This window comes from Arthrobacter sp. BE255, assembly GCF_031457335.1.
In the GTDB taxonomy this organism is placed as follows: Bacteria; Actinomycetota; Actinomycetes; order Actinomycetales; family Micrococcaceae; genus Arthrobacter.
Genome location: NZ_JAVDWK010000018.1, coordinates 1 through 57,671, shown reverse-complemented (window position 1 = coordinate 57,671; position 57,671 = coordinate 1). Strand labels below are relative to the sequence as shown.

General features: G+C 64.3%; 43 protein-coding genes (1 of these 43 running past the window's edge). 22 read left to right on the top strand and 21 right to left on the bottom strand.

The annotated features are described in order from the left end of the window. The 7 genes in view from J2X42_RS22020 to J2X42_RS21990 are tightly spaced (at most 12 nt apart) and all read left to right on the top strand, a layout consistent with a single transcriptional unit that may run on beyond the window. Positions 1-327 carry the end of an amino acid ABC transporter permease gene (locus J2X42_RS22020; protein WP_310168112.1) on the top strand. The gene continues 765 nt to the left of window position 1, outside the view, so the window shows 327 of its 1,092 coding nt (coding positions 766-1,092); its start codon lies off the left edge, out of view; the stop codon is at positions 325-327. Next, on the top strand, positions 324-1,181 hold the full coding sequence (locus J2X42_RS22015) for an amino acid ABC transporter ATP-binding protein (RefSeq protein WP_310168111.1): 858 nt from the start codon (positions 324-326) through the stop codon (positions 1,179-1,181). The genes J2X42_RS22020 and J2X42_RS22015 overlap by 4 nt, the downstream gene beginning before the upstream one ends. 12 nt (positions 1,182-1,193) lie before the next feature. Next, positions 1,194-2,240, top strand: coding sequence for a transporter substrate-binding domain-containing protein (locus tag J2X42_RS22010; RefSeq protein ID WP_310168110.1), 1,047 nt, complete (start codon positions 1,194-1,196; stop codon positions 2,238-2,240). Further along, positions 2,237-3,370 (top strand): LLM class flavin-dependent oxidoreductase, encoded by a 1,134-nt coding sequence (locus J2X42_RS22005; protein ID WP_310168109.1) that lies wholly within the window; start codon positions 2,237-2,239, stop codon positions 3,368-3,370. The genes J2X42_RS22010 and J2X42_RS22005 overlap by 4 nt, the downstream gene beginning before the upstream one ends. Further along, positions 3,354-4,187: a DUF1684 domain-containing protein gene (locus J2X42_RS22000; protein WP_310168108.1), complete on the top strand. Its 834-nt coding sequence runs from the start codon at positions 3,354-3,356 to the stop codon at positions 4,185-4,187. Before J2X42_RS22005 ends, J2X42_RS22000 begins: the two co-directional genes overlap by 17 nt. Continuing rightward, the gene (locus J2X42_RS21995; protein ID WP_310168107.1) at positions 4,184-5,275 is read left to right on the top strand and encodes an LLM class flavin-dependent oxidoreductase; all 1,092 of its coding nucleotides are present in this window, start codon (positions 4,184-4,186) and stop codon (positions 5,273-5,275) included. The genes J2X42_RS22000 and J2X42_RS21995 overlap by 4 nt, the downstream gene beginning before the upstream one ends. A gap of 10 nt (positions 5,276-5,285) precedes the next feature. Further along, the gene (locus J2X42_RS21990) at positions 5,286-6,662 is read left to right on the top strand and encodes an NtaA/DmoA family FMN-dependent monooxygenase (protein ID WP_310168106.1); all 1,377 of its coding nucleotides are present in this window, start codon (positions 5,286-5,288) and stop codon (positions 6,660-6,662) included. Positions 6,663-8,619: 1,957 nt separating this feature from the next. Here J2X42_RS21990 and J2X42_RS21985 read toward each other — a convergent pair. From J2X42_RS21985 to J2X42_RS21970, 4 genes are all read right to left on the bottom strand, one after another. Further along, positions 8,620-8,898 (bottom strand): hypothetical protein, encoded by a 279-nt coding sequence (locus tag J2X42_RS21985; RefSeq protein ID WP_310168105.1) that lies wholly within the window; start codon positions 8,896-8,898, stop codon positions 8,620-8,622. A gap of 211 nt (positions 8,899-9,109) precedes the next feature. Then, complete coding sequence (locus J2X42_RS21980; protein ID WP_310168104.1) at positions 9,110-9,346, bottom strand: hypothetical protein; 237 nt, start codon at positions 9,344-9,346, stop codon at positions 9,110-9,112. Between the two features lie 16 nt (positions 9,347-9,362). Continuing rightward, positions 9,363-11,174, bottom strand: a complete 1,812-nt coding sequence (locus J2X42_RS21975) for an acetolactate synthase large subunit (RefSeq protein ID WP_310168102.1) — start codon at positions 11,172-11,174, stop codon at positions 9,363-9,365. Positions 11,175-11,257: 83 nt separating this feature from the next. Further along, positions 11,258-13,441: a transketolase-like TK C-terminal-containing protein gene (locus J2X42_RS21970; RefSeq protein WP_396134129.1), complete on the bottom strand. Its 2,184-nt coding sequence runs from the start codon at positions 13,439-13,441 to the stop codon at positions 11,258-11,260. 450 nt (positions 13,442-13,891) lie between these two features. On the opposite strand from J2X42_RS21970, the gene J2X42_RS21965 reads away from it, so the two are divergent. From J2X42_RS21965 to J2X42_RS21955, 3 genes are read left to right on the top strand one after another with little or no spacing between them, the layout of a single operon-like run. Further along, positions 13,892-14,836, top strand: a complete 945-nt coding sequence (locus J2X42_RS21965; protein ID WP_310168101.1) for an IclR family transcriptional regulator — start codon at positions 13,892-13,894, stop codon at positions 14,834-14,836. Continuing rightward, a complete protein-coding gene (locus J2X42_RS21960; protein WP_310168100.1) occupies positions 14,833-16,116 on the top strand; it encodes a pyridoxal-phosphate dependent enzyme in 1,284 nt (427 codons plus the stop codon). The genes J2X42_RS21965 and J2X42_RS21960 overlap by 4 nt, the downstream gene beginning before the upstream one ends. 26 nt (positions 16,117-16,142) lie before the next feature. Then, positions 16,143-17,372, top strand: coding sequence for a Xaa-Pro peptidase family protein (locus tag J2X42_RS21955; RefSeq protein ID WP_310168099.1), 1,230 nt, complete (start codon positions 16,143-16,145; stop codon positions 17,370-17,372). Between the two features lie 13 nt (positions 17,373-17,385). On the opposite strand, the gene J2X42_RS21950 is transcribed toward J2X42_RS21955, so the two are convergent. Together J2X42_RS21950 and J2X42_RS21945 are read right to left on the bottom strand one after the other, a co-directional pair. After that, positions 17,386-18,144, bottom strand: coding sequence for an IclR family transcriptional regulator (locus J2X42_RS21950; RefSeq protein ID WP_310168126.1), 759 nt, complete (start codon positions 18,142-18,144; stop codon positions 17,386-17,388). A gap of 394 nt (positions 18,145-18,538) precedes the next feature. Beyond that, entirely contained in the window at positions 18,539-19,585 is a 1,047-nt protein-coding gene (locus J2X42_RS21945; protein WP_310168124.1) for a hydantoinase B/oxoprolinase family protein, read from the bottom strand. Between J2X42_RS21945 and J2X42_RS21940 the strand changes: the two genes are divergently transcribed. Further along, on the top strand, positions 19,564-20,040 hold the full coding sequence (locus J2X42_RS21940; RefSeq protein ID WP_310168097.1) for an Ldh family oxidoreductase: 477 nt from the start codon (positions 19,564-19,566) through the stop codon (positions 20,038-20,040). The genes J2X42_RS21945 and J2X42_RS21940 overlap by 22 nt on opposite strands. A gap of 543 nt (positions 20,041-20,583) precedes the next feature. On the opposite strand, the gene J2X42_RS21935 is transcribed toward J2X42_RS21940, so the two are convergent. From J2X42_RS21935 to J2X42_RS21925, 3 genes are read right to left on the bottom strand one after another with little or no spacing between them, the layout of a single operon-like run. After that, positions 20,584-21,735, bottom strand: coding sequence for a bifunctional 2-methylcitrate synthase/citrate synthase (locus J2X42_RS21935; RefSeq protein WP_310168122.1), 1,152 nt, complete (start codon positions 21,733-21,735; stop codon positions 20,584-20,586). 5 nt (positions 21,736-21,740) lie between these two features. Next, on the bottom strand, positions 21,741-22,667 hold the full coding sequence (gene prpB / locus J2X42_RS21930) for a methylisocitrate lyase (protein WP_310168095.1): 927 nt from the start codon (positions 22,665-22,667) through the stop codon (positions 21,741-21,743). Then, positions 22,668-24,188, bottom strand: a complete 1,521-nt coding sequence (locus J2X42_RS21925; RefSeq protein ID WP_310168094.1) for an MmgE/PrpD family protein — start codon at positions 24,186-24,188, stop codon at positions 22,668-22,670. It lies immediately after the preceding gene. 377 nt (positions 24,189-24,565) lie between these two features. Between J2X42_RS21925 and J2X42_RS21920 the strand changes: the two genes are divergently transcribed. After that, on the top strand, positions 24,566-25,900 hold the full coding sequence (locus J2X42_RS21920; RefSeq protein WP_310168093.1) for an MFS transporter: 1,335 nt from the start codon (positions 24,566-24,568) through the stop codon (positions 25,898-25,900). A gap of 695 nt (positions 25,901-26,595) precedes the next feature. On the opposite strand, the gene J2X42_RS23430 is transcribed toward J2X42_RS21920, so the two are convergent. The 8 genes from J2X42_RS23430 to J2X42_RS21885 form a co-directional block, all read right to left on the bottom strand. After that, a complete protein-coding gene (locus J2X42_RS23430) occupies positions 26,596-26,832 on the bottom strand; it encodes a DUF2188 domain-containing protein (protein WP_396134128.1) in 237 nt (78 codons plus the stop codon). Positions 26,833-27,376: 544 nt separating this feature from the next. Continuing rightward, entirely contained in the window at positions 27,377-29,242 is a 1,866-nt protein-coding gene (locus tag J2X42_RS21915) for a GAF domain-containing protein (protein WP_310168092.1), read from the bottom strand. Positions 29,243-30,177: 935 nt separating this feature from the next. After that, on the bottom strand, positions 30,178-31,776 hold the full coding sequence (locus tag J2X42_RS21910; RefSeq protein WP_310168091.1) for an APC family permease: 1,599 nt from the start codon (positions 31,774-31,776) through the stop codon (positions 30,178-30,180). Between the two features lie 119 nt (positions 31,777-31,895). Beyond that, the gene (locus J2X42_RS21905; protein WP_310168090.1) at positions 31,896-33,536 is read right to left on the bottom strand and encodes a GMC family oxidoreductase N-terminal domain-containing protein; all 1,641 of its coding nucleotides are present in this window, start codon (positions 33,534-33,536) and stop codon (positions 31,896-31,898) included. Then, on the bottom strand, positions 33,537-35,054 hold the full coding sequence (locus J2X42_RS21900) for an aldehyde dehydrogenase family protein (protein WP_310168089.1): 1,518 nt from the start codon (positions 35,052-35,054) through the stop codon (positions 33,537-33,539). 98 nt (positions 35,055-35,152) lie between these two features. Beyond that, positions 35,153-35,779, bottom strand: a complete 627-nt coding sequence (locus J2X42_RS21895) for a TetR/AcrR family transcriptional regulator (protein ID WP_310168088.1) — start codon at positions 35,777-35,779, stop codon at positions 35,153-35,155. 112 nt (positions 35,780-35,891) lie between these two features. Then, a complete protein-coding gene (locus J2X42_RS21890; protein WP_310168087.1) occupies positions 35,892-36,329 on the bottom strand; it encodes a GNAT family N-acetyltransferase in 438 nt (145 codons plus the stop codon). Between the two features lie 106 nt (positions 36,330-36,435). Beyond that, positions 36,436-37,419 (bottom strand): ABC transporter substrate-binding protein, encoded by a 984-nt coding sequence (locus J2X42_RS21885; protein WP_310168086.1) that lies wholly within the window; start codon positions 37,417-37,419, stop codon positions 36,436-36,438. 355 nt (positions 37,420-37,774) lie between these two features. Between J2X42_RS21885 and J2X42_RS21880 the strand changes: the two genes are divergently transcribed. The 9 genes from J2X42_RS21880 to J2X42_RS21840 all read left to right on the top strand — a co-directional run bounded on the left by J2X42_RS21880 (position 37,775) and on the right by J2X42_RS21840 (position 52,165). Then, entirely contained in the window at positions 37,775-40,114 is a 2,340-nt protein-coding gene (locus J2X42_RS21880) for a chromosome segregation ATPase (protein WP_310168085.1), read from the top strand. Between the two features lie 221 nt (positions 40,115-40,335). After that, complete coding sequence (locus tag J2X42_RS21875; protein ID WP_310168084.1) at positions 40,336-41,325, top strand: LLM class flavin-dependent oxidoreductase; 990 nt, start codon at positions 40,336-40,338, stop codon at positions 41,323-41,325. A gap of 243 nt (positions 41,326-41,568) precedes the next feature. Further along, entirely contained in the window at positions 41,569-42,654 is a 1,086-nt protein-coding gene (locus tag J2X42_RS21870; protein WP_310168083.1) for a LacI family DNA-binding transcriptional regulator, read from the top strand. Positions 42,655-42,788: 134 nt separating this feature from the next. Next, a complete protein-coding gene (locus tag J2X42_RS21865; RefSeq protein WP_310168082.1) occupies positions 42,789-44,093 on the top strand; it encodes an extracellular solute-binding protein in 1,305 nt (434 codons plus the stop codon). A gap of 12 nt (positions 44,094-44,105) precedes the next feature. Continuing rightward, complete coding sequence (locus J2X42_RS21860) at positions 44,106-45,068, top strand: sugar ABC transporter permease (RefSeq protein WP_310168081.1); 963 nt, start codon at positions 44,106-44,108, stop codon at positions 45,066-45,068. A 1-nt stretch (position 45,069) separates the two neighbouring features. Next, on the top strand, positions 45,070-46,002 hold the full coding sequence (locus tag J2X42_RS21855) for a carbohydrate ABC transporter permease (RefSeq protein ID WP_396134127.1): 933 nt from the start codon (positions 45,070-45,072) through the stop codon (positions 46,000-46,002). Between the two features lie 3 nt (positions 46,003-46,005). Beyond that, positions 46,006-47,091, top strand: coding sequence for a glycosidase (locus tag J2X42_RS21850; protein ID WP_310168080.1), 1,086 nt, complete (start codon positions 46,006-46,008; stop codon positions 47,089-47,091). A 59-nt stretch (positions 47,092-47,150) separates the two neighbouring features. Beyond that, positions 47,151-49,205 carry a hypothetical protein gene (locus J2X42_RS21845; protein WP_310168079.1) on the top strand — a complete coding sequence of 685 codons (2,055 nt, stop codon included), beginning with the start codon at positions 47,151-47,153 and terminating at the stop codon, positions 49,203-49,205. 320 nt (positions 49,206-49,525) lie between these two features. Next, complete coding sequence (locus J2X42_RS21840; RefSeq protein WP_310168078.1) at positions 49,526-52,165, top strand: trehalase-like domain-containing protein; 2,640 nt, start codon at positions 49,526-49,528, stop codon at positions 52,163-52,165. A gap of 83 nt (positions 52,166-52,248) precedes the next feature. Here J2X42_RS21840 and J2X42_RS21835 read toward each other — a convergent pair whose 3' ends face one another. From J2X42_RS21835 to J2X42_RS21820, 4 genes are all read right to left on the bottom strand, one after another. Beyond that, on the bottom strand, positions 52,249-53,397 hold the full coding sequence (locus J2X42_RS21835; protein ID WP_310168077.1) for an FAD-dependent oxidoreductase: 1,149 nt from the start codon (positions 53,395-53,397) through the stop codon (positions 52,249-52,251). Between the two features lie 22 nt (positions 53,398-53,419). Then, positions 53,420-54,346: an AEC family transporter gene (locus J2X42_RS21830; protein ID WP_310168076.1), complete on the bottom strand. Its 927-nt coding sequence runs from the start codon at positions 54,344-54,346 to the stop codon at positions 53,420-53,422. Positions 54,347-54,398: 52 nt separating this feature from the next. After that, a complete protein-coding gene (panD, locus tag J2X42_RS21825; RefSeq protein WP_310168075.1) occupies positions 54,399-54,824 on the bottom strand; it encodes an aspartate 1-decarboxylase in 426 nt (141 codons plus the stop codon). Positions 54,825-54,933: 109 nt separating this feature from the next. Further along, a complete protein-coding gene (locus J2X42_RS21820; RefSeq protein ID WP_310168072.1) occupies positions 54,934-55,848 on the bottom strand; it encodes a LysR substrate-binding domain-containing protein in 915 nt (304 codons plus the stop codon). 156 nt (positions 55,849-56,004) lie between these two features. Here J2X42_RS21820 and J2X42_RS21815 point away from each other — a divergent pair, with 156 nt between their 5' ends. Continuing rightward, entirely contained in the window at positions 56,005-57,468 is a 1,464-nt protein-coding gene (locus J2X42_RS21815) for an amino acid permease (RefSeq protein ID WP_310168071.1), read from the top strand. Positions 57,469-57,671: the final 203 nt, after the last annotated feature.

Here is a 57,671-nt window from a genome sequence, read left to right as displayed (position 1 = left end):
GCCATGCGCGCCATCCTGCCCACCGCGTTCAACGAGATTATTGGCCTGGTGAAGGGCACCTCGATCGTTTACGTCCTGGCCTACTCCGAGCTGTTCTACACCGTGCAGGTCATCTACAACCGCACGCAGCAGGTGCTGCCGCTGCTCCTGGTGGCCACGCTCTGGTACGTGGTGATCACCTCCGTCCTCAGCGTGTTCCAGTACTACATCGAACGGCACTACTCCAAGGGCGCCGTGCGGACATTGCCGCTGACGCCGTTGCAGAAAGCCCGGAAATTCTTCGCCACCCACGCCGTGGCACCCAACCGCGCAAGGAGCCCGAGATGAGCACTGCCACTGCTGCCCAGCCGTCCACGGAAACGTCCACCGCCGCCGCCTCAGCGGCCACCGTTTCGCGGCCCACCCGCGGGCTGGTGGAAATCACCAAGGTCCGGAAATCGTTCGGCGCCACCGAAGTCCTGAAGGGCATCACCCTCACGGTCGAACCGGGCGGCGTGGCCGTCATCGTGGGACCGTCCGGCTCCGGCAAATCAACGCTGCTGCGCACCATCAACCACCTGGAAAAAGTCGACGGCGGCCACATCGCCATCGACGGGACGCTGGTGGGGTATGAGGTCCGGGGCAAGCGGCTGCACGAGCTGCGCGAGAAGGACATCCTGAAGCAGCGCACCGGGATCGGCATGGTGTTCCAGAACTTCAACCTGTTCCCGCATCTGACTGCCCTGGAAAACGTGGCCGAAGCGCCGGTGGTCGCGCAGGGCCGTTCCAAGGAGGAAGCCCGGCGCCGCGGCCTGGAACTGCTGGACCGGGTGGGGCTGAAGGACCGCGCCGGCGCCTACCCGCGCCAGCTGTCCGGCGGCCAGCAGCAGCGCGTGGCCATCGCCCGGGCGCTGGCCCTGGACCCCAAAATCCTGCTGTTCGACGAGCCAACGTCCGCGCTTGACCCGGAACTGGTCAACGAGGTTCTGGACGTCATCCGCGAGCTGGCAAAGTCCGGCACCACGCTGATCATCGTCACCCACGAGATGGGGTTCGCCCGCGACGTGGCGGACACCGTGGTGTTTATGGACGAGGGCCAGATCGTGGAACAGGGCAGCCCCCAGGAAATCTTCACCAACCCGCAGGAACCACGCACCCGGAGCTTCTTCTCCAAGGTGCTCGAACCGGCTTTCAATATCTAAGGAACTCCCCGAATGGCATTTTTCACAGCCCGCAAGCCCGGCGCCGGCCGCGCCCGCTCCCTGGCGGCCCTGCCTGCCGTCGTCCTGCTGGGAACAGCGGCGCTGTCCGCCTGCTCGGACCCCGGCGCGGCCGCGTCCGGGGCGTCCGGCGCAGCCCAGACGACGGCGGCACGCAACGGCGTGGTCTACAACACCTCCCCGGACCAGCAGCGCATCCGCGCCGAAAAGGAGGACGCGCTCGCCGCCAAGGTTCCTGAGCTGATCGGCAAGGACGGCAAGCTGACCATTGCCACCACGGCGGGCTCCATTCCGCTGACCTTCCACGCCACGGACGACAAGACGCCGATCGGTGTGGAGCTGGACATCGCCCAGCTGGTGGCGGACAAGCTGGGGCTCGAACTCGACGTCCAGGTGACGTCCTGGGAGAACTGGCCGCTGAAGACGCAGTCCGGCGACTTTGAAGCGGTCTTCTCCAACGTGGGCGTCAACAAGGACCGCGTGAAGCTGTTCGACTTCGCCAGCTACCGGGCAGCGTACATGGGCTTCGAAGCTAAGAAATCCGCAAGCTATGACATCAAGGGCGCGGATGACATCTCCGGCCTGAAGGTGTCCGTAGGCTCGGGCACCAACCAGGAAAAGATCCTGCTGGCCTGGAACAAGGAACTGGAAGGCAAAGGCAAAGCCCCGGCCGTCCTGCAGTACTACTCCTCCGACGCGGACACCATCCTGGCACTCTCCTCCGGCCGGACCGACCTGAACATCGCCCCGTACCCGTCCACCGTGTACCGCGAAAACACCCGCGATGACCTCAAGGTGGTGGGCAAGGTCAACGCCGGCTGGCCGTCCGAAACCCTGGTGGCAGCCACAACGCTCCGGGGCAACGGCCTGGCACCCGCGATCACGGACGCACTGAACTCGGCCATCAAGGACGGCTCCTACGGCGAGGTGCTGGAACGCTGGGGCCTCTCCGAGGAAGCCCTGCCTGAATCCAAGACCATCACCGAGGAAAGCTTCGCCGCCGCCCAGGCCGGAGCAACCGCAACCGGGGCAGCCAAGTGAAGTTCCAGGTGCTGGACATCATTCCGCACCTGAAGAATCCGCTCACGGGGGAGATTGTCTCCACGGCGGACCGGCTCAACCAGGTGGTGGAAACAGCGCGCCGGGCGGAGGACCTCGGCTATGACGGCTTCTCGGTGGGGGAGCGGCATGCCGGGGAGTTCATCTCCTCCTCGCCCACCACGGTGCTTGCGGCGATCGCCGCCGTCACGGACCGGATCCGCCTGCAGAGCGGCGTCACCGTGCTGTCCGTGCTGGATCCCGTCCGGGTGGCCGAGGACTACGCCACCATCGACCAGCTGAGCCGCGGCCGGCTGGAGCTGGTGATCGGCAAGGGCAACGAGGTGCTGCAGTATCCGCTCTTCGGCCTGGACCTCGCGGACCAGTGGGACCTGCTGGCCGAGAAGTACGGACTGCTGCGGCGGCTCTGGCGGGAAGAAAACGTGACCTGGTCGGGCCGGTTCCGGGCCCCGCTCACGGAGCCCACCACCACCACGCCCCGGCCGTTCGACGGCCCGCTCCGGATTTGGCACGGGTCTGCCACAACCCTGACTTCGGCGGCGCTGGCAGCCCAGTGGGGAGACCCGCTGTTCACCGCCAACGCCATCCAGCCGCGGGAAAACTACCACGTGCTGATCCAGCACTACCGGGAAGAATACGAACGTCACGGCCATGATCCGAAGCAGCAGTACGTCGGTTCGGGCAGCGGTGCCGGCGGCGTGTTCATTGCCGGCACCACCCAGGAGGCCATCCGCCAGTTCGGGCCGGTCTACGAGGCGCTGACGGCAAACCGCAACGTGCCGGGCAACAACTCGCCGTTCCGCGACATCCAGCACGCAGTCGCCGAAGGGCCAGCGCTGGTGGGCAGCCCCGAGCAGGTCATCGACAAGATCCTCAGCTACCACGAGCTCTACGGCCACGACCTGCAGTCCATCTCGCTGCCCACCACACTGCCCTTCGAACAGCAGTTGGAGATCCTGGAACGGTTTGCCCTCGAAGTGGTTCCCGCCGTCCGGGCAGCGGCCCCCACCACGCTGTGGGAAGCCGAAGACCCTTACGGCAACCGTCCCGAATCAGCCCGCACCGGCGCCACCGAAAACACGAGCAGGAGCCCTTATGCCCACGCACACTGAAACAGCCCTCGAGTCCTTCGAATCCGACTGGCAGGACTGGCACGCTGCCCATGAGCGCCACCGCGCCCACCCGCATGGCTTCCTGGCGGTGACCCATCTGCACTGGCTGGGCAGCGAAGCCACCCGCCTGGAAGGTGCCCCGGGCACCTGGAGTGCGGATGCCGACGTCGTCCGCGTGGTCCTGGAGCCGGGCGAAAGCCTGCAGCGGGACGGCAAGGAACTGAACGGCGCGTCGGGGGCCACTCTCGAGTTTGGGCCCATCGAGGAGCGCGGCGGGATCAACCTGGCCTCCGGAGACACCGTCATCGAGGTGGCCAAGCGCGGCGGCGAGTACATTGTCCGTCCGCGGAACCCCGGGAACGGGCTCCTCCGCGCGTACCAGGGCACGCCAGCGTATACACCCAATGCCGCCTACGCCGTCCGCGGAACCTACGTGCCGTTCGAGGAGCCGCGGCCCACCACGGTGGGCGCCGCCGTCGAAGGCATCCAGCATGTCTACGAGGCACCGGGCGAGATCCGCTTCAAGCTGGCCGGCCAGGAGCTGGCGCTGACCGCGTTCAACGGCCACGCCCCGGGATCACTGTCCGTGCTGTTTACCGACCAGACCTCCGGCACAACCACCTACGCGGCCAACCGCTCCCTGTCGGTGGTCCCTGCGGCGGACGGGTCCGTGGAGCTGGACTTCAACCGCGCCGTGAACCTGCCCTGCGCCTACACCGACCTCGCCACCTGCCCGCTGCCGCCTGCGGAAAACCGCCTGCCGGTGGCGATCGAAGCCGGCGAGAAGATCCCCTACGAACGTCAGGACCAGCTGTGAGCACAACAGAAAAGCACGCCACCGAAGAGGGCCGCGCCGGGTTCCTGGCCATAGAACTCGACGGAGCCGGGTGGGATGGCGGGGACTTCGCAAGCCTCGCCGAGGCCGTCCTCGCCGCCGAATCCGCGGGTTTCCACGCTGCCACCTTCGCCGACGCGCCCGTTGCGGGCAGGACCAACGCCCTGCAGCGCGCCGCCTACGCCGGGCCGGTCACCCGGACCATCGCACTGGTTCCCGAAGTGGACACGGTGCACACGGAGCCGTTCCACGTCTCCACCCAGCTCGCGAGCCTGGACTACGTCTCCGGCGGCCGTGCCGGGTGGATCGCCACCGCGGCGGAATCACCGGAGGCGGCAGCCGCCGTCGGCCGCAGCAACGTGACCGGCGCCGCGCTTGCACAGGAGGCCGCCGCGTCGATTGAGGTTTCCCGCCGGCTGTGGGACTCCTGGGAGGACGACGCCGTCATCCGCGACGTCGCCACCGGCCGGTACATCGACGTGGACAAGCTGCACTATGCGGACTTTGAAACACCGGCGGATTTTGCCGGGACCGGTTACTCGGTCAAGGGCCCGTCCATCATTCCGCGGCCGCTGCAGGGGCAGCTGCCGGTGCTTGCTGCCGCGTCGCTGGTGGGCGAGGGGCAGGTCTCGGCGGACAGCGTTGACGCCGTGCTCGTCACCGCACCGACGCCGGAACTGCTCGCCGCCGAGGTGCGCGATGTGCGTGCCCGGGTTGGGGCGTCCGTGGCTGTGATCGCCGAGCTCGACGTCGTCCTGGACTCCCGCGGGCAGCCTGCGGTTGAGCGTCAGATCGGGTTCGACGGCGGCCGCGCACGGTACGCCGGCACTGCTGCCGGCCTTGCGGACCTCCTGGAGTCCCTCCTGGTGGAGGCCGACGGCGTCCGCCTCCACCCGGCGTCGCTCGCGGTGGAACTGGACGAACTTTCCCGGCTGGTCCTGCCGGAACTGCGGCGCCGCGGCGCCTTGCGTGCCCCGGTCCTTGACGGCACGTTCCGCGACCTGCTGGGACTTGGGCGCCCGGCCAGCCGCTACGCAGACTTGTCCGCGGCCATTGCCGCAGGAAACTAAGGGGAAGACCATGACACAGCACAACCGTGCCAAATCCGACGTTTTTGTGCCGACGGGCAAGCTCCAGTTCGGCGTCTTTTTCCAGGGCGTCAACTCCGGAACCATCTGGAAGGCAGCCGAGTCCGGTTCGCAGACCGACTTCGAATCGTTCCGCCGGATTGCGCAGACGGCCGAGCGGGGGCTGTTCGCCGCGTTCTTCCTGGGCGAAGGCCTCCGCCTGCGGGAACACCTCGGCAGGCCGCACGCTCTGGACGTGGTGGGCCGGCCGGACGCGCAGACCATGCTCGCGGCGCTGGCTTCGGTGACCACAAACATCGGGCTGGTGGCCACCCAGAACACCACATACAACGACCCCGCCGACCTGGCGCACCGGCTGGCATCGCTTGACCTGATCTCCGGTGGCCGTGCCGCGTGGAACATCGTGACCACGGACAACGCCTGGACCGGTGCCAACTTCCGGCGCGGCGGATACCTGGACCACGCAGACCGTTACAGGCACGCCGAAGCTTTCGTGGAGACGGCCAAGCGCATCTGGGATTCCTGGGAAACCGCGGACGGCCCCGCTCGCCGTGTGCTGCACGAAGGGCAGCACTACACGGTGGACGTGACTCCGCGGCTGCCTCGCAGCGCGCAGTACCGGCCCGTGCTCTTCCAGGCAGGCGACTCCCCGGAAGGCCGGGACTTTGCTGCCCGCCAGGCGGATGTCATCTTCTCGGCCCACCCGAAGTTCGATGCCGCCGTCGAGTTCCGCAAGGACCTCGTGGCACGCTCGCTTGCGGCCGGGCGTGGAGCAAACGCAGTGCAGATCATGCCGGCCAGCGAATTCATCCTGGCACCCACCGCCGAAGAGGCTTTGGAGAAGAAAGAGTGGGTGCGGAGCCTGCAGATCGGGCCGCAGCAGGCGGTGGCGTACCTCGAGCAGTTCTGGGGCCGAGAGCTCTCCGCATACGATCCCGACGGCCCGCTGCCGGAGATCGACCCTGTGGTGGAGGAGACCTCCGAGACGCGCGGCAGCGGATTCCACGGTGCCAAGGCCCGCCAGCTGGCTGACCAGTGGCGGGCGGAGGCCAAGGATAAGGGCCTGTCGATCCGGCAGTTCGTCACCTCCCGCACCGCCCGCGTGGACGCCACCTTCACGGGCTCGTACTCCGCGGTGGCGGACCAGCTGGCAGAGTACGCACGGGTTGGCGCCGTGGACGGCTTCAACATCTCGCCATGGCTGGTCCCTTCCGGCCTGGACGACATCGTGAACCACCTGGTGCCGGAACTGCAGGAACGCGGCGTCTACCCGACGGGGTACCGGGGCAGCACCCTGCGTGAAAACCTGGGCCTGGAAACCCCCGTGCACACTGCTGACGAAGCCGCCGAAGCGGTCCGCGCCTCATGAGTACGGACCGCCCCGGCGGGTGGCTGCGGCGCTGGTTCCTTACCGCTCGGCGCAGCTTTCTCGGAGTGTTCGACGGCGGCGGCGCTGGGGACGCTGCCGCCGTGCGTTCACAGGGGAGTGTGCAGCTGCAACTGACGGTGTGGGAGCAGCGGCTGTAAGAGTTTGTTGCGTGGCTTCACCCGGCGGGGGCGCCGGGTGAAGCGTTTGCGCTCGTGCCGGGATCCCGGCCGCCAAAATGTGTCAGGTTGAAGTCTAGGAATGGCACAAGGCGTGTTCAAAACACGGGGGAACGGACCCTATTCTTACGGTTTTTCAGGCGCGGCCTGACGTCAGGTTGGGGTGTGCTTCACCTTGGTAGGCCCGTAGAGCACCTGAAGCTGCAAATAACGAGTGCCGATCATCAGGGTTGAGTTCACGATTTCCGGCGGATAGTACGAACCTGCCAGCCGTCCTCCCGGCGGTATGTTCGTCCACCTGTCCCATAGGCCAGCTTCACCTGGAGCATGCTTTGGTCCGAAGTCAGGTCTTCAATCACTCCTCGTGTAATGGCTCGGCGGTCATCGAGCACCTCAATCTCATCACCGAGTCTGAGCCCGTTCCAATCGAAGATTTTGATGGGGGTTCTGCTATCCGAAACTGATGGCGGTCCAGAGCTGGTGACCACCCGCGTTTTTTCTGATGAAAGCAAAGCCAGATCGCGGGCAACAGCTTTCTGGGCCTATATACGACTTATGTAAGCATCACCCTTAGAATTCCTTGGATACCTCGGGGCCTGGCGAACCTTGTCTCCGGTCCTACTGGACGAAAGTGGGTCGTAAAAGACCACGTCCACGCTTTGCCGGCCACTGTCCACGCCTGGAGATAGAGGTATCTGGTCAGGGTGGGTGTCAGCTTCGTCAGGACGTGGGAGGACAGTTGGATACATGACGCCAAGGACAACCACAACACCGTCTGACTGGAAGTGCTGTTGCGCTCCAGGGCTGGCGAGGGGTCCGCGCGTGTCTTCGTCAGCGGACTGCTGTCTTCCAGTAAGGGGCTTCACTTCCTGCCCTCCAGCTGCTTGATGGTGATTACTCACAAAGGTTCTGTTTCGTCAGCGTGGGTGTACGTCAACCGGTAGCTGGCGCCGCCGAAGAATTTATGTGGTCCTACTTCGGATGAGGACGGCCGCCAGGTGCTCCATCGGACTCTGCCAACCCATGATCTCGAGAGGTCACCGCCTGGAGTCGAGCGTGTCTTCGAGTACTCAAAGAAGAGCGCTTCTGATCCTCATAGGGGGTTACCAGACCCCCGTGGGCATTGGGCGGTTTGGTCTGGCAAGGACCGCCGGCTGGCCGTCACAAGCCCCGAGTGGCGCCACGGCATTGCCACCATGATGCTCCGGGCCGCCTATCGGCTGCCCCTAACAGAAACAGCACCAGAAGACATACCGCCATGGCGGCCGCGGCGCGGGTGAGGAACTCTCCAAACGTCGGACCTTTCTCGTCAGGCACGACCTCGGCATAGTCCAAGCGAGTGTGGTCATCGACGGCCACATGTACGTAAACCAAAACCCAGTTGCTGGGCCGAGGCGCGACGGTTGGCGCGGTTCTGTGCCGGATCGGCCCACCAGCCGCCGCCCTCGGGGATACCTCCAAGTTTCTTGACCGCCGATGTGGATCATGTCCGCCGCAGCGTCCCGTTCGTAGCGGCAGTCGATTGGCCCGTGAGTCCCGGATCCGGTCCCAGGTGATCGGGTCGAGGTCCCACAGCCGCTGCATTCCCGCCCTGGCAAGGATCCTGGAGACGGTCCGGGCGCTGGTTCCGCAAACGCAGTGCCAGATCATATTGCGCCGAAACTTGACCGTTTTCATCGCGGAGGACGAAGCTGTTCTGGTCAGTCCAGGCTTCGCAGGTTGACGAAGTCCGCTGCAAGTACCTCCCGCCTAAGCCATCGGTGGTCACACGGGCGTACGCTTCAGAAACTTCCGTTTTGCGGGTGAGAATTCGTTTGCTGTTCAACCCAAGCCTGGAAACCGTAGGCTCGTTCGAAGAGTCTACGGTGCTCGGGACCCTCCTGGGCGATCCACAGCGCCTCCTGATCTGGCGTCACATCATCGACAATTCCACGTCTGACAACTACTCCGTCGCGGATGATGGTGACGAATTGCCCAACCAGAAGCAGCCAGTTGGGGCAGTGGCGAAGGACCAACGGTTCCTTCCAGCGTGCGGGCTCTGTCTCGTCAGCAAACTCCATGAGTATCAGTCGACACAGTCCGGCCAGATCAAGTCCCGACTTCCGTCGAACAACGGCAAATGCTCCTCTTGCCTTCTGCTGGCAATCGAGATTGTTCTGTCGGGTGCCGGCCAGAGCTGCTGCCGGCTTCGAGTGCCAGACTGCGGTCCTGGAGCTGCGCTGGACCCACGGGCAGGCCAGAGGCGTTCATCACGTGGCGATGCGATTCTTTTCATTTTTCGGAACCAGCCTTGCGAATGGTGTTGTGATCGTTGTCCGGACGTCCTAGCCACTGTGTTGGGGATCCCTCGCGTGCCGGCATCACGTTGCCCTGACTAACGAACGTCGCAGTTTGCTCGCTTTCTTGGGCGGCGTCATTGAGGTCCACCCACCAGCCACTGCGGGGACAGTGGTCGCCGGTCCTGGAGACCAGTTCCCAGTTGCCCTTGGCGATGCGCTGTTGGTTCATTTGCCTCCGGGCTTCGTTAGAGATCATCGTCCACTCCGGTAAACAAGGGCCTCAGGTTCCGTGCGGCCATGATCTCGTCGTTACTTGTGCCCGAGGGGACCATGGGCCAGACCATGGCTTGGTCGCTGACAATGAAGTCAATCACCACGGGGCGGTCATTGATGCTGCGTGCGCGGCTGATGGTCGTGTGAATATCCTCGGGTCGTTCGCAGCGCAGCCCGGCGCAGCCTAAGGCTTCTGCGTAACGGACGAAATCGGGAAGGCGTTGGGCGTGGGTGCCCAAATCGACTTGTGTGTGCCGTTCGTCGTAGTGGATCGTCTGGAGTTGCCTAACCATGCCAAGTGTGCCGTTGTTGATGATGGCGACTTTAATTGGGATCTTCTCGATTGCCGCTGTAGCCAGCTCACGTGCGGTCATTTGGAAACAGCCGTCCCCGTCGATTGCCCAGACTTCGCGATGCGGGAGGGCTAGTTTTGCTCCTATGGCGGCGGGGATGGCGTATCCCATGGTGCCGAGGCCTCCGGAGTTGAGCCACGTGCGGGCAGCCTCAAAGCGGATGTGGTGCGCTGCCCACATCTGGTGCTGCCCTACCCCGGCGGTGTAGATCGCCTCCGGTCCCGCCGCTTTACCGATGGCCTCGATGACCGGCTGAGGCGCCATGAGTTCCTCCGAGGATGTTCCGAGGGAGAAATCGTCATAGGCGGCACGGAGCCGTTCTAGGAAGCCTCGCCACCCGGAGAGATCGGGTAGGGCGTGCTCCACTCGCCTTTCACGAATTTCCTCGTTAAGCGCTGAGAGCACGTGTTTACAGTCACCGACGATTCCGACGTCGGCACGCCGGTTCTTCCCGATTTCTGCCGGATCTATGTCGACATGGACAACGCGGGCACGGGTGGCGAAGGTTTCAGGTTTCCCTGTGACTCTGTCGTCGAAGCGGGCTCCCAGCGTGACCAGCAGGTCGCTGCGTTGCATTGCTGCGACGGCCGCCACTGTCCCGTGCATACCTGGCATCCCAAGATGCAGGTTGTGGCTGTCGGGAAAGGCTCCCCTGGCCATCAGTGTTGTTACGACCGGTATGCCGGTTAGTTCCGCGAACTCAAGGAGCTCCGGGGAGGCGTTACTCTTTATTACGCCTCCACCGACGTAAAGGACAGGTGACTTCGCCTGGCAGATGAGTCCTGCAGCCTCGCGGATTTTCGAGTGCGGGGGAGATGCTGGCACCGAGTATCCGGGCAAATCCATCCGTGGAGGCCAGATGAAGCTGACCGGTTCCTGCAGTACGTCCTTGGGAATGTCGACGACTACCACCCCTTGCCTGCCCGTGGAAGCAACATGGAAGGCTTCCGCAAGAGCCCGGGGGATGTCACTGGCGCGTGTGACTTGGAATCCGTGCTTGGTGACGGACATGGTCATGCCAAGAATGTCGGCTTCCTGGAACGCGTCCTTGCCTATCAGTGAGCTGCTGACCTGGGCTGTAATGGCGACCAGCGGGACGGAATCCATATGCGCATCGGCGAGGGGAGTGAGGAGGTTGGTGGCTCCCGGTCCTGAGGTTGCCATGCACACGCCAACCCGCCCGCTGGCTTGTGCATAACCGGAAGCTGCATGTCCGGCGTCTTGTTCGTGGCGTACGAGAATATGACGGATGCGCGTGGACAGCATGAGGGGATCGTAGATCGGCAGGATGGCCCCACCGGGAATGCCGAAGACCACGTCCACCCCAAGCTCTTCCAGGGACCAGATGACGGATGTCGCGCCGGTTCCTGATCGTGGTGCAGGGCCTGCTCGTCGTTGTTCAGGCTCGGCGACTCGTGCCTGGGTTTGCATTAGAACTGTCCTTGGTTTCGTTTTTTCAGCCGGCCGGCGGTTGGGCCGGTAGGGGGTGTAATGGGCGGCCACGGTTGGCCTTCTTATCGGGTAGGCGTTTGAAAGGGGAGTCGATCTTCTGTGTGGCCCGTCAGGTCAAGCGCGGCCGCTACTATCGAAGCCGTGTCGATGTGGTGGATGCGGTACGCATCTTCGAGGTCACTGGACTGCCCGAACCCCTTCACTCCAAGGCAACGGATGGGATCCCCTCTCAGGCCCGCCAAGAATGAGAGCGTATGAGGGTGTCCGTCAAGGACTGTCACCAACGGGGTCCTTCTGGAGGGTGGAAACAGAATGTCCGCTATGCCGCTCCGGCTGGTCATCTCCACGCTGCCGCGGTCCTGCATTGAGCGGAAGATCAGGTCCGGGCTTGTCAGGCAGATGACCCCGGCACGTACTCCGTGCTTCCCCAACTGCCGGGCCGCTTCGATGACTTCGGGCATGATGGCACCGACGCCAACGAGTGTGACGTCTTCGCCAGGCGCGGAAATGAGGCGGTATCCGCCAGCCACCACGTGCGCCCGCCGGCGTTCCCGGAGAACGGGGTCCTCGGGAAGAGCTGCGAGGTCCTGATTGAGCGGACGTGTCGTGAGCCTGAAGTAAGCAGATGACCCGTCAGGTTTGCCGATGGCGGACATGGCCTCGAGCATGCACCACTCCAGATCCTGGGCAAAGGCGGGCTCCCATGCCACGCATCCGGGCTGCTCCAACCCAATGGAAGGAGTTGTGATGGACTGATGCGCGCCACCTTCGGGAGCGAGCGTGACGCCGGAAGGAGTTCCCACGAGGATGGACTGTCCGCCGGAGTAGATGCCGTAGGACCACGGCTCAAGTGCGCGGGAGACAAAGGGGTCGTAGATCGTGGCAATTGGGATCAGGGGTTGTCCCCACCGGCTCCATGTCGCCCCGAGCTCTCCTGCCATGCATACGAGGTTTACTTCAGCGATCCCAAGTTCGATGTGCTGTCCGGTAACCCGCTCGGACCACTTGAGGACCCGCTCCTTATCGTCGGCGAACCAGTCCCTCCTGTCATTGACTGACCAGACGCCGGTTTTGTTGATCCACCCTCCAAGGTTCGTTGACGATGCAACGTCGGGGCTGCACGTGACAATCCGTTCAGATACTTCCGGGGCGCCGCGGTGGATATCGGAGAGAAAGCGTCCAAGGGCAGCCTGTGTCGAGATTGTCTGCTTGTAGTGCCAGGGAAGTTCCTTGGGGACTTTGGCTGGTTCCGCTACGGCGTGTTCTGGTCGGCGCAGTGCCTCGGCGCGGGTTCGGCAGAGGGCCGCTTCAGGTGTTGAGGAGGAGAAGCGTTCCCAAGGGTTCTCGAGGCTGGTGCCCGATTGCTGTGCCAGAAGATGCATCTGGGCCTCTGTGAGCAACGCCGAGTGGTTGTTCGGGTGGCCTTCTGTAGCGAGGCCTTTGCCTTTCACCGTGTAAGCAAAGATTACGGTTGGGCGGTGATCATCCACGGTTGCATAGGTGTCCAGCAACAGGCCGATGTCGTGACCTCCGAGGTCACGGAGGTCAGTCGCGAGTTCCGCATCGCTGAGCTGTTCCAAGAGATCGTTGATTGCCTGGCCGTCGTGATTGGCCAGGATGCGGGATCTGATTTCCTCCTGGGGGCTGCGGAGTATCCGTTGGTACTCTTCATTGGGCATTGATTCCAGCAGCTCTTGAAAGGCTTCTCCGCCCGGACGGGCGAAAATTTCGGAGATCTTCCGGCCCCATTTGCAGGTGAGTACCTGCCAGCCCGCGGCCGAAAACATCCCTTGAAGTCGTGCAATCTGCATCTCGGGTACGACTCTGTCGAGGGACTGACGGTTCAAATCGACAATCCAGAGAAGCTCCCCAAGTTTTGAAACAGACGGGTCGGCGACGGCCTCCCAGATAGCTCCTTCATCCAACTCCGCGTCTCCCAGCAGGCTGATGAACCGGCCGGCCCTTCGAGTATCCGGGAACCGGTCCCGGATGTAGCGGTGCCCGAAGGCCGCCCACAGGGGAGCGGTTGCCCCGATGCCTACCGAACCAGTGGAGAAGTCGACAGTGTCGGGGTCCTTCTCCCGGCTCGGGTAACTTTGGAGCCCACCCTTCTCCCGAAGGCGCGTCAGATACGATTCATCCAGCTCACCGAGGAGATAGTTGATGGCGTGCAACACGGGCGACGCGTGCGGTTTAACCGACACCCGATCAAGGTTTGTGAGTTCCGAGAACCACAGTGAGGTCATGATGTCCACCATGGAGGCGCTTGACGCCTGGTGTCCGCCCACCTTTACCCCGGACAGGTTGGGCCTGCCTCGGTTAGCGGCATCAACAATGGCCGTTGACGTCCAAAGAACCCGCTGGGCGATTGCACACAGAAGATTATGGTCGGGAGCGTCAGGCGACGGCTCCGATCCTGCAATGGCAGTTGTACTCGAATGTAACTGCGAGGCGTTCTGTGTCACGACTACGTCTTTCCTAGGTGGTTCTCTTGTCTGGTGGGTTGCCTGCACAGAACCATCGCAGCTTCGCCTCCTGCGAAGCCGTATGCAGCGAAAGCGATGGTGAGCTGAACTGAACAACATTGATTCTTGTTCCGTATATCGGTTTCTTGATCCTTTTTCCGGAACATTCCCAGATTCCACCTTTTAATCCTCGCTGTCAAGGGTTGATCGCGGACACCCGCCCGGGGAAGGATGCAGAAGGCGAAGCTAGAAGCCTTGGGAGAACCTTTGATGCGTCTCACCTTCAGGCCATCCCGTCGCAATTATTGTGCGTGCCGATATTCGGTGTACTGTTGCTTTATGCGGACTTCCGGATATACAGCGCCTGACCCTATCGCCTCGTTGGAGACTGCGCGCCGGGGGTCGTTGCAGTCTGTGGAGCGGGCGATCAGTGTGTTGGATTGTTTTGGGCCTGATACGCCGAGTTTGGGTGCGACGGAGATGGCACGGCGGTTGGGGTTGGGTAAGACGGTGGTGTTCCGGATTGCCCAGACGTTGGCCGCTGCGGGGTTCCTGGAGCGGGAGCCGGATGGGAAGTACCGGATCGGGTTGCATGCCTTTGAGGTGGGCAGTCTGTATCCGTTGCATCGGGCGTTGGAGGAAGCGGCGATGGGGCCGATGCGGTCCCTGGCGGCCCGTACCTCCCACACCGTGTATTTGGGTGTGCTGCACGGCCGTTACATCACGTACTTGTCAGCTGTTGAGGCGCCCGGTCCGATCCAGATCCGTGCCACGCCCGGGACCCGGACGTACGCCCATGCCACGGCGATGGGCACCATCCTGTTGGCGCACCTGCCGCCGGAGGAAGCCCGTGAGCTGCTCTCCCGGGAACCGCTCGAACGGGTGTCCCCGAACACGGTCACCGATGTCGAGGTGATCATGGGCCGTCTGGAACGGGCACGCGAGACCGGGTCGGCGGTGAACAGCGGGGAACACTACGAGGCCGTGGGTTCCATCGCAGCCCCGGTGCTGGGCCCGCTGGGCAGGCCGGTAGCCGCGGTGAGCAACGGCTTCGCGATCGGCCTGGTCAGCGCCACCGAACTGCAGGAAATGACCCATGACGTGATCGACTGCGCCGCCGAAATCAGCGGCGCGTTCATCCGCCAAAACCACCACGATGTGAGGAAAGTACTTTGAAAACCCGATTCGACAGAGTCCTTGAAACAGCGGCGCTTCCCGCGGCGTCCCTGCGCGTCCGGTGTGTGCGCTGCGCAGCTGAGCCCGCTGAGGATGCCATCTTTGAAGGCTGCCACCAGTGCCGGCGTGAGGGGTTCCGTGCCAACTACGAGCTCGCCGAAGACCCGCACCGGACTTTCGCTGTCCCGGCCCAGGATGACCGGGCCGGCGGGATCTGGCGGTGGAGGGAAAACCTTCCTCCGCTGCCGGGAAACTGCGAAATCACCCTGGGTGAAGGAAACACCCCGCTGCTTGCCCTTGAACGCGCCGGCGGCAGGATCTACCTCAAGGACGAATCACAGAACCCGACGTGGTCCCATAAAGACCGGCTCTGCGCAGTGGCAGCATCCCACGCGGCCTCCACCGGGGCCAGAGTCACGGTTGTTTCCTCCAGCGGCAACCATGCTTTGTCCGCCGCCGCCTATGCAGCGCGGGCCGGCCTGCCCTGTGTTGTCATCACCCATGAAGGAATGCCGGCCCCGGTCAGGTCCGCCGTGACAGCCTACGGCGCCCATCTTGTCATCGTCCCTGGAGAACGCCGCTGGGACCTTGTGGAACGGTCAGTGCACGAACTGGGATGGTACCCGTTCTCGAACTTCACAGCCCCCGCGACCGGAAACCCGATCGCCCTCGAGGGCTATAAGACCATCGCGTTCGAGCTCGCCGAACAACTCGGCTGGAAAGCCCCGACGTCGGTCATCGTGCCCACCGGATACGCCGAAGCGCTCTGCGGGATCTGGCGCGGCTTCAAAGAAATGCACGCCGCCGGGACCATAGCGACCCTGCCGAAAATGATCAGCGTTGAACCTGCCGTCTCGGCCCCGCTGCACAACAGCATCGCACAGCAACTCCACGACCCGGCCCCCGTTCACGGTGGCAAAAGCCTGGCCAGCTCCATCAACGTCAAGGTCACCAGCGTCCATGCCCTCATGACCATCGAGGAATCACAAGGACACGCCCTGGCCGTGAGCGAAACGGACATCCTCACCGGCCACCACGAACTGGCCGGCCACGGCTTCTACGTCGAGAACGCCTCCGCAACCTCCTACGCCGGGCTCCTTCACGCCGAAGCCAACGGACTGGACCTGGGCGAAGACCCCGTCCTGATCTCAACCTCGACCGGCATCAAAGACGCCACCAGCCGCCAGAACACGCCCCCTTCAACCCTGGACGGCACCTGGCAAACCTTCCTTGACACCCTCCCGGAGCAGCTATTGCTGCGCCCGGCCTACAACCAGTAAAAACAAACACAGGAGCGATGAAAACAATGAGCACCAAAGTAGCGGACCGACTGCTGAACTCAGCACGGGCCCTGAACATCATGGAACAGATCGGCGTCGAGGCCCTCATAGCCACCGAGGCACAAAACGTCACCTACGCCAGCAACTTCTGGGCACTCTCCCAATGGCTGCGCCGCGGCCCCCAGGTCTACGCCGCCCTTTCACGCGAAGCACTGGAAGAAAAATCCTGGCTCATCGTAGGAACCGGGTCCCTCGACCTCGTCGCCACACAGGACATCTGGATCAAGAACGTCGCCCGCTACGGCTTCTTCTCCCTGAAAGGCTCCGCAGAAAACCCGGCAGAGGGCGACTGGGCCATGGCCGAACAAAAAAACCTCAAAGAACTCTTCGATACCCCCTTCCACGACGGACCAGCCCAGGCCTTGGCCGAAGCGATCAAACACATGGGCCTGGCCAAATCCCGCATCGGCATCGACGAATCCGGCATCACCCCCGCAGTGCTCACCGAACTCAAGGCACTGCTTCCCCACTGCGAGATCATCCCCGCCACCCAGACCTTCCGACAGATCCGGGCCGTCAAGACCACCGCAGAAGTGGAACGCCTCACCAAAGCCGCCCAATGCACAGAACGCGCCATTGAAGCCACCTTCGCCATCGCCAGGCCAGGGCTGACCGAAACCGAACTCTCCCGCGTCTTCCTGCACGAACTCATCGACGCAGGCGCCGAACCGGCACTGACCGTCCTCGGAGCCGGCGTCCGCTCGGCCCTGCCCAGCGCAACCCCCTCCAACTACCGCCTCACCCCCGGAGACATCATCCGCTTCGACGCCGGCTGCTACTACCAGCACTACCGCGCCGACATCTCACGATGCGCAGTACTGGGCGAACCCACCACCAAACACACCCGCATCTACAACGCTATCCACGCCGGCCAGGACGCCGCCCTCGCCGCCATCCGGCCCGGCATCCCCGCACAAGAGATCTACCACGCCGCCATGACCGCCGCCCGCGAAGCCGGCATCCCCGACTACGAACGCAACCACGTCGGACACGGCATCGGCATCGAAGGCTACGACGTCCCCAACCTCACCGCCCAGGAAACCACCCTCCTCGAACCAGGCATGACCCTCTGCATCGAAACCCCCTACTACGAAATCGGCTGGGGCGGCCTGCAAATCGAAGACACCATCGTCGTCACCGACACCCACCAAACCCTCATGACAACAGGCCGCCACCTACGCACCATCAACATCTAATGAACACCACTCGTTAGAGGGCTTCCTTCAGGGGACGGTCTTGGCGGATGAACGCGCCGCTGATTTCGGCGGCGCAGTCGATCACGTCATGGGTCATTTCCTGCAGTTCGGTGGCGCTGACCAGGCCGATCGCGAAGCCGTTGCTCACCGCGGCTACCGGCCTGCCCAGCGGGCCCAGCACCGGGGCGGCGATGGAACCCACGGCCTCGTAGTGTTCCCCCCTGTTGAGCGCGTACCCGGTCTCGCGTGCCCGTTCCAGACGGCCCATGATCACCTCGACATCGGTGACCGTGTTCGGGGACACCCGTTCGAGCGGTTCCCGGGAGAGCAATTCGCGTGCTTCCTCGGGCGGCAGGTGCGCCAGCAGGATGGTGCCCATCGCCGTGGCATGGGCGTACGTCCGGGTCCCGGGCGTGGCACGGATCTGGATCGGACCGGGCGCCTCAACGATGGAGATGTATGTGATGTAGCGGCCGTGAAGCACACCCAAATACACGGTGTGGGAGGTCCGGGCCGCCAGGGACCGCATCGGCCCCTTCGCCGCTTCCTCCAACGCCCGATGCAACGGATACAGACTGCCCACCTCAAAGGCATGCAACCCGATCCGGTACTTCCCATCCGGCTCCCGCTCCAGGAACCCCGCAGCGGCCAACGTCTGGGCAATCCGGAACACCACCGTCTTACCCAACCCCAACCGCCGTGCCATCTCCGTCGCACCCAAACTCGGCGTATCAGGCCCAAAACAATCCAACACACTGATCGCCCGCTCCACAGACTGCAGAGAGTCCTTCCGCGCCCCTTCAGAAGGCTTGGTCTCATTCTCCACGAGGGACCCCTTTCATCCGTATAACGTTCCCGCGGTCCGCTGGTCGGGTCTTCTGCGGAGTCCCCACCGATTGGAACACGCAGATAATCCAGAAGCCGGACCCGCAGACCGGCTTGCGTATTCCGATGATACGGCACGCCACGGTTTCCGGGACGCCTGCGCCTGGTCTGTGCAAGATGGCTGTGTTCTGTGGTGTTGTTGACGGGAGGCGGAGCATCCCAGCCGCAACGGGTGGGATGCTCCCTGGCTTTGCTCATGCATGACCTGTGCCGTGCTGTGGCGCAAGGATCGTCGGTGGGGTTCCTCTCCTCAAGCGGGAACGCTGCATCGCTTCGGGTTCCTACGCCGGTGTGATGTGGGCTTGTGGCATGTAGTGGCGGTCACCGAATTCTTTGCTGATCCGTTCTTCGGAGATGTCCCTGGCCACGAGTCCAGCCAACCGGGCAGCCGATTCCCCGACACCGCCTCCACCGGCAGTCTCGCGCAAGAACTCGTCGCCGGGTTTGAGTGACACCAGTGTCTTTGACGGCAGGACCTGCTCTTGAAGTGTCTGGGGGTTGACGATGAATCGGCTGGGTTGGGCGTCCTGGCCTCCCTTGAAGCCGCGTGGACCGGAACGGACCTGGTCTCCGCGGATCATCAGTTGTCCGCCGATGCCGCGGAGCCGGAAGCCGCGCCTCAGGCCCAGCCCTCCCTGGTATTGCCCCGTTCCGCAGGAATCGGGCCGGAACTCGAAGCAGGTGAACTCGATGGGAAATTCTGCTTCGAGGGCTTCGATGGGTGCGTTCATGCAGTTGGAGATGTGGACGTCGGTTCCGTCAATTCCGTCGTCTTTGGCGCGCGCACCCAGTGCTCCTGGCATTACTTCGAAGAAGATGGGGGCGTGATCGGTGAGGCTGTCGAACTGCAGGCTCATGGTCATGTTTCCGCAGCTGCCTGCGGTGAAGCGTTCCGGGGCCAACGGGGCACACGCCCGGAGCAGGGCATCGACGATGCGGTAGCATGTCTGCATACGTCCGCCACAGGCGGCCGGCGATTCAGGATTCACGATACTGCCCTGGGGTGCGATGATCCGGACAGCTCCCTTCAAGCCGTCGTTGGCAGGAAGGTCGGGACCGAATACGGAGCGCACCACGTACAGTACCGCTGCGATGGTTGCACTGAGGACGGAGTTGATAGGGCCCTCGGCCTGCGGTGAACTGCCCGTAAAGTCCACGACGAGTTCGTCACCGGCTACTTGGACGGACACTTTCACTTCGAGGGGGCCGTTCCCGACGCCGTCGTCTTCAACGAAATCCGAGTCCGACCCGGTCGCATCCGGTAGCAGTTGAATCCTGCGGCGGAATTCAGCCTCGGTGGACTCGATTGACCGGTCCATGGCTGTCAGGAGTTGCGGTAAATCTACGACACATCCGGACAGCTGCCCTGACGTCTGAACCCATCAGTGAAGGTTGGGCTGTCACTTCCGAGGGTGTCCCAACAACTGATGCCGCAGAAGCTCTGCGTGGCGCACTCCTGCCCTTCGGCGGCTATAGGGGATTCAGCTTCGGGCTCATGGCCGAGGTCCTGGCGTCCTTTTTCACAAACTCAGCCATGTCCCTGCACACGACCAGCCTCCAAGCCGCGGACGGACCTCCCCACGGGCTGGGAGTCTTTTGTCTGGTACTCGACCCCACCGCCATTGCCGGTGAACACTTTGCACGCAAAATCGACCTCCTCAAGGGCTCAATACAGTCGCAACCCGGCACACGCTTACCTGGCACGGGAAAGAAGAAGAAGTCGGACGATGTCACCGTCGACAGCGTTGCCTGGAACCGGGCACTGGTCTTGGCTGGGGCCTGATCCTGAGTGAAGCATTGACCATCTGATCCGGAATTAGGGACGCCCAAAGCCCTGCAACTGAACGGGCGTCAATCTCCGGTGACTCCGTCTCCGGAAGCAGGACAAGCCTCTGGCCACGGGACTTGTCCTGCTTACTTAAGCCTGCGAGGGGTTGCCAACGGGCGTGGCACGGCAGCAACTCGGTGCACAAGGTCAAAACCGGTCGGAAAACGCCGTGCCTGTCCATGAACCAGGCCTTGACGCGCAACAACACCGTCTACGCCCATCTTCGTGGCCAGCCGACACAGCGTGGTGGCGGCCCCCAACGCTGAGATCCAGTGACCAACCCAGAGGCACCCCCTTAGTCGGTTTCAGGACCGGAACAGAAGACACAATCGGGAGGGCAATCAACAATTGGAAATGATGCTGGCGACGGAACTGAGGTGCTCGTTCCCGGCGCGGCGAGGTTCTTTGCATTGTCCGAAGCTTGGGGCAACACCTTAACGGGCGGAAGCCAGGCCTGCTGCCCTCCCTGTGCCCTGACCCCTGTGATGGCGCGGGTCATTATGCCAGGGTCCGTTCATCAAAGCCGTTATATGCGCTCAGGGGACGGATGAGGGAATTTTCTGCGAATTGTTCGGCGATGTGGGCGGTCCACCCGGTGATGCGACTGGCCACGAAGATGGGCGTGAACGTTGGGGTGTCGAAGCCCATGAGGTGGTACGTGGGTCCGGTGGGGTAGTCGAGGTTGGGTTTGATGGCCTTCGCCTGGTCCATGGCTTGTTCGAGTCCGTTGTAGAGGCCCAGGAGTTCGGGCCGCCCGTAGTGGGCGATCATCTTGTCCAGGGCGGCCTTCATGGTGGGCACGCGGGAGTCGCCGTGCTTGTAGACGCGGTGTCCGAAGCCCATGACCTTTTTCCTTTGTTCCAGGGCGTTTTCCATCCACGCCCGCGCCCGGACTGCCGCTTCCTCCATGGATTCTTCGCTGCGGACGCCGATTTCGTCGAAGGTGTGCATGACGGCTTCGTTGGCGCCGCCGTGCAGCGGACCCTTCAGGGCTCCGATCGCAGCGGTGACGGCGGAGTGCAGGTCCGAGAGCGTGGAGGTGACCACGCGGGCGGTGAAGGTGGATGCGTTGAAGGAGTGCTCGGCGTAGAGGATCATCGAGACATTGAACGCCTCAACGACCTCGTCCACGGGTTCCTCGCCGAAGGTCATCCAGAGGAAATTTGCCGAGTAGTCCAGGTCATCGCGGGGTTCGATCAGGTCCTGGCCGCGGCGGCGGCGCTGGTCGTAGGCAACAACTGCCGGCATGGCTGCCCACAGGTCGATGGCCTTCGTAAGGTTTGCCTCGGGCGAGGAGTTCTCGGCCAGTTCGTGGAGCAAACCCAGGACCGAGACAGCTGTCCGACAGACGTCCATGGGGTGCGCCGTGATTGGAAGCGCGTCTATCGTGTCCTTAACCTGTGCGTTCAGTGGCCTGCTTCGCCGCTCCTGCTCCTTTAACTCCTCTAGTTGCGCTGCGTGGGGAAGTTCGCTGTTCCACAGAAGATAGGCGACTTCCTCAAAACTGCACCTCGCAGCCAGTTCCTGCACGGGATAACCGCGGTAGAGCAAAGAGTTTGTATCGGTATTGACTTTTGATACGGCGGTAGAGTCTGCAACTACGCCCGCCAGTCCTTTCCGTACATTGGTCAGAGAGGCAGGGTTGGTCATGGTGCTCATTCAGATTCCTTTGATGGGGCGAACAATGCCGGGACGTGGAAGTTGAAAACCCCTGAGTCGAAGTGGTTGTAGGCTTCGTAGTCCACGAGTTCATAGAGGCGTGCACGGGTGAGCATTGTTCCTACGTGCGCCTGCTGAGTGCCTTCTGCAAGCAAGACATCAAGTACCCGTTCTGCTGCGCCCATGGCAGTGCGCAGGAGGGTGACGGGGTAGATGACCATGTTCACGCCCACCTCCTGCAACTCCTTGGTGGTGAAGAGGTCGCTTTTGCCGAACTCGGTCATGTTGGCCAGGATGGGCACGTCCACGGCGTCGCGGATGGCCTGGAACTCGTCCAGATCGCGCATGGCTTCGGGGAAGATAGCGTCGGCTCCTGCATCGACCAAAGCGCGGGCCCGGTCCTGTGCTGCTTGGATTCCTTCAACGGCGCGGATGTCGGTGCGGGCCATGATGAGGAAGTTGGGGTCCCGGCGTGCGTCGGCTGCGGCGCGGATGCGTTTGGTGGCGGTGTCGATGTCCACGACGTTTTTGCCGTCCAGGTGGCCGCAGCGTTTGGGGTTGAACTGGTCCTCGATGTGGCAGCCGGCCAGGCCGGCGTTTTCGAGTTCCTGGATGGTGCGGGCCACGTTCATGGGTTCACCGAAGCCGGTGTCCGCATCCACCAGACACGGAAGGTTCGTCATGCGGGCGATTTGCCCGGCGCGGGTGGTGACTTCGGTCAGGGTGGTGAGTCCGATGTCGGGCAGGCCGAGGTCGTTGGCCAGGACCGCGCCGGAGATGTACACCCCCGCGAAGCCCTTTTCCTCGATCAACCGTGCCGAGAGCGGGGTGAACGCACCCGGGAACTGCTGCACGGTCCCCGAATTCAGCAGTTCCCGGAGGTGACGGCGTTTCCATTCGGGGGTGGTTGTTGAGTACAGCATTTAGAACAGTCCCTTGGGAGCGTTGTTGAGGTCGATCACGCCGGGCGCGGCGGTGATGTTCAGCTGGTCCAGTTCCCCGGGGCCGAGTTCGGTGACGCGTTCGACGGCGGTGAGGAACCGTTCGATCTCGGCGTCCTCCACCGAACCGGCGGCGAGAGTGCGGAATTTGTTGATGTATTGCTCGCGGGCGAACGGCCGGGCACCGAGCGGGTGCGCGTCGGCGACGGCGATCTCATCCGTCACCACGGTGCCATCCGTGAGTGTAATGACAACGGTGCCGCCGAAGGCTTTCTCTGCGATGTCCAGGGAGTGGTAGCGGCGGGTCCATTCCGGATCCTCGACCGTGGTGACTTTGTGCCAGAGTTCCACGGAGTCCGGCCGGGCTGCGCGTTCGGGGGCGTAGGAGTCCACGTGGTGCCAGGCGCCGTCCTGTAGGGCGACGGTGAAGATGTACGCGATGGAGTGGTCCAGGGTTTCCCGCGATGCGGTGGGGGAGTACTTCTGCGGATCATTGGCACCGGAGCCGATGACGACGTGCGTGTGGTGACTCGTGCGGATAAGAACAGACGCGACGTTGTCGGGGTTTTTTAGTTCTGGGTATTCGTTGTGGAGTTTTCTGGCGAGGTCGATCCAGGCCTGGGCCTGGTATTCGGCGGAGTGTTCCTTGGTGTACGTGTCCAGGATGGCGCGCTTGGCTTCCCCGGGCAGCGGCAGCGGGACTTCGTAGGAGGCGTCGGGGCCGTCGAACATCCAGGCGATCACGCCGTCTTCGCCTTCGTAGATCGGCACCGGGGAGGTTTGTCCGCGCATGGCCCGGTCCGCGGCTTCGACGGCCATCTTGCCCGCGAACGCCGGGGCGTGGGCTTTCCAGGTGGAGATTTCGCCCTTGCGGGACTGGCGGGTGGCGGTGGTGGTGTGCAGGGCCTGGCCCACGGACTGGAAGATCGTTTCCACGTCCAGGCCCAGGAGGGTTCCGATGCCTGCCGCGGCGGACGGGCCGAGGTGGGCCACGTGGTCGATCTTGTGCTTGTGCAGGCAGATCGCCTTGACCAGGTTCACCTGGATCTCGTACCCGGTGGCAATGGCCCGGACCAGGTCCTTGCCGTTCGCACCCACATGCTGGGCGACGGCGAGGATCGGCGGGATGTTATCGCCGGGGTGGGAGTAATCAGCGGCCAGGAACGTGTCGTGGTAATCCAGTTCACGCACCGCTACGCCGTTGGCCCAGGCAGCCCACTCCGGGGAGACCCGCTCCGCGATGCCGAACACGGCAGCGCCCTTGCCGTTCGCCGACGGCGCGTGCGTCAGGGCCTGGGCACGGGCCGCGACGATCGGGGCCCGGTTCAACGAAGCAATGGCCACGGAGGCGTTGTCGATGATCCTGTTGATCACCATGTCCGTCACTTCGGCGGTGACCTCCACGGGGTCTGCGGCGACCACGGCGATCTTGTGCGCCAACTGCTCCTCACGGGGCAGGTTCTCCTCGGACTTGTAAACGCGGACGTGGTTGTTCTTGACCATGGGGCTCCTTCTGGTAGGCGGTTTCAGGGGACCTCGCACACCCCGACCCATGGCGCGGTCTCCCGTGTCTCAGTAGTTTAGCCCAGTTTCCGCATATCGCACCAGCGTTCCGTATAGCGGCCGCTGCGGTGGAAGTTAAGCTCTCTAATCCGTTGGGCCCAGCTGCAACTCCCAAGCCACCTCAAAGTCGATGCCGAACAGCCACATTCCCCCGCCCGTTGGTCGCCGACCGGGAGATCCAGCGCCGGCGGATACGTCATATTTAAAAAGACTTGACATACGTCATAAAGAGGAGTGAAGTTAGTCACGTTCCGTTTTCAGTATCCATGCACCGATATGCGGAACCTAAGATCCAATCGACTTCCAAGAAGGCAACCATGACTACAGAATCAAGGCGCAGAGTTCGCCGGTCACTGCTGGCAAGCCTGTTCGGCAGCACGCTGGAGTTCTACGACTTCATCCTGTTCGGACTCGCTGCGGCACTTGTGTTTCCGCACGTATTTTTCCCCGAAAGCTCAACGGCAGTTGGGCTGCTCAGCTCTTTTGCCACATTCGCAGTCGGGTTCGTAGCCCGCCCTATCGGCGCGATCATTGCAGGCCATTTCGGTGACCGCATTGGCCGCCGCCGTATCCTGATTTTCACCCTGGCCGGTATGGGGATTGCAACTGGTGGGATCGGGCTCATTCCTTCATACGAATCGATCGGCATCTGGGCGCCGATTCTGTTGGTCGTATGCCGGATATTGCAGGGTCTTTCCTTGGGCGGTGAGTGGGGCGGTTCCGTCCTGATGGCTGTCGAACAGGCAACAGGAACCAAGAACCGTGGGCTGCTCGGCAGCCTTCCGCAACTTGGCGATCCACTAGGAGTACTGCTTGCCAACGGCGCATTCGTCTTGGTCGCAGTGACCTTGGACGATGACGCGCTGATGTCCTGGGGTTGGCGCGTGCCGTTCGTACTTGGAATGGCGATTATCATCGTTGGTCTATGGGCACGAGCGAGGGTGACAGAAACTCCCGAATTTACGAAACGCATGGCGACGGTCGGAGCCCCAGTCCGTATGCCGCTGATTACCCTGCTTCGAGATCAACCGCTGAATTTTTCACTCTCGGTGGGATGCCGAATTGGAAATGACGTTGCTTTCTACATGGTGACTGTCTTCGCTATCACCTATGTGACTCAGCAGGGGTTGATGGACAAGTCGGCAATCCTCGTTTCCACTATGATTTCAGCGGCCCTCGGCGTGGTTATGGTGCCGGTCTTCGGATGGATCGCGGATCGGATCGGTCTGCGCAAAATGACGCTGATCGGACTGGTTGGTCTTGCAATTGGAGTCGCGGCGTACTTCCCGCTTCTGAACCTTGGCCAACCTGCGATTGCAACTGCTGCCGCGGTTTTCACATGCGGTATTGCTGGAAAAGCATTCTGGGCACCGTACGCCGGTTTCCTGTCGACAATATTCCCTCCGGAAACAAGGTACTCGGGGATGTCGTTCAGCTTTCAGCTTTCCGGAATTGTGGGAGGTGGAATAGCTCCATTCGTCGCGGCCTGGATACTGAATACTACCGGCTCCTCAACCGGGATCACTATCTATGCTCTGGCCGCGATTGCAGTCAGCGTTATCTGTGTCGCCTTGGTCAAGACCCACACTCACTCGGAACAGCACGACATTTCAACCGTCGACGATTCCAGCTCTCTCAAAGAATCTATCTGAACAAGCTAAGGTCAACCTGATCACTATTACAGATGCCCACATGGATTCCGTTCTGATCCGTTGCCATCACAGGCCAGGTCAGCAGTTCCCTGAACCGACAAGGGTGCCGTTCAGGAAGCGGACATCATCGACATGACCATCTCTGCAGCGAAGCGCGGAATCCGTGTCACCGACGCGATTGAAATTCCCAGGACCTTATCCGAGGCTTTCCATATCGCAGCCAGCGGCAGGCCACGTGTGGTGCCAAAGGACATCCCCAAGGACGTGCTTCAAACTCCAATTGAATTCGACAGGCCACCAATCCTGGATCTGCCGGGATCCTCAGTTCCGACCCCCGCGTCCCCAGTCCAAGATCGGTGAGGCGGCCAAGTCCATCAACCGTACCCAGTCGCCTGTTCTGTATGTGGACGTGGTCTCCTTAAGGGAAGGCTGCGTCCGAGCTACACAAAAACGATCCGAGCGCAGGAAAGACAGGCAACAGAAGTCGGAGTCCGTCCTTGGCCGTGAAGGAAAGGACGAGATGCCAACACTGATGGGTTCTCGCATCCTGTAGGGCACACACGCCGAGATTGGATATTTCGTAGAGCTGAATCGTTGAAAGTACCTGAAGACCATTCGGCTCGACGGGACTTAGAAGCACCGAGCCGGCTATAAACTCGAGGCCCCCGCTGATTGTGAGCGGGGGTCTCAGGTCTCTATCCAGGCGTATTCCGTGGATCATTGCCAGGAGCAATAGTGTCCTTCGCTCGGATCTTGTTGTCCTTACCGTGGATGTTCAACTCACCACCCCCGGAACGGGCGAGATACCCACGAGCAGCGTCGATAGCCGCAGACTGGGTGTCGTGGACAGACGAAGCATGGGACGATCCTTCGCGTTGAGCCTTCCATCCGTCTTCACCCGGAACTACGTGGTAGGAATTGCGTTCGGCCATGTTAATCACCCCCAGACGTTGCTGATGGATGCAAGTTAACAGTCGCCACCGACATTTTGGCCTTGTTTTGTCTGACTTCGGAAGAAAGCAGCAATGCAGGGCAGTATCAGCGCGCTTCCTCGCCTGTACCTGCTTTTTGGAGCGGGCCGGGGGCATACTGCCAGTCGTCACACCGCTTGAACCGAGTATCTCGAAGGCTTCCTGGATGGCTGCGGCGATGTCACTCGACACTGAGAGCCTGCAAGCCACATCAGGTCCACCTCATGGGTTAGGAGTCTTCTGCCTGCTCCGTGATCCAACAGCGATGGCCGCCGATCAATTTGCTCGAAAACTCGACAGATTGAAGAACGCCATTCGGCCCCAGCCAGGCACTCGCCTACCTGGCACCAAACGACAAGCCCAGGGAGAATTCGTAGTCGACTGTGCGCTGTGGGAACTGGCCCAATCCCTGGCAGAGGGAACGGCTTCAGGTGATGTGACTACCCGGCCTTGACATTCTGTGCCAACAGTCTAGTGAGGTCCTGTCGAGGCGCTGGTTTTGAGCTCAGAGGTCGGTATTGCTCTGCCTCTGTTTGGCTTCGACGACGTCGTCGACTTCGAGGGCCGTTGAGATGCGCGTGAGGTCGGAAACGCGTGAGAGGTTTAGTGCGAGCAGATCCTCGATCCGTCGGCGGGCTTCGACGACGAGGTCTTCCTGGATATGCAGCTGCTCTGCCGTCTTACTCACATCGAGATTATTGTGAATGAAAGCTGACAGGGTCGGCAGGAGCGTCGGATCTTGGGCTAAGCCGTTGGCACGTAACGGGCCAAGCACGTCGTCGACGTAGTGGCTCAGGGCGGATACGTCCGGGAGCTGGAGCAGAAGCCCGGCCAATCCTAGATCGCTCAACACCAAGGTCCCTGGGGGGCTCTCGCGCAGGCCCGCGAGATCTATGGCGCCGCGGGCCGTTGCAAAGGCCGACGGGTAGTCAGCGATGCTTGTGACCGGTCCCGTGATGGCAGCGTGTGTGCGATCCGTGCGTTGGGCGCGTTCTGAAGGGATCCGCCTGACTTCGTCCCCGATGCCTCGCACTTCGTCGATTCGCATCGTTGGTCCCAGTGGCCAGAGAGCAACGACATTCCCCTGGTGAGATCCGAGCAGCGGCCGTGGTGAAAGTTGTCGTGCCAGGCGTGTGAACGTGGCGGCAAGCCAGTACGGCAGGGCTCCCTCGTTAGGGGACTCGAATCGGGCTGCGATGACTGCGTGGGGAAGGGACAGATCGTGGCCGAGGCGTGCGGCTTCGGCTAAGAGTGCTGTCGAGGCGTGCCCTTTGCCTGACAGGAGGGCGGAGAGAATCTCGCCGGTGTCCCGCCACCCCGCCTGGGTCGCTGTCCGGATCCGGAGGAGTTCCAGAGCCAGGGGCGCCGCGGCCCGTTCCATCGCCTGGCGATCCAGCGGTCGGAGCTCGGAGATCTTCCCGCTCGTCCAGATCCACGCGATGACCTTCTCTTTGATCGTCACCGGAACGCGAACAACCGTCCGCGTCCCTGTTGTATCCGGAACGTGCACCTCGGCCAGCAATCCGGCCGTGCCTGAGGAAATGACATCAGCGGGCGGGAAGCCAGTCGCGTTGGCGACGAGTGCGGTTGGGAGCGAAACGCCGTTACGATCGGTGTTGTAGAGGATGGTCCCGTTGGTCTCGCACACGGCGACGGGACGATCCAGAATCTCTGCCAGGGCTCCGCCGAGGGCGCTGACTCCGCCCCCTTCCAGCGTGAGAGCCGTCAACCGCTCGTGGATCGCGTCGGCTTGCCTTAGCAGTTCGTGCTGCTCCTCAAGTGACTCATTCAGCTGGTTGAGGACCGTAATTCTCGTTGTTTGTTCGGAGCGGAACCGACTGGTGGTGATGGCGACGGCCGCCTGGTCTGCCAACATCAAAAGGCGCGCCTCTTCTTCTTTAGTGAAGTGATGGGTCGGGCGGGTATAGCAGTTGAGGGTGCCGAGTGTTTCATCGGCGGAGTTCAAAGGCACGGAGATCATGGAGCTGTAACCTTGGTCTCTTGCCGCGGATCTCCATTCGAGCGCCGCCGGATTGCTTCCGATGTGTTCGATTTGTATGGGAACGCCCATCGCGAATGCCTGACTCGACGACGTAGGGGTGTGTACGCCGTGGAGTCGGAGCGGGTGCCGTTCGTTGATTTCTCGAATGTAGTCGGCCGCGAGGCCATATGAGCCTTCGATCAGCAAGACTTGGGACGCCGCGTCCGGGATAGTGATCGCGCAGAAGTCGTAGGACATCAGTTTGCAGGCGGTCTTGGCGATTAGGTCCAACAGTTCGCCTAGTGAAACGCCGCGGTTGACTGCCGAACCGATATGGGCCAGCGCCTGCAGCCATTCTTGAAGATGCTGGGCCATGCGTTCAGGTCCCATTTTCACACCTAGATTTTTTCACGTTTCCTTTGTTCGAGCGAGAGACTTTTCAGCTTTGGGCTAGCCTGCCGTTCGACGCGCTGTCGACGAAGGTAACAGGCACGGTCGCAGCCCGTCGCGAGAAAACCGCAACCCGCCGAAACGTCTGGTTCTCTGCGGACGGTAGTGTGGCTTGCCAGCCCATTTGGCGAAACTGACAACCCTGTTGGCGAGCCGACCAGCAGAGCTGCCCTGAAGAAGGCACTGTATGAGCGGCTCGCGTTTGTCTGGATCGTCTTAAAGACAACCCGTCGCCGCGACCGGTCCAAACTGCCCGTGGCGGCCAACCCCGGTGCCGGGGAAGGGACATTAACATCACGCTTGAGGACATCCCCAGGATTACCGACAGCTTCGACACCATCTACAGCGTCGACGGAGACCCGCTGGCCGCCCCCGCCGCCGGGCAGCAGCTCCCTTATCGGGAGGTAAGGGACGGCTGTCCGTTCTCATCCAGTCTGTCAGTGCTGACCTGGAAACTGACAGGTTGGGTGAGACAATTCCATCGAATTCTGACTCACTGAAGTTGTCAGTTCCGTATGGGCCGGCATCAACGAGGGGTCTAAGGCAGAGGCCTCCAACAGCTATCACCATTGCTTCTGGCCGTTGCCCGCGAGGCTGCCAATGTCTCTTGGCTCCCGCAAATCGTGCTGACAAGTTGAGTGAGTATCTCGCAAAATCCGTGGGCTGACACGTTGAATGCGAAAACTGACATCCGGAATGCGAACGGACAACTGCCCCTTTCGGCCTCTCCCCCAGCCAATTTTTGAAGGCCGATAACCCACGTTTCGTCAAGTAGTCGAAAAAACCGACGGAAGGGCCGACGGCGGCAAGATGAGTGCCGCCGTCGGCCCTTACTGGGAACTGCCAGCCTGCATCTGACGGGGAGCGGCGCGGCCCTAGGGTACTTTGGCGTCCTCCACGCCGGTTTCAGCCGACGCTAACTGCAGGTCTTTGCCCGCCGACGGATGTGCTGCGACAGCCGCGGCGTGCTCGGCCAGCACGCCCGTTTGATGGCGTATCTTCAGTCGGTACAGCAGGGCTCCGCCTACAGTGACGGCGGCGACGAACAGCACGCCGCCCCACTGCAGGTACCACTCGAACGGCGGCACCGAGTTGTAGATCTCCGGGCGCGGCCACACCAGGTTCAGCGTCATGGCGCCGCCCCAGAGGACCGCGAGGATGTTCACCGGAAGCCCCCACTTGCCCATGGAAAAGCCGGGCTCGGAGCCGTCTGCGGCGAGCGGCCACTTCCGGGAGAGCCGGTTGCGGAGCATGGGTGCGGTGACCAGGAGGTAGGACAGGTAAATCAGCACGATGCTGATGCTGGACATAATCGTGAAAATCGCCGGCTGCATGACGTTGATCAGCAGTGGCATGATGGCCAGGACGCCGATGACGATGGCCGCAACAGTAGGGGTTCTGCGGACCGGATCGACTTTGCTCAGTTGCCGGCTGAACGGCAGGTTGTTGTCCCGTGCCATGGCGAACATCATCCGGATGGCGGCCGCATGGACGGACAGCGTGCAGACCACCACGGCCACCACGATGCACGCAAGGAAAGCCTTGCCGAAAGGTCCGCCCAGGACGGAAAGCACGATGTACTGCAGGCCGCCGTCGGCAGATCCCACCTTGGGATCCGCCAGGTCCGGTGCTGCCAGGATGCCAAACAGCAGGATCAGGCCGCCGAGCAGGAACGAGGCCGTGACGGCCCGCAGGATGGCCTTGGGGGCCGTGCGTTTGGGGTCCTTGGTTTCTTCCCCGAGGGAGCTGGCCGTGTCAAAGCCGTACATGACATAGCCGGAAGCCATGGCGCCGATCAGGAAGACGCCGAAGAAGCCCAGGTCATGGCCTTCCCCGTAACCCGCGGTGTCGAAGAAGACTTCAGGCCCGCGCACCACATGCCAGCCCAGTGCGAGGATCAGCAGGACGGCCGCGATGAGCTCCACAAAAACGCCGACGCTGTTGATCCTGGTCATGAGCTTCACCCCGAAAGCGTTGATGAGGGTGGAGATGGTGATCATGATGGTGGCCAGCACTACGCCGTTCATGGCGAAGTCGTACGGGCCGGTGCCGTCACCGACGAACTGGAAGCCGGACCAGAGCTGCGGCAGGGTGAGCTGCAGCGCCAGTGCCACGGACCCCAGCGCCACGATGGAGGACAGCAGCAGCAGCCAGCCTGCCAGCCATGCGGAGGTTCCGGACGCCAGCCGCTTGGCCCAGTTGTAAACCGATCCCGCAACGGGGTAGCGGCCGGCCAGCTCGGCAAAACACAGCGCCACCATCAGCTGGCCGACGAAGACAATGGGCCAGGACCAGGCATATGCCGGGCCGGCCATGGAAAAACCAAAATAGAACAGTTGAAAAACGCCGGTGAGGATGGAGATGTAGCTGACGCCTGCGGCGAAGCTGGCAAACTTGCCGATGCTCCGGTCCAGGGTCTGGGTATAGCCGAATTCGTCCATGCCGCTTGAATCAATACTCTTGCTGGGTTCCATCAGTTGGACTCCTCAATCAAAAAAGCACGATAGTGATGACCGGCCGCCCTGGGGTGCGGCGAATTACGTGTGTGGGGGCCGTCGCTGTTGGGGAATGCGGCCCCCTTAAGACCTGCCGCTCAGGCGAGGGATGTGGTGAGCTCCTTCACTTCCAAGGCGTCTGCGCCGGCGTGGTCCGCACGGATCAGGTCGGCGCAGCGTTCGCCGATCATCATGACGGTGATGTTGGGGTTGACGGTGACGTGTTCAGGCATGACTGAGGCGTCGGCGACCCGGAGTCCGGTGACGCCCTTGACCCGCAGCTCGGGATCCAAAGGTGACATCCCGTCGTCGGCCGCGCCCATCCGGACCGTACCGACAGGGTGGTACACGGTGTTGTGCGTCTTGCGGATGTAGTCCCGCAGCTCCTCGTCCGTCTGGGCCTCGACGCCGGGCGAAAGTTCCCGGCCGGTCCATTCGGCCATGGCCGGCTGGGCGGCGATCTCGCGGGCTTTGCGGATGCCCGCCACCATGACGCGCATGTCGTGCCCGTCCGGATCCGTGAAGTAGCGCGGGTCCACCATCGGCTTGTCGCGGAAGTCGCGGCTGCGCAGCCGCACGGTGCCGCGGGAGCGGGCGTGCGTGACGTTCGGGGTGAGGCTGAAGCCGTTCTCCGTGGTGGGGTAGCCGTGCCGCAGGGTGTTCATGTCGAACGGGACGGAGCCGTAATGCATCATCAGGTCCGGGCGGTCCAGTCCCTCCTCCGTGGGCGTGAAGATGCCGATTTCCCACCATTGCGTCGAGGTCTGGACCATTGGCTGCCTGGCCTCGAACTGGACCACGCCTTCGGGATGGTCCTGCAGGTGCTCGCCCACGCCGGGGGAGTCCACCAGGACCTCGATGCCGTGCTGGGCGAGGTGCGCTGCCGGGCCGATGCCGGAGAGCATGAGCAGCTTGGGCGAGTCGATGGCGCCGGTGGACAGGATGACCTCGCGGCGGGCGGTGAGCCGGTGGGTCCGGCCGAACGCCGAGTCCACCACGTCCACGCCTGTGCAGCGCTTGTCCGCGTCGAACACCAGCTGGCGGGCGCGGAGGCCGGTCAGCAGGGCGAAGTTGTCGCGTTCCATGATGGGGTGGATGTAGGACACCGAGCTGGAGGACCGGGTGCCGTCCGCGCGCCGGTTGATCTGGAAGAAGTTGGCGCCGTTGACCACCGTGGTTCCGGTGTTGAACTTTGCCCGGGGGATGCCGGTCTGCTCGCAGGCGTCCAGGAGCGCGACGCCGGCCGGATCCACCGGGGGCACGTTCATCAGGTGCACGGGGCCTGAGTCTCCGTGGTGCGGTGCGTCCGGCCCGGCATCCTCGTTGGTTTCCAGCCGCTGGTAGAGGGGCCAGGCGGTTTCAGCGGTCCAGCCGGTGGCGCCGTATTTGGATTCCCACTCGTCGAGGTCTTCGCGCGGGGCCCAGAACGCGATGCAGGAGTTGTGGCTGGAGCAGCCGCCCATCACCTTGGCGCGGGCGTGGCGCATAAATGAGTTGCCGTTCTCCTGCGGTTCCACCGGGTAGTCCCAGTCATAGCCGGATTCCAGCAGCTCCATCCAGCGGTCCAGCTGCAGGATCTCGGGCAGGCCGCGGTCATCCGGGCCGGCCTCCACCAGCGCAACGGACACGTCCGGATCCTCGCTCAGCCGCGCGGCCACTGCCGCCCCGGCGGATCCGCCGCCGACGACGATGTAGTCGAATCCGCGCTCGCTGAGGTCCTCGATGTTGTCGACGTGCATCTAGTTCTCCTTGCCGTGGTCAGCGAACCAGCCGGTCACCTGGGGGCTGGTGTTCTGGTAGATGTGCTTGGCTTCCTGGTATTCCGCCAGGCCTGTCGGCCCGAGTTCGCGGCCGACGCCGGACTGGCCGAAGCCGCCCCACTCGGCCTGGGGCAGGTAGGGGTGGTAGTCGTTGATCCAGACGGTGCCGTGCCGCAGCCGGGATGCCACGCGCTGCGCCTTGCCCGCGTCCTGGGTCCAGACGGCGCCGGCCAGCCCGTAGACGGTGTCGTTGGCGGTCGCGATGGCCTCGTCCTCGGTGCGGAAGGTCTCGACGGTCACCACCGGGCCGAAAGCTTCGTCCACCACCACGGACATGCCCCTCTGGACGCGGTCCAGGACGGTCGGCTGGTAGTAGAAACCGGCGTCGAAGTTTTCCCCGGCAGGCGCCGCACCGCCGCACCGCAGCCGCGCGCCCTCCGCGATGCCGCGTTGGACGTAGGCGTTGACCTTCTCCCGGTGGGCAGCGGAAATCAGCGGTCCGGTTTCGGCGGCCTCGTCGAACGGGCCGCCGAGCCGGATGTCCTGCGCGCGGCGTACCAGCTCGTCGACGAAGCGTTCGGCGATTGATTCCTCCACCACCAGCCGCGCCCCGGCGGAGCAGACCTGCCCGGAGTGCACGAAGGCCCCGTTCAGGGCATTGTCGACGGCGGCGTCGAAGTCCGCGTCGGCAAACACCACGTTGGGGTTCTTGCCGCCGAGTTCCAGCGCCACCTTTTTCACGGTGCCGGCTGCGGCCGCGGCGATCCGCTTGCCTGTTTCCAGTCCGCCGGTGAAGGAGACGAGGTCGACGTCGGGGTGTTCGGACAGCGGAGCCCCCGCCTCCGCGCCGGCTCCGGTCACAAGGTTGGCGACGCCGTCCGGCAGGCCGAGGTCCTGCAGCAGCTGCATGGCCAGGATGGCCGTGGACGGGGTGAGTTCGGAGGGCTTAAGGACGAAGGTGCAGCCGGCGGCCAGCGCAGGTGCGATCTTCCAGGCGGCCTGCAGCAGGGGGTAGTTCCACGGGGTGATCAGGCCGCACACGCCCACGGGTTCGTAGACGATCTTGCTGACGACGGCGGGGTCCCCGGCGTCGACCATGCGGCCCGCCTGCTGCCCGGCTAGCCGGCCGAAATATTCGAAGCAGGCGGCGATGTCGTCCATGTCGATGCGGCTTTCGGCTATCCGCTTCCCGGTGTCGAGGGATTCAGCGCGGGCGAACTTTTCCCGGCGCTGGCGCAGTTCGGCGGCGACGTTGAGCAGGAAAGTGCCGCGCTCGGGGGCCGGCACCGAAGCCCAGACGCCGGAGTCGAAGGCCGCCCGGGCTGCAGCGATGGCCCGCTCGGCATCTTCCCGGCCGGCCTCGGACACTGTGGCTGCCAGCTCGCCGTCGGCAGGGTTGTGGATGTGGCGCACCGCGCCGGAGGCGGCCGGCTCCCAGGAGCCGTTGATGAAGAGGGTGGATGCTGTCGCGTCATGGGACGTTGTGGCGTAAGTCATACGGAGGACAGTAATGGAAGTTGAACGAGTGTTCAATACTTTTTTGAACACTCGTTCAAGTGTGACGCGCGATGCTGCGCTGGCGCGGCGGCGTGTGGTTAGCGTTCCTTGAGCGCTGCGTCCCCGCTGGTACTCCTGCGGCTTGGGGCGAAGGCGATCTCCTCCGTGCGGGCGATGCTGCGCCGGATGGAGGCGTCGTCCACGCCCAGAAGCGACGTCAGCCACATGCCGTTCTGTATGACGACGATGTCCGCTGCCCGCTCCCGGCATTCCTCCCAGGAGAGTTCGGGTTTGGCGTTGGATACGAGTGCGGCAACGCCGTCGAGGTACCGGTCGAAGGCTGCAGCGTTGATCTCGGCGTAGCCTTCGTCGGCCTGGGCGAGGGCCCACAGGTGCAGGCGCAGGGACAGGTAGCGGGTGGTCAGCAGCTCGGCGCCGGCCACCCGGCGCAGGGCCTTGCGGAGCTGTTCGTCCGGCGTCAGCGACGGGTCCTGGGCCACCAGTTGGAGGTCCTGTTCGTCCACCCGGTGCAGGGCTGCGCGGATGAGGCTCGTTTTGTCGTCGTAGTAGTAGTTCACCAGGCCCAGTGCGACGCCGGCTTCGCGCGCCACGGCACGCATGCTCACGCCTGAGATGCCGTGGCGAGACAGCAGATCGAGCGCCGCCTCGAGAATGCGCGACTGCCTGTCAACCTGTTCGCCGGAGTTCACGGTCTTTGTCCCCATCTGGCCAGACTATTGCCAAACCCGCCAGGAGTGCATTTTCCGTAACGGGCGGACGACATCGTCAACCACTGCACACTTGTCCGTTCCGTGGCAGAGGGTCTTTGCCGTTTGCCTAACTTTTCGCCGCCATAAAGACGTCCACAGCGTCTTCCGATTCCGCCTCAAAGCCGTGGCGCTCGTACAGCCGCCGGGCCGCACTGCCTTGCAGCACGTTGAGCCGGAACGGCCGGTGGTCCCGGGAGCCGTCCATGGCCTGCCGAAGCACGGCGCCGCCGAGGCCCTTTCCCTGATGCTCCGGGGCCAGGTAAAAGTGTTCGATCCACTGCGCATCGGGCTCCGGGCGGACAGCGATCACGCCCGCGTCCCGGCCCGCCACTTCGACGACGAAGGTGTGTTCCGGCTGGAACCCGTTGAGGAAGCGCTCGCGGACGCGGACAGGATCCCAGCGGGCCAGCCGCTCAAGGTCCGGACGCATCACCACTGCGCGGAGCTCGGCAATCCACGCGGCGTCGGCGGTCTGGCTGGGACGAAGGGAGAATTCGGGGCTCACCGGACCATTAACCCACAATGCATCGATTGCTCCTCCCCACGGGCCCTCCGCCGTTTTCGCGGTGCAAAAGGGCAGAGGCGGAGCAATCGATGCATTGGCGGCGGTCCTACTTCTTGGGCAGGCCCGGCGGGTTCAGTTCGGACTTTTTGATGGCCTCCGATGACAGGCCCCAGCGGTCCAGGATCTCGGCGTAGGCGCCATTCTCGATCAGCTTGTTGAGGGCTGCCTGGGCGGCCACTGCCAGGCCGTTGCCCTTCTGCGTGGTGAAGGCAATTTCGGCGGTCAGCGGCCAGCCGCCGTTGAGCGTGCCCACTTGCTTGGTCTTACCGTCCTTCGCTGCCTTGTAGGCCGAGCCGGCGTTCGGGGCGAACGTCAGGTCCGCCCGGCCGGACTGGAGGGCCAGCGTGGAGGCGGAGTCGTCGTCGTAATACTGGAACTCAACCGGGGCCAGGCCCTTGGCCTTGTTCTCTTCGTCCCAGCGCACCAGGATCGCTTCCTGGTTGGTGCCCGAGCCGACGATGATGCGCTTGCCGGCAACATCCTTGGCTTCCTTGATCTCGCCGATGGTGGAATCGGTCTTGGCGTAGAAGCCCAGGAGGTCGTTGCGGTAGCTGGCGAAGTCGAACTTCTCCTTGCGCGCCTCGGTGACAGTCACGTTCGACAGGACAGCCTCGTACTTGCCGGATTCAACGCCCAGCGGCCAGTCGGCCCAGGCCACGGGAAGCACCTCGACCTTCAGCCCAAGGGTCTCGCCGACCGCATAAGCGATGTCCACCTCGCTGCCGATGAGCGTCTTGTTATCGGTAGCGAAGAGGCTCAGCGGCGCCGTGCCGCCGGTGCTCACCACAGTGAGCTTGCCGTCCGCCTTGATGGCGTCCGGGACCAGCGCCGCGGCCTCGGCGTCCACGCTCACCTTGACGCGGTTCTGCTCCGGGGCCAGGTTGAACGTCTTGCCTGCTGCGGTCACGGTGGAGCCCGACGACGGTGCTGACGCCGCCGTTGCGCCCGGGTCCGAGCAGGCCGCCAGCGCCAGAAGTGTGGTGATTGCGACTGCTGCGCCGGCAGCCTGCCTTGCCTTGAATTTCGCCATGGTTACCCCTCGGGAATTGCTGAATTTGCTGAACGGAACGGTGTTCTTGGCTGCAACTATCCGGCAGCCGCGGACCGCTAACCAAAGCTGCCGAAACCCTGGGATACAGGGCGTAACGGCGGTTAACCCGGCGTCCGCGGCAGTCATATTTTGGAGGTTTGGGGAGTACTCAGCGTGTGTTTTGGCGGCCCTGCCCGGGCAAACCAAGTAGCGCACTGCGCGGGGTCCGGGAAAACGAGTACCCGGGCCGGAAAGACGGGTGGGGATTACGCGTGTGCCCGGAGAGTGCGCTCCCTACGGTGGGACTACGTCGCGTCCAGAACCGGCCGCACGACAGGTCTTACTAGGAGTTTTCATGCCGACTGCCCCGCCCAGATCAGTCCTCGCCCGTCGACTTGCCGCTGCCGTGGTCCTGCCCGGTCTGCTGACCAGCACGCTTGTGTTTGCCATGCCGGCTACCGCCGGCTCCGTGTCCGTCTCAGGCATCTGTAACGGCGTAGTCAACCAGCAGGCCCATCGGGGTTTCGTCCAAGAGAACCTGCTCAAGGCAGCGGCGAAGAAGAACGCCGTCGCCATCGCCGCCCTGCAGGCCGAAAGGACCACGCTGCAGGCAACGGAGGCGGCGCTGAAGGTTCAGATTTCCGATGTGGACAACGAACTGGCAAAACTGGTTGCCGAGGAACAGGCGCTGGATGCCGCCGTGGCGAAAGCAGAGACGGAGTTGGCTGCCCTCGAAGCTGAGCAAACGTCCCTGCGTCAGACAGTGGCCGGCGCCGAGGCGGCCCTGGCTGGAATGAAAGCGGACAGAGCCGACGTCGAAAGCGAGCTGTCGCCGCTTCAACTGCAGTTGGATGCTGCCAAGGCTGAAGCCGCGGACCTCCAGGCGCAGGCCGCTGACCTCAAGGGGCAGATTGCCGCCAATGATGCGGCCATTGCCGCCGCCCGGATCGATCTCGCTTCACTACAGCAGGCCGCCGACAAAGCTGCCAACGATCTCGCCGCCAAAAAGGCCGAAATCGACGCTGCCCAAACCCAGCTCGCAACCCTTACGACGCAGGCGGAGGACGCGGCTGCCGCCGTCGGCAAAGCGGTCCAGGAGGTGAGTAACGCAGAAGACGCGTTGACTGATCTGGAGGCCGCGGGGACTGCCGCCCAGGACGCCCTGCAAGCACAGCAGGACAAGGTGGCCGACGCGCGGGCGACGCTGGGGGCCCTTCAGGAAACTGCTGACGACGCGAACGCTGCCGTGACGGCAAAGCAGGCACAGATCAGCACCGCGAAAGGGCAGCTGGCCACTCTCGAGGCCGCCGCAACTACTGCAGCAACGGCCGTCAGCAACAATAACGCTGCTATCGAGGCGGCCCAGGGGAAACTTCCGGGCCTGCGTTCAGCTGCAGCAACAGCTGACGCGGCCGTGCAGGCCAACAGCGCAAAGATTGACGCCGCCCAAGCAGCTGTGGCCACGCTCCAGGGCCAGATCGCAGCCGCGAACACGGAGATTGCTTCGAAGCAAAGCCAGCTGACTTTGGCCCAGACGCAGTTGGCCGCGCTGAACACCACGAAGAACGGCCTTGTAGCGGACATCGCTGCTTTGACCGCCCAGATCGACGCGATCAACAACAACGGAAATGGCGGCGGCAAGAAGGCGCTCCTGGAAGCGCGCACGGCCAAAGAAGGCCAGCTGGCTACCGTGACAGGCCAGATCGCGGATAAGAACAGCGTGATCTCGGCACTGCAGGGCAATCTCACGACACTTCAGACGCAGGTCAATAACCTGAATTCCCAGTTGCTGGCCAAGCAGGGGGAAAGCAGCGCTCTCCAGCAGCAGGCAGCGCCGTTGCAGGCAACCCTGGACGCCGCGAACGCCGCAGTTACGTCCAAGGAAGCGGAGATCGCCGCCCTGAAAGCGCAGGTGCCGGAGCTCCAGTCAGCTGCCCAGGCAGCGTCTGGCGCGGTTTCGGCCAAACAGGGCGAGTTGACCGCACTGCAGGTCGAGTTGACAGCCCGCGAGGATGCCGCTGCAACAGCCGCCAAGGCCGTGGCAGCCCAGGAAGAGGTTGTAGCCGGTCTCGAGAAGGAGTTGCCCGGCCTGACCGACGGGTTGGTTGCCGCGAACGCGGCCATTGCCCAACAGAAGACGGTACTGGAAACGCTTAGGGCCGCGCTGGCACAGGCACAGGAGGCACAGGCCGCTGCTGACAAGGCAGTGGTGGACAAGCAAGCGGACCTAGACACCCTGAAGGGCCAGCTTCCTGGCCTTGAAGGGGCCGTAACGGCGGCCAACGGCGCTGTCACCGCAAAGACCGGTGAGATCTCCGCCCTGAACCAACTTTCTGAATACCTGGTAGCTCAGCTCAGCACCAAAAATGCGCAGATCACCGCCAAGGAAACAGAAGTCCTGACCCTGCAGGGCCGGGTGACGCCCCTCCTGGCGGCGTTGAGCAGCCTCAATGAGGAGATCACGGCTGCCGAGGCGTCGCTGGCAGCCCTGCAGCTGCAGTTGTCCGCGCTTGATGCCAAAGTCACGGCGGCGCAGGCCGTTCTCCGTGATCTTCAGGCTGTGAAGAAGACCAACAAGGAGGCCGTCGCTTCCCAGAGGGTGGTCGTCAGCGGCCTTGAGGCCCAGCTCGGCTCAGTCCAGAACCAGATCAAGGCTCTTGACGGATCAATCGCGCTGGGAAGTTGCGTCGCCTGATCCGAGTCCAAAGAACAGGAGGAGCCCCGCTGCCGGGCTCCTCCTGTTCGCTTGTGGTCGGTTGCCATTGGCGCGGGGTATTCCGTCCGCCGCCACAAGCGTGTGGGCCACCCCACCGCAGCCCGCAGAAATAACCCGGGCACCGCCGTCGTTGTCCACAGTGTGCCCGCCGCGACCCGGCCGGCCCACCCTACGCAACGCATTGAAAGGCCGGCACCGACGTGACTCTTCCGCTCTCCATTCTTGATCTGGCAACCATCGGCAAGGGCCAGACGGCGGCAGAGAGCTTCGCGGGCAGCGTGGCCATGGCGCAGCGGGCCGAGGAGCTGGGATACCGCCGGATCTGGTACGCCGAGCACCACAACATGTCCGCCATCGCTTCCTCTGCCACCAGCGTGCTGATCGCCCACGTGGCCGCGAACACGAACACGATCAGGCTGGGCGCCGGCGGCATTATGCTGCCCAACCACTCGCCGCTGACCATCGCCGAGCAGTTCGGCACCCTGGAGACGCTGCACCCCGGCCGGATCGACCTCGGCCTGGGCCGCGCCCCCGGCAGCGACCAGAACACCATGCGCGCGTTGCGCCGGGACCCGATGTCCGCCGACACCTTCCCGCAGGACGTCCTGGAGCTGCAGGGCTACCTGACCGGCCCCACCCGGATCCAGGGCGTGGAGGCCACCCCGGGCAAGGGGACCAACGTTCCGCTGTACATCCTCGGATCGTCGCTGTTCGGCGCCCGGCTCGCCGCCCAGCTGGGCCTGCCCTACGCGTTCGCGTCGCACTTCGCGCCCAACGCCCTGCAGGATGCCGTGGCCGTGTACCGCCGGGAATTCAAGCCGTCTGCGCAGCTGGACGCACCGCACGTGATCGCCGGCGTCAACGTCATTGCCGCGGACACCGCCGCCGAGGCGCAGGCAACATTCCAGGCCACCAAGCGGGCCCGCGTGTCCCTGTTCTTCGGCGGCGGCCGCGAGTTCACCGACGACGAGGCCGACATGATCCTGGACTCCCCGCAGGGCCAGCACGTGTCGCAGATGATGACCTACTCCGCCGTCGGCACCCCGGACGCGGTGATCGAATACCTGGACGAGTTTGGCAGGCACGCCGACGCCGACGAGCTCATCGTCGCGCACCAGAGCACCGGGACCGAGGCCAGGATCCGCTCCGTGGAGCTGCTGGCCCAGGCCGCCGGACTCGCCCGGGTCTAGGCGGCGTCAGCTCCGCGGCCGGCGTCACGCCCGGCACGTTTTGGGAAAGCACGACGGCGGGTTCCCCGGAAACGCGCGGCCGGTGCCGCCGTCGTGGTCTAAAAGGATGCCCGGCGTGACGCGAAAAGCAGCCAGCTGAACATAAACCCTTGACAATAATCAGCTGAACCGGTTTAGTAGATATCACTGAACCGGTTCAGTGGCGCAAGTCACCGGACCCTAAACCGCAAGGGCCCACACACCATGGCAGTAACCATCAGCGACGTCGCCCAGGCGGCCGGCGTCAGCAAAGGTGCCGTGTCGTATGCCCTGAACGGCCAGCCCGGCGTCAGCGACGCTACCCGCGACCGCATCCTCCAGGCCGCCAAGGAACTGGGCTGGAAGCCGAGCCTGCGCGCCAAGGGCCTGTCCTCCGCGAAGGCCTACGCGCTGGGGCTGGTGGTGGCCCGGGATCCGAAGCTCCTCGGCACGGATCCGTTCTTCCCGGCGTTTATTGCAGGCATCGAAACCACGCTTGCCGAGCACGATTACACCCTCGTCCTCAGCGTGGCGACTGCCCCCGGGGCGGAGGAGCGGGCATACCGCAAGCTGGCCGACGGCGGCCGCGTGGACGGCGTCATCCTCACCGACGTGAGGCACAACGATTCCCGGATCGGGCTGCTGCGCGAACTGAAACTCCCGGCCGTCACCCTCAACCGGCCGGACGCGGATTCCCCGTTCCCGGCAGTCTCCATGGATGACACCGACGGCATTACCGCAGCCGTGGACCATCTGGTGGGGCTGGGCCACGTCCGCATCGGCCACGTCGGCGGGGCCCAGGAGTACATCCACGGCCGCAGCCGGCGCGAGGCCTGGGAGGCCGCCATGGCCAAAGCCGGCCTGGCCGCGGACCTCTTCGCAGAGGCTGACTTCACGGCCCCCGGAGGAGTGGCTGCAACGACGGAGCTGCTCCGCCGGGCCGATCGCCCCACGGCAATTGTCTACGCGAACGACCTGATGGCCACGTCCGGCCAGTCCTACGCCCAGACCCAGGGGCTGACCGTCCCCGGCGACCTCTCCGTGACCGGCTATGACAACGCCGAGTTCACCCAGTACCTGAATCCTCCACTCACGACTATTTCGACCGACCCCATGCTCTGGGGCCGCGCGGCTGCACAGGCCCTCCTGAACCAGCTCAACGGCACCCACTCCGGTGAAGACACCCAGTTGCAGGCACCCGTGCTGCTGGTCCGCGCTTCCACCGGCCCTGCCCCGGTTCCGGCCGCCGGCAGGTCCAGCCCGCCCCGCCCGTCCGGTCAACCACGGGCATCCTCGACGGCCACCTCTTAACCCACGCACCAGCCATTCCACGCAGCAGGACGCGCGCGCAGCCGCGCCCATTTCCAGGCAGAAGCCTGCCCGCAACTGTTCCCGACGAACACAAAACCCAGATAGTAATTCCCACAAGGATCCAAGGAGTCGCAATGAAGCGCTTTACAAAAGCCACGCGCGTATTGTCAGTGGCCGCCCTCACCGTGATGGGCGCCGGACTGGCAGCCTGCGGTGGCGGCGGCGGGGAAAGCGGCGGCACCGACTCCGTGACCTCCGCCAAGGGCCCCATCAAGATCTGGTACTCCAACAACGAGTTCGAGGTGAAATGGGGCAAGGCGATGGTTGAATCGTGGAACTCCGCCCACCCCGACGAAAAGATCGACGCGCAGGAGATCCCCGCCGGCAAGAGCTCCGAGGAAGTCATCGGCGCAGCCATCACCGCCGGCAACGCACCGTGCCTGGTCTTCAACACGGCGCCGGTAGCTGTGCCGGGATTCCAGAAGCAGGGTGGACTCGTGGCCCTGGACGACTTCCCCGACGGTGCCCAGTACGTCAAGGACCGCACCGGAGACCTGGCAAACCAATACAAGTCCTCGGACGGCAAGATGTACCAGCTGCCGTGGAAGTCCAACCCCGTAGTCCTCTTCTACAACAAGGACATGTTCGCCAAGGCCGGCCTTGATGCGGAGAAGCCCAAGCTGGGCACGCACGAAGAACTGCTGGCGACAGCCAGGGCCCTGGTGGCCTCCGGCGCCGCTCCGAACGCCCTCAGGCCCTCTACGGCCAGCGACTTCTTCCAGTCCTGGTTCGATTTCTACCCCTTCTACGCCGCCAATTCCGAGGGAACACCGCTCGTGAAGGACGGCAAGGCAACGTTTGACAGCGACGACGCCAAAAAGGTGGCCACCATGTTCCAGACCCTCTACAAGGAGAACCTCGCCTCCAAGGAGGTCTTCCAGGGTGATGCATTCGTGCAGGGCGACGCAGCCATGGCGCTGGCCGGCCCCTGGGCCATAGCGGCCTACAAGGACAAGGTGAACTGGGGCGCAGTGCCGATCCCGGCTGCCCAGGCCAAGCCTGAAACCTCAACGTTCTCCGACGCGAAGAACGTGGCCATGTACTCCGCCTGCGAGAACCAGGGCACAGCCTGGGAGGTCATGAAGTTTGCCACCAGCAAGGAGCAGGACGGCAAGCTGCTGACCGACACCGGCCAGATGCCCATGCGGAAGGACCTCCCCACGGCCTATTCGGACTACTTCGCCAAGAACCCGGCCTACACCCAGTTCGCCGAGCAGGCGGCCCGGACCGTTGAGGTTCCCAACGTGGCCAATTCGGTGGAGGTTTGGCAGACCTTCCGCACCGCCTACGCGAAGTCAGTGATTTTCGGCAACGAAAGCATCGACACCGCGTTCAAGGGCGCTGCGGAGAAGATCAACCAACTGGTAGCCCAGAAGTAGCGGTGACCCCCAATGTCACTCCGATCTTCCGGGAACCCCGTCACGGGGAAACCGGCTGGTGGGGCGGCGGACCGGCGGCTGGTGCCCAGGAAGCGTAAGAACTTCCTGGGGCCCCAGCCGCTGGGCCTGCTGTTCAGCGCCCCCTACGTCATTTACGTCCTGGGTGTCCTGGCGTTTCCGCTCGGCTACGCCATCTACATTTCCTTCCACGACTTCTTCTTCACGGCCCCCCGGGTCAAGGTGGACCGGCCGTTCGTGGGCTTGGACAACTACGTCACCATCCTGTCCGACCCCGCCGTCCAGCGGTCCTTCCTGAACATCGGTGTCTTCCTCATCATCAACGTCCCGCTCACGGTGGGCTTGTCGCTGCTGCTGGCCAACGCGCTGAACCGCGTCACCCGGCTCAAGACGTTCTTCCGGCTCAGCTACTACGTTCCGTACGTGACGGCGAGTGTCGCCGTCGTCGGTGTCTGGCTGTTCCTGTTCCAGCAGAACGGGCTGGTCAACACCCTGCTCGGGCCGCTGGCGCCGTCGCCGTCCTGGCTGGTCAACTCCTGGTTGGCCATGCCCACCGTGGCGCTCTACGTGACGTGGAAGCAGCTGGGGTTCTTCATCCTGCTGTACCTCGCGGCGCTGCAGAACATCCCCGATGAGCTGTACGAATCGGCGGCCATGGACGGCGGCAACAAGTGGGTCCAGTTCTGGAACATCACCGTGCCCGGCGTCCGGCCGGCCAGCGTGCTGGTGACCCTGCTTGCCACCATCACCGGCGCGAACCTCTTCACCGAGCCGTACCTGCTGACCGGCGGCGGCGGTCCGGACGGGGCCTCGGCCTCACCCGTTTTCATCATGTACCAGAAGGGCATCCTGCAGGGGAACCCTGACGTGGCTGCCGCGCTCGGCGTGGTGCTGGTGATCGGCGTGCTGCTGATCGCCCTGATCCAGAAACGCCTCGTGGGCGGGAAGGAGGACTGACATGTCCGTCACCAACGCGCAAAACGCCAAGAACGACGACGACGCCAGCCGGCGTCCGGAGCTGCCGGAACCTGTCCTGCGTCCGGACTCCGGGGTGGAAAAGCGCCGCAACCTGGGAGTGGGCAGCTTCATCCTGCTGGCACTGGGTGCCTTCGTCTTCCTCTTCCCGTTCTACTACATGCTCATCGGTTCGCTGCAGGTAGCCCCGGATACCTCCGTCGGCGGCGCCTTCCCCAACCCCGCCAACATCACCGGTGAGAACTACGCCACCATCAACGAGTCCATCAACCTCCTGAGGGGCCTCGTTAATTCGGGGATCTTCACCGGGGGCGTCATCCTTTTCACCGTCATTTTCGGGTTGCTGGTGGGGTACGCCCTGGCGCAGATGCAGTTCCGCGGCCGCGGCGTGGTGTTCGGGCTGATGCTCCTGGTCCAGATGATCCCGTTCCAGCTGATGCTTATCCCGCTGTACGTGATGATCGTCCGCGACTACGGCCTGGCAGACAGCTACCTGGGCATGATCCTGCCGTTCGCCATCAATTCCACGGCCGTGTTCGTGTTCCGCCAGTACTTCCTCCAGCTGCCCTCAACCCTGTTCGAGGCCGCGAGGATCGACGGTGCGTCCGAGCTGCGGATCCTCTGGCAGATCGCCATCCCGCTGGTGCGGCCGGCGATCGTCACGGCAGTGCTGCTGACCTTCATCGGCCCGTGGAATGAGTTCCTGTGGCCGTTCCTGGTCACCAAGGACCAGGCCATCCAGCCGCTGGCCGTGTCACTGGCCAACTTCATCTCGAATATCGCCGGGCAGGCCGGCAACCCGTTCGGCGCCATCCTTGCCGGGGCCTGCGTCCTGGCGGCACCGGCCATCGCACTCTTCATCTTCTTCCAGCGACAGTTCATCTCAACCAATATCGGTTCCAGCGTAAAGGGCTAATTCATGACCTCCCCCCAGACTTCAGCACTGCCCACTGTCCCCTACACCCTCACCCGCGCCGGCGTCATCATGACCCCCGAGCCCGGCAACGACTTCGAAGCCGAGGGCGTCCTCAACCCAGCCAGCGGCCGCGGCCCGGACGGCGAGCTGTACCTGCTGCCCCGGCTCGTGGCCAAGGGCAACGTCTCCCGCGTGGGGCTCGCCAAGGTGATCATCAACGACGACGGCGTCCCCACGGGCGTGGAGCGCGAAGGCGTGGTCCTGGCCCCGGACGAGGGATGGGAACGCGGCCTGAACAACGCCGGCACCGAGGACCCGCGCACCACCTGGGTGCCGGCCCTGGGCAAGCACCTGATGACGTACGTGGCCTACGGCCCGCTGGGTCCCCGCCTCGCCTTCGCCCACTCCGAAGACCTCCGGAACTGGGAACGCCTTGGCCCGTGCTTCTTTGAGTACCAGGCCGACCTGTCCATGGACCTGAACCTGTTTCCTAACAAGGACGCGGTATTCTTCCCGGAACCGGTGAACGATCCCGACGGCGTGCCTTCCTACGCCATGCTGCACCGCCCCATGTGGGACCTCGGCTGGATCCGTCCCGGCGAAGGCGAGCACCTTCCCGCCGGCGTCACGGACAACCGCCCCGGCATCTGGATCTCCTACGTGGCCGTGGCCGACGTCGAGCGGGACCTGCGCAACCTTGTCCACATGGGCAAGCACCGCCTGGTGGCCCTCAGCGAGTTCCCCTTCGAGGAGCTGAAAATCGGCGGCGGCCCGGCGCCCCTCCGCGTGGACGAAGGCTGGCTCCTGATCCACCACGGCGTGGCCGGCAAGATGGCCGATTCCGCCTTCGAGCAGCAGCAGAACGTCAACTACACCGCCGCCGCCATGATCCTGGATGCCAACGATCCTTCCAAGGTCATTGCCCGCAGCGACAAGCCCCTCCTGGCCCCCGAAACCGAGGACGAGATCTCCGGAATCGTCCCCAACGTGGTGTTCCCCACCGCAATTGAAAAAATCGGCGACCAGCTGTTTGTCTTCTACGGCATGGCTGACTCCAAAATCGGCGTCGCCAAACTGGACCGGGTCTGATCCCGGTGCCGTATTCGCCGAAAGCCACGCGGCCGGTGGTGACGGCGGTAGCCGTTTCCATGCTTGCTGTCTCGCTGCAGGCCGGTGCCGCCACAGCGGCCCCCGCCGCGCCGCCGTCGTCCGTCACTGCCCTCGCCGCGCCGGCGGCACCCGCCCTTGCGCCCGTACTGGCCGACGGCGGCAGCCTCACCAACCTCGACCACCTGGACTTCCTGCTGGATACCGTTCCGCTGGCCCCGGTCGCCGGGCACACCACCTACCAGCTGGAGCAGCACCCCACGGCCGAAGCGCCGTGGACCTACGCCGACAGGAACGACGACGGCAGCTATGACAGGGTGGGCGGCGGGAACCTCGATCCGGCCACCGGTGACTGGAGCCAGGGCGCGTACAACGCGGACGACATTGCCCGCACCGCCGTGGTGTACCTGCGGCACTGGAAGCAGACAGGGGAGCCGGCGAGCAAGGAGCACGCCTTCCAGAACCTTCGTGCACTCACCTACCTGCAGACGGCGGACGGCCCCAACGCCGGCAACGTGGTCCTCTGGCAGCAGACCGACGGCAGCCTGAACCCCAGCGCCATCCCGGTGGAACTGCCGGATCCCTCCGACTCCGCGGAATCGTACTGGCTTGCCCGCACGGTGTGGGCCCTGGGCGAAGGCTTCGCAGGGTTTGCAGACTCCGACCCGGAGTTTGCCGCCTTCCTGCAGGACCGGCTGCACCTTTCCCTGGCTGCCCTGAACCGCCAGTCCCTCGCCAAATACGGAACGTTCGACACGGCGGACGGCGTCCAGGTTCCGGCCTGGCTCATCGCCGGCGGCGCGGATGCCTCCGCCGAGGCCGTGCTGGGCCTGGCCGCCTATGTGGAGGCCGTTCCGTCCGATGCGGCGGCCGCCACCGCACTGTCCCGGCTGAGCGAGGGCGTGGCCGCGATGTCTTCCGGGTCGGCCACGCAATGGCCGTTCGGCGCGATCATGCCGTGGAACAAGTCCCAGAGCCTCTGGCATGCGTGGGGCGGCATGGCTCCGGCCGCCGTCGCCACCGCGTCCACCGTCCTGGACCGGCCCGACCTGCTGACCGCAGCCGTGAAGGACACCGCCCAGTTCACCCCGCAGCTGCTCGCAGCGGGCGGACCGGACAACGCCTGGAGCCCCACTCCCGGCGAGGCGCAAATTGCCTACGGCGCGGACTCCCGCGTCCAAAGCCTGGTGGCGACGGCGGCTGCCGCTGACGCTCCGGGACTCCTGGACGTTGCTGCCATTGCCGCCGGCTGGTTCTTCGGCGCCAATCCCAACGGCGCACCCGCCTACAACCCCGCCACCGGCACGGCCATCGACGGGATCGAGACGGACGGCCGGATCAACCCCAACTCCGGCGCCGAATCCACCATCCACGCGCTGCTCACCATGCTGGCCCTTGACGCCAACCCGGAACTCCGCGCCAAGGCACTGGGCATCAGCGTGACCGAAGGGACCAGCGGACTCAGCGTGGTGGAGGCGGAAGCAGGCACCATCACGGGGAACGGCACCGTGGTGCGGCCGCCGTCGTCCTGGACGGGTGAAGCCAACATCTCCGGCGGCGCCTACGTGGACCTTGGCGCCGGCGGCAGTCTTTCCATCACGCTGCCCGCAGCAGGCCAGCCCAGCAACATCTTCCCCATCGTGAACCGGCGGATCGCACCGTCCGGCACCACCACCTGGACCTCGGCCAAGGGTCCGCTGGGAACCACTGCCAACGGCGGGGCAGGCGCGCAGGGCATCACCGACGCGCCCGGCATCCTCTTCCCGTTCACGCTGCAGAGGGCCCTGGCCGCCGGACTGACCTCGGTCACCGCCAGCACTGACGGGCAGGCTGCATTGGACGCACTCCTGGTCCAGCCGCTCATCTCCACCGTGTCCGTCTCCGGTTCCGGCGGCGACACCACGCTGTACGTCAGCGCTGCCAAGTCCATCACGGTCCAGGAGCTGGCCGTTCCGGAAGGCTTTGTGCTGGTGCAGCGCCAGTACGATTCCACGGGCCAGCCGGTCAAGGGCTCCAAGGATGCTGCCGCTACCACGTCCGGGCGCGTCATGGTGGCTCCGGGCGGCTTCACATTGGTGACGCTGACCGCCGGGTGACGCCGGACGGACCGGCTGGCGGGCGTCACGCCCGGCACGTTTTGGGAAAGCACGACGGCGGGTTCCCCGGAAACGCGCGGCCGGTGCCGCCGTCGTGGTCCAAAAAGGTGCACCGCGTGACGGCAGGCCGCTTACCCACCGCAGCGACTTTTACACAGCCGCAATCAGGGGGACTTTCGGGCGAAACCACACGGGCGGAGAATGACAATTGCCCCCTCTGGAATTTCCGCATGGAGTTCCGGAGAGGGGCACCACCCGGAAGTCCGCCAGGTAATCCGGCGGCTGCCTCTCCGGGCCGGGTCTGCTCTAAGGGGTTACATATGCCTACTCCGTTGAACCAGAGTGTGGCGGATTCTGCGCTGCTGACGAGGTCGCTTCCGCTGGGCCTGCTGCGGACGTTTGTCCAGTCGGACGGCGCCGACGAAGGCTTCACCCCCAACCTGCTGGCAGAACTCAAGGTCCTGGCCCGCGTTCCCGGACTCCTGGTGGCCTGCAACTACGGCGGCACGCTGTGCGACGCCGAAGGCATCTCCACCGAAACCCTGCCGCTGGGCAGCGCCGCGATCGCCCTGCGCGCCCTGGCCGCCCTGCCCAACACCCACGCCGCCGTCATCTCCGGACGCTCGCTGCGCGACCTCGCCGCGGTGTCCCGGCTGCCGGCGGAAGTGCACTTGATCGGATCGCACGGTGCGGAGTCCGACATGGGCTTCGCGCACGTCCAGACCCTGGCCACGGAAGCCACCCTCCAGAAGGTCAGCACCGCCCTGTCCGAGGCGGTGGGTTTCCAGAAAGGCATCTGGATCGAACGCAAGCCCGTGGCGGTCTCCGTGCATACCCGGCCCGCTTCGCCGGACGTTGTGCAGGCCGTAACCGAAACGGCGCGGGAGGTCGCCAAGGCGCACGGGCTGTTCTTCATCGTTGACGGTTCAGTGCTGGACCTCTCGATAGTGGAACCGTCCAAGGCGGACGCCCTGGAAAACCTCAGGTCCCGGCTCAGCGCCAGTGCGGCGTTGTACGCGGGCGACGCCTACAGCGACGAGCTGGCCATCGCCACCCTGCGCGGCCCGGACATGGGGCTGCGCGTCGGCCCGGGGGAGACCCGGGCGGCCCACCGGCTCCGGGACCCGGAATCCTTCGCCCGTGTCCTGGCCATTCTCTTCGAGCTTCGCCGCGCCTGGCTGTTCGGCGAGGACGCTGTCGGTCTGGAACGGCATTCGATGATCGGCAACGGATCCTCCACTGCCCTGGTCACCCCCGATGCCAAAATCTGCTGGATGAGCCACCCGCTGCCGGACTCGGGATCGCTGTTCGCGCACATCCTGGGCGGGGACGCCGCCGGGCATTTCTCCGTGGAACCGGTCAAGACCTCGCAGGTGCTGGGCCAACGCTACGTGGACAGCACCATGATCGTGGAGACCCGCTGGGCGGATGTGACCGTCACCGACTACCTGGAGCCGGCGCCGGAGGGCATCACCAGCCTGGTCCGGGTCCTGTCCGGCACTGGCGGCGCCAAGATCGTCTTCGCGCCGCGGCCGGACTACGCCAATGCGCCGTTCAGCATGGAGGCCCGGGGCGACGAACTGCACGTGGTGGGCACGTCCGATCCCATCTTCCTGTATGCGCCCGGCGTCAGCTTCAGCATCACCTCCGACGGCCGGCACGCCACCGCCACCGCGTCGGTGAACCTGCAGGACGGGCCGGTCGTCCTCACCCTGCGCTGCGGCGACACTGAACCTGCGGCAGAGGACCCAGACGATGAAAATGACCGACGGGGCGTGGTGGCGCTGCACTCCCGCCGCTGGGTGCAGGAACTGGAACTTCCCTCGGTGAAGCCGTCACTGGTCCGCCGTTCAGCGCTGGTGCTCCGGGCGCTGGTGCATGAGCCGACGGGGGCCGTGCTGGCCGCGCCCACCACCTCCCTGCCCGAAGGAATCGGCGGAACGAGGAACTGGGACTACCGGTACTGCTGGCTGCGGGACGGCTCCATGACGGTGAACGCGCTGGTGGACCTGGGTTCCACGTCGGAGGCAGCCGGATTCCTGAGCTGGCTCGGCCGGATCCTTGAGCACGCGCCCGGTCCGGAATGGCTGCATCCGCTGTACTCCGTCACGGGGGCGCCGCTGTCAACGGAGGCCGTGATCGACAGCCTGCCAGGGTACGCGGGTTCCCGGCCCGTCCGGATCGGAAACGCCGCTGACCACCAGGTCCAGCTGGATGTCTTCGGCCCGATCGCCGAGCTCATCCACGCGCTCAGCGAACGGAACGGGGAGCTGGCGGACGAGCACTGGGAGCTGATGGTGCAGATGGCCTCCGCGGTGCTGGCCCGCTGGCACGAACCCGACCATGGCATCTGGGAAGCCCGCCGGCCGCCGCGCCACCATGTCTACACCAAGGTGATGTGCTGGGTGACGCTGGACCGGGCGCTCCGCACGGCCGCCCGGCACGGCCGGGCGCCGGAAGCGGCCTGGGAACCCACTGCACAAAACATCCGCGAGGAGGTCCTGCGGGAAGGCTGGGACGACTCCGCACAGTCCTACACCGTGGCCTATGACAGCCCGGACCTCGACGCCGCCGTCCTGCACATCGGCCTGTCGGGCATGCTGGATGTCCGCGACCAGCGCTTCCTGGACACAGTCACAGCGGTGGAACGCGAACTCCGGGTGGGGCCCACCGTCTTCCGGTACAGGTACGACGACGGCCTGCCGGGCCTGGAGGGCGGCTTCCACATCTGCACCACCTGGCTTATTGAGGCGTACGTTGCGGTGGGCAGGATCGAGGAGGCCTGGGACCTGTTCGACCAGCTGGTGAACCTGTTCGGGCCCACCGGGCTGCTGCCCGAAGAGTACGATCCCGGCACCGAGACGCACCTGGGCAACCACCCGCAGGCCTACTCCCACCTGGGCTTCATCCGCTGCGCCCGGCTGCTGGACCAGCACCAGGCCGGGGCCCGCGTACCTTAACCTGGCGCGAACGCACACTTGGGGCCCCTTGCCGTTTGGGCCCCAAGTGTACGTTCGCGCTACGGGGAGGGGGCTGGACGCTGCTAGCGGGCGGCGGAGAAGATCTGCGGCGCAGGCCGTGTGCCGGTGGCCAGGTCCGCGAGGATCCGGCCCACCACGGGCGTGAACTTGAAGCCGTGCCCGGAGAAGCCGGCGCCGATGACCACGGGACCGATCCGGTCGAGGATGAAGTCCTCGTCCGGTGTGGTGGTGTATGTGCAGCTGATGGCCTCGAGCGAATCGGCGTCAACACCCGGCAGCCAGGTTCGCGCGTAGTCCTGCAGGGCCGCGAGCTGGACGGGTTCGGGCAGGAAGGACCGCTTGTCCGGGTCCACCTCCGGACCCACGCCGTGCCAGCCCGCCTTGATGCCTTCGCCCGGCGTCTGCATCCCGTAAACCGGCGAGTACCAGCCTTTGTAGGCCGGGCCGGTTCCCGGCGAGTGGTTGAATCCCGGCCACACGGCGCCGTCATCGGCGACGCGGAAGTGGGCCGGCTGTTCCTGCGTGACCCTGAGCCGGGGAATCCGCAGCTTTCCGTGTCCGGCCGCACCGGCCAGCAGTTTCTCCGTCCAGCCGCCCGCCGTCACCACTGCCTGGGCGGCGGTGACCACCTCGGTTCCGCCCGACGCGCCGGGGCCGTCCGACTCCAGGGTGAGCCGGACGCCGTCGTCCATGATTTCCAGCGCGACCACCTTGGTGTGGTGCCGGATCTCGGCGCCCCGGGCTGCGGCGAGCCGCTGGAAGGCGGGCAGCGCCGCCTCGGGGTTCAGCTGGCCGCCGTCGGGCATGTGCAGGACCTGCTGGTCGAAGCAGATGCCGCGCCACCGTTCGGCGGCCTGGTCCGGGCTGAGGGACTCCGCCCGGATGCCAGCCTCGGTGAGCGCGGCCTGCACCTGGGGGAGGCGCGGATCGGGGCCGTGGTTGACGATGCCGGTGCGGGCGAGGAGCTGTTCGCCGCTGTCCTGCTCCAGCTCGTCCCAGAGGGCCAGCCCTTCGGCCAGCATGGCCACGTATTCCGGCCGGTAGTAGCCGGGGTTCAGGTTGCGGGTGGTGCCGTGGGACGCCCCGATGCGGTGCCCGGGCCCGAACTGCTCCAGCAGCGTGACCTGCCGGCCGCGGCGTGCCAGGGCCCAGGCGGCTGCCGAGCCCATGGCTCCTCCGCCGATCACCACAGTGTCCAGGATTGTTCCCATCTGTTCCTCCTCAGGTTCGGGGTCAGGCGAGCAGCAGCGCCACGCCGATCATGGCGGGCACGGCCACCACCGTGGTCAGCAGCACGGTGTCCTTGGCCACGGTCAGTCCGGTCTTGTACCGGCTGGCGGCCACAAAGACGTTCTGCGCGGTGGGGAGCGCGGACGTAACCACGACGGCGAAGAGCGCGTGCCCTTCCATCCCCAGCGCAAAGCGTGCGAAAACGTAGGCGAGGGCCGGCTGGATGACCAGCTTGAAAGCGCTCGCCAGGAGGGTGTCGATGCGGCGGCCGGCTGATGCCTGCAGCGGCCTGCTGCCGTTCAGGCTCATGCCGAAGGCGATCAGCATGGCGGGAATGGCGGCGCCGCCGATCAGGTGGATCGGCTCCATGACCAGCGCGGGAACCTGGAACCCGGTCCCGGCCACCAGCAGGCCCAGCCCGGAGCCCACAATCATCGGGTTCCGGAGGATCATCACCACAAACCGCAGCGGCGTGGTGCGGTGGGAGCTGGTGCTTGAATCCAGGACCATCAGGAACAGCGGCGTGAAGAAAGCCAGCTGGAAGATCAGCAGCGGAGCCACATAGCTGGCGTCGCCGAGGACGTAGACGGCAATGGGGATGCCCAGGTTGGCGGAGTTCGCCAATGAAGCGGCCATGGAGGACATCAGCGCTTCCGGCAGGGCACGCTTGAGCAGGAACTTAGCGATGGCAAAGAAGATCGCGGCGGTGGCGAGCGCCGCCACGGCCGTCACCAGCAGCGGCTCCGCAAAGACTTCCTGGAGCCTCGCCTTGCTGAGGGTTTCGAATAAGAGCGCGGGGCTGGCCACAAAGAATGTCAGGCCGCTGAGGACCTGGCGTGCGTTCTCGCCCAGGATCTTCCGCCGGCCCACAAACCAGCCCACCAGGATGATGCACCAGACAACAAAAAAGCCCGCGAGTACGCCTAGCAAGGATGGTCTCCTAAGGCGCAGCGCCAGTCAGGGCCAGGTCTCACGCTCCTGGTTACAGGACGGCGTTGTTAAGGGCGAAAGGGGGGCGCATCAGTCCCGGGGTGTGGCCCTCCGCGGGATCGTTTCCGATCTGCACAATCCTGTTGTCCTGGTCCACGTGGACCACCTTCGGAGTGTAGGCGTTGGCCTCTTCCGTGGTCATCTGGGCATAGGTGATCAGGATGACGATGTCGTTCTCGTGCATCAGGTGCGCGGCGGCCCCGTTGATGCCGATGACGCCTGAACCGCGTTCGCCGGCGATGGTGTAGGTCTCCAGGCGGGCACCGTTGGTGACGTCCACAATGGCAACGAGCTCGCCGGGCAGGATGTCGGCAGCGTCCAGCAGGTCCAGGTCGACGGTGACCGAACCAACGTAGTGCAGGTCAGCGTGCGTGACGGTGGCCCGGTGGATTTTGGACTTGAACATTGTGCGATTCATAACCAGATCAGTCTAGCGTCGGGGTCCCGATCGCGCAGTGACGCAGGAAACACTGGTGCCTGGGGCGTCATGGAGGCGCCGCGTAGGGTGCGAATACGCGCCGAAGTCGTTAGCCGCCGTCGGGATTCCGGACCGATTCCGCGGTGATGGCCAGTGTCTCGCGGGCGGCGAGGATGGCTGGGCGCTTCGCGCTGGAGCGGCGCACGGACGTGAAGATGGTGCGGTGCGGGTCGCCGGGCAGGTCCAGGAGCTGGGCCGTGGTGCCGCGGCCGGTCCAGACGAGGTCCGGCATGAGGGCCACGGCGTTCCCTGACTCGATGAGCCGGATCTGGGCCTGCAGGTCGGCGGTTTCGAAGCGGACGTCGGGCTCGAAGCCGGCACTCCGGCAGGCCTGTTCGGCCCAGTGCCGGGAGGCGGCGCCGCGCGGCTCCATCACCCAGGCGAGTCCGGCAGTGTCCTCGATGGAGGCTATTTGCGGCCGGTCCGGGGACGCCGGCGGGACCGCGAGCCGGATCGCGTCGGTGGTCAGCTTGATGCGGTCCAGCTCCGGGTAGCGCGGGGCGGCGTGGCCCGGATACTGCTCGGCGATCACGAGGTCGAAGTCCCGGGCCCACGTCTCGTGCAGCGCGGTTTCCGGTTCACGCTGGATCATTTCGATCCGGACCTCAGGGTATGCGGCGGCCATCCTTGAGAGGGTCTCCGGCATCAGGGCCAGGGCCGCCGACTGGAAGACGGCGATGCGGACGGTGCCGGTGACGGTGGTCAGCGAGGCGGCCAGATCAGCCTCCGCCTGCTCCAGTGTTTCGAGCAGCTGGGCGGTGTGTGCCACCAGGACTTCTGCCTGCGGCGTCAGCTGGACGCGGCGCCCGGTCTTCCGGAGGAGCTCCACCCCGGCTTCCTTTTCCAGCAGGGCCAGTTGCTGGGAGACCGACGACGGGCTGTACTGCAGTGCCTCGGCCACCTCGGCCAGCGTCCCCCGGATCTTCAGTTCGCGGAGCAGCCTGAGGCGGCGGACATCGAGCATGGCCACATTCCTTGATGAATCTAATGAATATTGGTTAGAAGTATTCACTTTATCTAATGCAATAGCGCTTGCATACTGTAGTACCTGAGTTACCCCCGTCACAGCCCCATTGCGAGGGCGCCGCGATGGGGCCGCATCCCCAACCAGGAGTTCCTGATGAGCACCAAAGATATGACGCAGTCGATCCTGCGGCGCAAGCCCATTGACGACATTGAAGAAGAAAACAAGCACAGTGGACTGTTCAAGTCCCTCGGCCTCTGGCAGCTCACCGCCATCGGCGTCGGCGGCATCATCGGCGTCGGCATCTTCTCGCTCGCTGGCCTTGTGGCCGCGGGCAGTGAAAGCTCACCCGGGGTGGGGCCCGCGGTATTGATTTCCTTCCTGGTCGCAGGCCTGGCTTCTGCGGCTGCCGCGCTGTCCTACGCGGAATTTGCCGGCATGATTCCCCGCGCCGGCTCGGCCTACACCTACGGCTACGTTGCCCTCGGCGAAGTGATCGGCTGGTTCATCGGCTGGGACCTGCTGCTGGAGTACATCGCCATTGTGGCCGTGGTGGCCATCGGCATTTCGGGCTATTTCGATGCGTTCCTCTCCGGCATAGGTATCCACATGCCCATCTGGATGACCTCCACGCCCGACGAAGGCAAGGGCGGCATCGTGAACATTCCCGCCATCATGGTCTGCCTCCTGGTGACCTGGATCCTTTCCCGCGGGACCAAGGCTTTTGGCCGGTTCGAGCTGGTGGCCGTTGCCATCAAGGTCATCCTGATTCTCTTCATCATCGGCCTGGGCATCTTCTACATCGACACCAACAACTACAACCCGTTTATGCCCAGCGGCTTCGGCCCGGTCCTGGCGGGTGCCGCCACCGTGTTCTTCGCTGTGTTCGGCTACGACGCCATGAGTACCGCGGCCGAAGAAGCCACGGACGGCAAGAAGCACATGCCCAAGGCCATCATCCTGTCCCTGATCATTGCCATGCTGCTCTATGTGGCCGCCACCCTGGTGCTGACCGGCATGCAGAACTACAAGAACATCGACCCCAAGGCTGGATTCGCTTCCGCGTTCACCGGTGTGGGCCTGCCGATTATTGCCACCATCATTTCGGTGTTCGCAGTACTGTCCATCCTGACCGTGATGCTGACCTTCCTCCTGGGCGTCACGCGCGTCTGGTTCTCCATGAGCCGCGACGGCCTGCTCCCGGGCTGGTTCGCCAAGACCGACCGCCACGGCACCCCGCAGCGCGTGACCTGGATTGCCGGCGTCGCCTCGGCACTGCTGGCCGGCGTGTTCCCCATCAAGGCCGTCGCTGACCTGACCAACATCGGCATCCTGGCCGCGTTCGTCGTGGTCTGCTTCTCGGTAATCGTCTTCCGCTACAAGAAACCGGACGCCCCGCGCACGTTCCGCCTGCCCCTGATGCCGGTCATCCCCGCGTTCGGTGTGCTGGCCTCGGCTTTCCTGATGTTCCAGCTCCACTGGGAGACCTGGATGCGCTTCGGTGTGTGGCTTGTCATCGGCCTGGCCATCTACTTCTTCTACGGCAAGAAGCACTCCCTGATGAACCCGAACAGCCCGCGCCATGAGGAAGCCGTGGAGATGCACCGCCCCATCGGCTGACCTCCCCCCGGGACCGTCTCTCACTTCCTGCAGGTTTTTCCCAAACGCTCTCTCACTTTTCGGGCAAAAACGATGAACCCTCTCTCACCTTCTGTGAGGGAGGGTTCATCTGCGGTCGTATGGTTTTCTGAGACAGCTTGATGGGAGCTTCACTTCAGATGACCACGCCCAGAAGGAAATATGATGCCGCTTTCCGTGAGGAA

Bases quoted from the DNA above. Each gene is read 5' to 3' on its own strand.
- J2X42_RS21840 (WP_310168078.1), top strand. From the start codon at position 49,526: ATGCCTACTCCGTTGAACCAGAGTGTGGCGGATTCTGCGCTGCTGACG.
- J2X42_RS21910 (WP_310168091.1), bottom strand. From the start codon at position 31,776: ATGGAACCCAGCAAGAGTATTGATTCAAGCGGCATGGACGAATTCGGC.
- J2X42_RS21835 (WP_310168077.1), bottom strand. From the start codon at position 53,397: ATGGGAACAATCCTGGACACTGTGGTGATCGGCGGAGGAGCCATGGGC.
- J2X42_RS21870 (WP_310168083.1), top strand. From the start codon at position 41,569: ATGGCAGTAACCATCAGCGACGTCGCCCAGGCGGCCGGCGTCAGCAAA.
- J2X42_RS21895 (WP_310168088.1), bottom strand. From the start codon at position 35,779: ATGGGGACAAAGACCGTGAACTCCGGCGAACAGGTTGACAGGCAGTCG.
- J2X42_RS21920 (WP_310168093.1), top strand. From the start codon at position 24,566: ATGACTACAGAATCAAGGCGCAGAGTTCGCCGGTCACTGCTGGCAAGC.
- J2X42_RS21975 (WP_310168102.1), bottom strand. From the start codon at position 11,174: ATGCAAACCCAGGCACGAGTCGCCGAGCCTGAACAACGACGAGCAGGC.
- J2X42_RS21970 (WP_396134129.1), bottom strand. From the start codon at position 13,441: ATGACCTCACTGTGGTTCTCGGAACTCACAAACCTTGATCGGGTGTCG.
- J2X42_RS21865 (WP_310168082.1), top strand. From the start codon at position 42,789: ATGAAGCGCTTTACAAAAGCCACGCGCGTATTGTCAGTGGCCGCCCTC.
- J2X42_RS21900 (WP_310168089.1), bottom strand. From the start codon at position 35,054: ATGACTTACGCCACAACGTCCCATGACGCGACAGCATCCACCCTCTTC.
- J2X42_RS21815 (WP_310168071.1), top strand. From the start codon at position 56,005: ATGAGCACCAAAGATATGACGCAGTCGATCCTGCGGCGCAAGCCCATT.
- J2X42_RS21935 (WP_310168122.1), bottom strand. From the start codon at position 21,735: ATGACCAACCCTGCCTCTCTGACCAATGTACGGAAAGGACTGGCGGGC.
- panD (WP_310168075.1), bottom strand. From the start codon at position 54,824: ATGAATCGCACAATGTTCAAGTCCAAAATCCACCGGGCCACCGTCACG.
- J2X42_RS21850 (WP_310168080.1), top strand. From the start codon at position 46,006: ATGACCTCCCCCCAGACTTCAGCACTGCCCACTGTCCCCTACACCCTC.
- J2X42_RS21965 (WP_310168101.1), top strand. From the start codon at position 13,892: ATGCAGAAGGCGAAGCTAGAAGCCTTGGGAGAACCTTTGATGCGTCTC.
- J2X42_RS21860 (WP_310168081.1), top strand. From the start codon at position 44,106: ATGTCACTCCGATCTTCCGGGAACCCCGTCACGGGGAAACCGGCTGGT.
- J2X42_RS23430 (WP_396134128.1), bottom strand. From the start codon at position 26,832: ATGGCCGAACGCAATTCCTACCACGTAGTTCCGGGTGAAGACGGATGG.
- J2X42_RS21885 (WP_310168086.1), bottom strand. From the start codon at position 37,419: ATGGCGAAATTCAAGGCAAGGCAGGCTGCCGGCGCAGCAGTCGCAATC.
- J2X42_RS21855 (WP_396134127.1), top strand. From the start codon at position 45,070: ATGTCCGTCACCAACGCGCAAAACGCCAAGAACGACGACGACGCCAGC.
- J2X42_RS21955 (WP_310168099.1), top strand. From the start codon at position 16,143: ATGAGCACCAAAGTAGCGGACCGACTGCTGAACTCAGCACGGGCCCTG.
- J2X42_RS21985 (WP_310168105.1), bottom strand. From the start codon at position 8,898: ATGGAGTTTGCTGACGAGACAGAGCCCGCACGCTGGAAGGAACCGTTG.
- J2X42_RS22000 (WP_310168108.1), top strand. From the start codon at position 3,354: ATGCCCACGCACACTGAAACAGCCCTCGAGTCCTTCGAATCCGACTGG.
- J2X42_RS21925 (WP_310168094.1), bottom strand. From the start codon at position 24,188: ATGGTCAAGAACAACCACGTCCGCGTTTACAAGTCCGAGGAGAACCTG.
- J2X42_RS21820 (WP_310168072.1), bottom strand. From the start codon at position 55,848: ATGCTCGATGTCCGCCGCCTCAGGCTGCTCCGCGAACTGAAGATCCGG.
- J2X42_RS21980 (WP_310168104.1), bottom strand. From the start codon at position 9,346: ATGAACCAACAGCGCATCGCCAAGGGCAACTGGGAACTGGTCTCCAGG.
- J2X42_RS21915 (WP_310168092.1), bottom strand. From the start codon at position 29,242: ATGGGACCTGAACGCATGGCCCAGCATCTTCAAGAATGGCTGCAGGCG.
- J2X42_RS21905 (WP_310168090.1), bottom strand. From the start codon at position 33,536: ATGCACGTCGACAACATCGAGGACCTCAGCGAGCGCGGATTCGACTAC.
- J2X42_RS21880 (WP_310168085.1), top strand. From the start codon at position 37,775: ATGCCGACTGCCCCGCCCAGATCAGTCCTCGCCCGTCGACTTGCCGCT.
- J2X42_RS21845 (WP_310168079.1), top strand. From the start codon at position 47,151: ATGCTTGCTGTCTCGCTGCAGGCCGGTGCCGCCACAGCGGCCCCCGCC.
- J2X42_RS22010 (WP_310168110.1), top strand. From the start codon at position 1,194: ATGGCATTTTTCACAGCCCGCAAGCCCGGCGCCGGCCGCGCCCGCTCC.
- J2X42_RS22015 (WP_310168111.1), top strand. From the start codon at position 324: ATGAGCACTGCCACTGCTGCCCAGCCGTCCACGGAAACGTCCACCGCC.
- J2X42_RS21990 (WP_310168106.1), top strand. From the start codon at position 5,286: ATGACACAGCACAACCGTGCCAAATCCGACGTTTTTGTGCCGACGGGC.
- prpB (WP_310168095.1), bottom strand. From the start codon at position 22,667: ATGCTGTACTCAACAACCACCCCCGAATGGAAACGCCGTCACCTCCGG.